This window comes from Ferruginibacter sp. (genome assembly GCF_028288465.1).
Classification (GTDB): Bacteria; Bacteroidota; Bacteroidia; order Chitinophagales; family Chitinophagaceae; genus Ferruginibacter.
The window spans coordinates 57,672-115,342 of the sequence record NZ_JAQBNR010000039.1 but is presented as its reverse complement, the minus strand read 5'-3'; the positions used below and the strand labels follow the sequence as shown (position 1 = coordinate 115,342).

The 57,671-nt window shown below is 40.3% G+C and carries 41 protein-coding genes and 1 pseudogene (2 of these 42 cut by a window edge); 24 read left to right on the top strand and 18 right to left on the bottom strand.

Features of this window, described 5'->3' with window-relative positions:
* Positions 1-585: the 5' portion of an NAD(P)/FAD-dependent oxidoreductase gene (locus JWR61_RS15980; RefSeq protein WP_301928749.1), read on the bottom strand. The gene continues 567 nt to the left of window position 1, outside the view; only the first 585 of its 1,152 coding nucleotides appear in the window; the start codon lies at positions 583-585; the stop codon falls past the left edge of the window.
* 244 nt (positions 586-829) lie between these two features.
* Here JWR61_RS15980 and ligD point away from each other — a divergent pair, with 244 nt between their 5' ends.
* Entirely contained in the window at positions 830-3,592 is a 2,763-nt protein-coding gene (ligD, locus tag JWR61_RS15975; protein ID WP_301928748.1) for a DNA ligase D, read from the top strand.
* A 178-nt stretch (positions 3,593-3,770) separates the two neighbouring features.
* Here the strand turns inward: ligD and JWR61_RS15970 are convergent, their stop codons facing one another.
* Entirely contained in the window at positions 3,771-5,309 is a 1,539-nt protein-coding gene (locus JWR61_RS15970) for a carboxylesterase/lipase family protein (protein ID WP_301928747.1), read from the bottom strand.
* A gap of 163 nt (positions 5,310-5,472) precedes the next feature.
* A complete protein-coding gene (locus JWR61_RS15965) occupies positions 5,473-7,554 on the bottom strand; it encodes a beta-galactosidase (protein ID WP_301928746.1) in 2,082 nt (693 codons plus the stop codon).
* Positions 7,555-7,602: 48 nt separating this feature from the next.
* Between JWR61_RS15965 and JWR61_RS15960 the strand changes: the two genes are divergently transcribed.
* The 14 genes and pseudogenes from JWR61_RS15960 to JWR61_RS15895 all read left to right on the top strand — a co-directional run bounded on the left by JWR61_RS15960 (position 7,603) and on the right by JWR61_RS15895 (position 33,218).
* Positions 7,603-7,737, top strand: a complete 135-nt coding sequence (locus tag JWR61_RS15960) for a hypothetical protein (RefSeq protein WP_301928745.1) — start codon at positions 7,603-7,605, stop codon at positions 7,735-7,737.
* A 169-nt stretch (positions 7,738-7,906) separates the two neighbouring features.
* On the top strand, positions 7,907-10,249 hold the full coding sequence (locus JWR61_RS15955; protein WP_301928744.1) for an ATP-binding protein: 2,343 nt from the start codon (positions 7,907-7,909) through the stop codon (positions 10,247-10,249).
* 216 nt (positions 10,250-10,465) lie between these two features.
* Positions 10,466-10,987: a nuclear transport factor 2 family protein gene (locus JWR61_RS15950; protein WP_301928743.1), complete on the top strand. Its 522-nt coding sequence runs from the start codon at positions 10,466-10,468 to the stop codon at positions 10,985-10,987.
* A 119-nt stretch (positions 10,988-11,106) separates the two neighbouring features.
* Positions 11,107-12,246, top strand: a complete 1,140-nt coding sequence (locus tag JWR61_RS15945) for an FIST signal transduction protein (protein WP_301928742.1) — start codon at positions 11,107-11,109, stop codon at positions 12,244-12,246.
* Positions 12,247-12,335: 89 nt separating this feature from the next.
* Complete coding sequence (locus JWR61_RS15940; RefSeq protein ID WP_301928741.1) at positions 12,336-17,891, top strand: sensor histidine kinase; 5,556 nt, start codon at positions 12,336-12,338, stop codon at positions 17,889-17,891.
* A gap of 4 nt (positions 17,892-17,895) precedes the next feature.
* Positions 17,896-19,890, top strand: a complete 1,995-nt coding sequence (locus JWR61_RS15935; protein ID WP_301928740.1) for an ATP-binding protein — start codon at positions 17,896-17,898, stop codon at positions 19,888-19,890.
* Positions 19,891-20,134: 244 nt separating this feature from the next.
* Positions 20,135-22,141 (top strand): ATP-binding protein, encoded by a 2,007-nt coding sequence (locus tag JWR61_RS15930; protein WP_301928739.1) that lies wholly within the window; start codon positions 20,135-20,137, stop codon positions 22,139-22,141.
* Between the two features lie 4 nt (positions 22,142-22,145).
* The gene (locus JWR61_RS15925) at positions 22,146-24,215 is read left to right on the top strand and encodes an ATP-binding protein (RefSeq protein ID WP_301928738.1); all 2,070 of its coding nucleotides are present in this window, start codon (positions 22,146-22,148) and stop codon (positions 24,213-24,215) included.
* 10 nt (positions 24,216-24,225) lie between these two features.
* The gene (locus JWR61_RS15920) at positions 24,226-26,121 is read left to right on the top strand and encodes a histidine kinase dimerization/phosphoacceptor domain -containing protein (protein ID WP_301928737.1); all 1,896 of its coding nucleotides are present in this window, start codon (positions 24,226-24,228) and stop codon (positions 26,119-26,121) included.
* Between the two features lie 127 nt (positions 26,122-26,248).
* Positions 26,249-26,628: pseudogene (locus JWR61_RS15915) on the top strand (GxxExxY protein).
* A gap of 111 nt (positions 26,629-26,739) precedes the next feature.
* Positions 26,740-28,815, top strand: a complete 2,076-nt coding sequence (locus JWR61_RS15910; RefSeq protein ID WP_301928736.1) for an ATP-binding protein — start codon at positions 26,740-26,742, stop codon at positions 28,813-28,815.
* A 227-nt stretch (positions 28,816-29,042) separates the two neighbouring features.
* A complete protein-coding gene (locus tag JWR61_RS15905) occupies positions 29,043-29,546 on the top strand; it encodes a hypothetical protein (RefSeq protein ID WP_301928735.1) in 504 nt (167 codons plus the stop codon).
* A gap of 19 nt (positions 29,547-29,565) precedes the next feature.
* Positions 29,566-31,635, top strand: a complete 2,070-nt coding sequence (locus JWR61_RS15900; protein WP_301928734.1) for a tetratricopeptide repeat protein — start codon at positions 29,566-29,568, stop codon at positions 31,633-31,635.
* 410 nt (positions 31,636-32,045) lie between these two features.
* The gene (locus JWR61_RS15895; RefSeq protein ID WP_301928732.1) at positions 32,046-33,218 is read left to right on the top strand and encodes a hypothetical protein; all 1,173 of its coding nucleotides are present in this window, start codon (positions 32,046-32,048) and stop codon (positions 33,216-33,218) included.
* Between the two features lie 4 nt (positions 33,219-33,222).
* Here JWR61_RS15895 and JWR61_RS15890 read toward each other — a convergent pair whose 3' ends face one another.
* Positions 33,223-34,098 carry an SdiA-regulated domain-containing protein gene (locus JWR61_RS15890; protein WP_301928731.1) on the bottom strand — a complete coding sequence of 292 codons (876 nt, stop codon included), beginning with the start codon at positions 34,096-34,098 and terminating at the stop codon, positions 33,223-33,225.
* Positions 34,099-34,119: 21 nt separating this feature from the next.
* A complete protein-coding gene (locus JWR61_RS15885) occupies positions 34,120-35,385 on the bottom strand; it encodes a Pycsar system effector family protein (protein WP_301928730.1) in 1,266 nt (421 codons plus the stop codon).
* Between the two features lie 298 nt (positions 35,386-35,683).
* Between JWR61_RS15885 and JWR61_RS15880 the strand changes: the two genes are divergently transcribed.
* The 3 genes from JWR61_RS15880 to JWR61_RS15870 are packed head-to-tail and all read left to right on the top strand — an operon-like array spanning position 35,684 to position 38,496.
* Positions 35,684-37,063 carry a sensor histidine kinase gene (locus JWR61_RS15880; protein ID WP_301928729.1) on the top strand — a complete coding sequence of 460 codons (1,380 nt, stop codon included), beginning with the start codon at positions 35,684-35,686 and terminating at the stop codon, positions 37,061-37,063.
* Positions 37,064-37,081: 18 nt separating this feature from the next.
* Positions 37,082-37,456 carry a response regulator gene (locus JWR61_RS15875; RefSeq protein ID WP_290338630.1) on the top strand — a complete coding sequence of 125 codons (375 nt, stop codon included), beginning with the start codon at positions 37,082-37,084 and terminating at the stop codon, positions 37,454-37,456.
* Positions 37,456-38,496 carry an adenylate/guanylate cyclase domain-containing protein gene (locus tag JWR61_RS15870; RefSeq protein WP_301928728.1) on the top strand — a complete coding sequence of 347 codons (1,041 nt, stop codon included), beginning with the start codon at positions 37,456-37,458 and terminating at the stop codon, positions 38,494-38,496. The genes JWR61_RS15875 and JWR61_RS15870 overlap by 1 nt, the downstream gene beginning before the upstream one ends.
* 142 nt (positions 38,497-38,638) lie before the next feature.
* Here JWR61_RS15870 and JWR61_RS15865 read toward each other — a convergent pair whose 3' ends face one another.
* Positions 38,639-39,463: a universal stress protein gene (locus JWR61_RS15865; RefSeq protein ID WP_301928727.1), complete on the bottom strand. Its 825-nt coding sequence runs from the start codon at positions 39,461-39,463 to the stop codon at positions 38,639-38,641.
* 223 nt (positions 39,464-39,686) lie between these two features.
* On the opposite strand from JWR61_RS15865, the gene JWR61_RS15860 reads away from it, so the two are divergent.
* Both JWR61_RS15860 and JWR61_RS15855 read left to right on the top strand, forming a co-directional pair.
* Positions 39,687-39,992 (top strand): DUF2752 domain-containing protein, encoded by a 306-nt coding sequence (locus tag JWR61_RS15860; RefSeq protein ID WP_301928726.1) that lies wholly within the window; start codon positions 39,687-39,689, stop codon positions 39,990-39,992.
* Positions 39,989-40,342, top strand: a complete 354-nt coding sequence (locus JWR61_RS15855) for an NINE protein (protein ID WP_290338635.1) — start codon at positions 39,989-39,991, stop codon at positions 40,340-40,342. The genes JWR61_RS15860 and JWR61_RS15855 overlap by 4 nt, the downstream gene beginning before the upstream one ends.
* Before the next feature lie 75 nt (positions 40,343-40,417).
* Here the strand turns inward: JWR61_RS15855 and JWR61_RS15850 are convergent, their stop codons facing one another.
* The 3 genes from JWR61_RS15850 to JWR61_RS15840 form a co-directional block, all read right to left on the bottom strand.
* Entirely contained in the window at positions 40,418-42,610 is a 2,193-nt protein-coding gene (locus JWR61_RS15850; RefSeq protein ID WP_301928725.1) for a radical SAM protein, read from the bottom strand.
* Between the two features lie 163 nt (positions 42,611-42,773).
* On the bottom strand, positions 42,774-43,181 hold the full coding sequence (locus JWR61_RS15845; RefSeq protein WP_301928724.1) for a hypothetical protein: 408 nt from the start codon (positions 43,179-43,181) through the stop codon (positions 42,774-42,776).
* A 96-nt stretch (positions 43,182-43,277) separates the two neighbouring features.
* The gene (locus JWR61_RS15840) at positions 43,278-44,054 is read right to left on the bottom strand and encodes a DUF4197 domain-containing protein (RefSeq protein ID WP_301928723.1); all 777 of its coding nucleotides are present in this window, start codon (positions 44,052-44,054) and stop codon (positions 43,278-43,280) included.
* A 93-nt stretch (positions 44,055-44,147) separates the two neighbouring features.
* On the opposite strand from JWR61_RS15840, the gene JWR61_RS15835 reads away from it, so the two are divergent.
* Positions 44,148-45,293: an FAD-binding oxidoreductase gene (locus JWR61_RS15835; protein WP_301928722.1), complete on the top strand. Its 1,146-nt coding sequence runs from the start codon at positions 44,148-44,150 to the stop codon at positions 45,291-45,293.
* Positions 45,294-45,297: 4 nt separating this feature from the next.
* Here JWR61_RS15835 and JWR61_RS15830 read toward each other — a convergent pair whose 3' ends face one another.
* Positions 45,298-46,575, bottom strand: coding sequence for a T9SS type A sorting domain-containing protein (locus tag JWR61_RS15830; protein WP_301928721.1), 1,278 nt, complete (start codon positions 46,573-46,575; stop codon positions 45,298-45,300).
* Positions 46,576-46,880: 305 nt separating this feature from the next.
* On the opposite strand from JWR61_RS15830, the gene JWR61_RS15825 reads away from it, so the two are divergent.
* Positions 46,881-47,705 carry a glutaminyl-peptide cyclotransferase gene (locus JWR61_RS15825; protein WP_301928720.1) on the top strand — a complete coding sequence of 275 codons (825 nt, stop codon included), beginning with the start codon at positions 46,881-46,883 and terminating at the stop codon, positions 47,703-47,705.
* A gap of 112 nt (positions 47,706-47,817) precedes the next feature.
* On the opposite strand, the gene JWR61_RS15820 is transcribed toward JWR61_RS15825, so the two are convergent.
* The 3 genes from JWR61_RS15820 to JWR61_RS15810 all read right to left on the bottom strand — a co-directional run bounded on the left by JWR61_RS15820 (position 47,818) and on the right by JWR61_RS15810 (position 53,224).
* Positions 47,818-48,378 carry a hypothetical protein gene (locus JWR61_RS15820; RefSeq protein WP_301928719.1) on the bottom strand — a complete coding sequence of 187 codons (561 nt, stop codon included), beginning with the start codon at positions 48,376-48,378 and terminating at the stop codon, positions 47,818-47,820.
* A gap of 104 nt (positions 48,379-48,482) precedes the next feature.
* Complete coding sequence (locus tag JWR61_RS15815) at positions 48,483-50,120, bottom strand: hypothetical protein (protein WP_301928718.1); 1,638 nt, start codon at positions 50,118-50,120, stop codon at positions 48,483-48,485.
* A 56-nt stretch (positions 50,121-50,176) separates the two neighbouring features.
* A complete protein-coding gene (locus JWR61_RS15810) occupies positions 50,177-53,224 on the bottom strand; it encodes a tetratricopeptide repeat protein (protein ID WP_301928717.1) in 3,048 nt (1,015 codons plus the stop codon).
* Between the two features lie 312 nt (positions 53,225-53,536).
* On the opposite strand from JWR61_RS15810, the gene JWR61_RS15805 reads away from it, so the two are divergent.
* Together JWR61_RS15805 and JWR61_RS15800 are read left to right on the top strand one after the other, a co-directional pair.
* Complete coding sequence (locus JWR61_RS15805; RefSeq protein WP_301928716.1) at positions 53,537-53,947, top strand: DoxX family protein; 411 nt, start codon at positions 53,537-53,539, stop codon at positions 53,945-53,947.
* 81 nt (positions 53,948-54,028) lie between these two features.
* Positions 54,029-54,451, top strand: a complete 423-nt coding sequence (locus tag JWR61_RS15800) for a thioesterase family protein (RefSeq protein ID WP_290338646.1) — start codon at positions 54,029-54,031, stop codon at positions 54,449-54,451.
* 90 nt (positions 54,452-54,541) lie between these two features.
* Here the strand turns inward: JWR61_RS15800 and JWR61_RS15795 are convergent, their stop codons facing one another.
* The 5 genes from JWR61_RS15795 to JWR61_RS15775 all read right to left on the bottom strand — a co-directional run.
* Entirely contained in the window at positions 54,542-54,850 is a 309-nt protein-coding gene (locus JWR61_RS15795; protein WP_301928715.1) for a rhodanese-like domain-containing protein, read from the bottom strand.
* A gap of 12 nt (positions 54,851-54,862) precedes the next feature.
* Positions 54,863-55,666 (bottom strand): PASTA domain-containing protein, encoded by an 804-nt coding sequence (locus JWR61_RS15790; protein WP_301928714.1) that lies wholly within the window; start codon positions 55,664-55,666, stop codon positions 54,863-54,865.
* Positions 55,667-55,723: 57 nt separating this feature from the next.
* Positions 55,724-56,707: a D-alanine--D-alanine ligase gene (locus tag JWR61_RS15785; protein WP_301928713.1), complete on the bottom strand. Its 984-nt coding sequence runs from the start codon at positions 56,705-56,707 to the stop codon at positions 55,724-55,726.
* A 156-nt stretch (positions 56,708-56,863) separates the two neighbouring features.
* Positions 56,864-57,334 (bottom strand): hypothetical protein, encoded by a 471-nt coding sequence (locus JWR61_RS15780; protein ID WP_290338651.1) that lies wholly within the window; start codon positions 57,332-57,334, stop codon positions 56,864-56,866.
* Positions 57,335-57,548: 214 nt separating this feature from the next.
* Positions 57,549-57,671 carry the 3' end of a 4Fe-4S dicluster domain-containing protein gene (locus tag JWR61_RS15775; RefSeq protein WP_290338652.1) on the bottom strand. 225 nt of this gene lie beyond the right edge of the window, so only the last 123 of its 348 coding nucleotides appear in the window; its start codon lies beyond the right edge, outside the window — the gene reads right to left on this strand; its stop codon occupies positions 57,549-57,551.

The window sequence follows — 57,671 nt, the reverse complement described above, 5'->3', positions numbered from 1 at the left end:
CGGCGAGCGAACAGCCAGGGATGGCATGGCACCCTGTTCATACAAATCAATGGCTATTTCGCAGGCTGAATTACCAAAGCCCACTACCAATACTTTTTTTCCTTTATAACCGCTTCCTGTTTTGTACGCATAACTATGCACAACTGTACCGGTAAAAGTTTCCATCCCTTTAAAATTTAAAGGCTTGGGATGGCCAAAGGCACCCGTCGCCATCACAAGGTATTTTGATTGAAAAATTTCAGTAGCTGTTTGCGTAACCCAGTTATCTCCCACCCTTTTAACCGATGTCGCTTCGGTATTAAAAATGGGTTCGATGTTAAACTCTTTTTGATAAGCGTCTGCATAATGGATTAACTCTGCACGGGATGGATAGCGGGGAATACCAGGGCCATATTTTTTAAAAGGCAATGCTGAAATTCTTTTATTGGTATGCAAATGCAAACGGTGATAATGGTTGCGCCAGGGAGCAACTGATTCCTTTTCTTTTTCAATAACAATATATTTTATACCCTGCTTTTGCAGGCAGGCTGCCGACGCAAGACCTGCCATACTTGCGCCTATAATCAATGTTTCAGTTTGTATCATACTCAGACAATGTAATGACAACCGTCATTACAAGTTAATTCATTTTTTCTTTTCTTTCCTGACGACGATGACTAATGTAGTAGAAGATTTGCCTCAATTATTGCGCTTCATCAGGCAAAAATTGCAGGCAGAAAGCATTCTAAAAATGGCGTAACAATTGTTGTATGCTTGAATACACAATAAAATAAAGGCAACAATTACCGTTGCATCAATTCATTTATTACCGGCAATAAAATCATTTACCATGAGTCTTACAAAATATGAAGCGAAGCGGGATTTTACAAAAACGAAAGAGCCCAAGGCAGGTAAAAGCAGGGATAAAAACAAGCTCGCATTTGTAATTCAAAAACATGACGCCACCCGCCTGCACTACGACTTTCGCCTGGAAATGGAAGGCGTGCTAAAAAGCTGGGCGGTGCCCAAAGGGCCATCTACTGACCCTAAGGAGAAACGGCTGGCGATGATGGTAGAAGATCATCCCTTTGATTATAAAAATTTTGAAGGCCTGATACCAAAAGGTGAGTACGGTGGTGGCACAGTGATTGTTTGGGATGAAGGAACTTACGAACCGCTTGAACCCATCACCGGAAAAAAAGCACAGGAAAAACATCTGCTGCAACAACTTAAAGCCGGATCGGTAAAAATAAAATTGCATGGGCAAAAGCTGCAGGGTGAATTTGCTTTGGTTAAAACGCATGGCATGGGCGAAAACGCCTGGCTGTTGATTAAACACAAAGATGATTTTGCATCCGCAAAAGACATTACAAAAATGGATAAATCTGTTGTGAGCGGCAAGACCATTGCCAATATGGAAAAGACAAGCGAAAAAATTTGGAAGGATGGCGGCGAGAAAACCATCGAAAAGCCGGCACCGGGAAGTAAAAAAAAAGCCCCCGCAAAACGGGCAAGTCTGAATAAACAGCAGGTTGAAAAGCCTGACGAAACAGACGTAGCTGCCATTTTAAAAAAATCACCCAAATCAGCCATGCCGGCGGGTATAACGCCCATGCTTGCTACATTGGTTGATGACCCGTTTGACGACCCCGACTGGTTGTTTGAAATTAAATGGGACGGATACCGGGCGCTCGCATTTGTAAACAAGGGCAAGGTAGAATTGCTTTCCCGCAACAATAAATCTTTTGATGAAAAATTTTATGCCATTCACCAGGCATTGCAAAAATGGAAAATCAATGCAGTAACAGATGGTGAAATACTGGTGCTGAATGACAAGGGTATTTCAAACTTCGGCGATCTGCAAAACTGGCGCAGTGAAGCAGATGGCCGGCTGGTATATTATATTTTCGATTTGCTTTGGTATGACGGGAAAAACCTGATGGATCTGCCGCTGGTGGAACGCCAGGCGGTGTTAAAAGAAATACTCCCTGAAGGCGATGACACCATACGGCGGAGTGAAGTATTTGATGCCGGTGGTATCGAATTTTTTAAAGCCGCAGAAAAAATGGGGCTGGAAGGTATCATTGCTAAAAAGGCTTCCAGTTCCTATTCGCCTGGCTTACGTTCAAAGGAATGGCTGAAAATAAAAACACACCAGCGACAGGAAGTAGTGATTGCCGGGTACACAAAAAACGAAGACACTGCCAAACAATTCAGCTCACTTTTATTGGGTGTATACGAAGGGGGCGAACTGCAGTACGTCGGTAAAGTGGGCACTGGTTTTTCCAATCAGTTGCAGAAAGAAATGATGGCAAAATTTAAACCGTTGATCACAACTAAAAGCCCTTTTAAAATGCAGCCGGATATCAACAAGCCATCCCGGTTCAGGCCCAATCCCCCAACTGCAAAAGCCACCTGGCTTAAACCGCAGCTGGTATGCGAAGTGGCTTTTTCAGAAGTTACTAGCGATGGTGTATTTCGTCATCCCTCCTTCCAGGGAATGCGGATAGATAAAAAAGCCAACGATGTAGTGAGAGAAAAAGCAGTACATGCAGAAGCTGTTGTAAATGACAAGTCTGCACCGGCAATAAAAAAGACGTCATCAAAAAAAACAGCAGCTGAAAAAACAGATGCAACAACCAACCTGATTAAGCCTCCTATACAAGGCGACCGTAAAACATTGCTGAATCCAACAGAAGAAACACAGGTACGTAAAGTTTGTGGACATGAGATTAAATTTACCAACCTCAGTAAAATTTATTGGCCGGATGAGAAGATCACCAAACGGGATATGCTGAATTATTACTACCAGGTTGCTGATTACATTTTGCCTTATCTCAAAGACAGGCCGATGTCGCTCAACCGCTTTCCCAATGGCATCAGCGGCCCAAGTTTTTACCAGAAAGATATTAAAGGCAAAGCACCGGACTGGATCACAAAAACTTTTCCTTATACCACCAGTGAAGGAGAAGACAAAGAATACCTCGTGGGTTCGGATGAAGCCGTATTGTTATGGATGGCATCGCTGGGATGTATTGAAATGAATCCCTGGTTCAGCCGCGTTCAGTCGCCGGATAACCCGGACTATTGCGTAATAGATCTTGACCCGGATAAAAATACTTTTGACCAGGTAATTGAAGTGGCGCTGGAAACGAAGAAAGTGCTGGATGCGATAGATGTTCCCTCCTACTGCAAAACATCCGGCTCTACAGGTATGCATATTTATATTCCGCTGGGTGCAAAATACAGTTATGATCAGTCGCAAATGTTTGCAAGAATTGTTGTTAATATCGTCCACAATATGCTGCCCAAATTTACCAGTGTAGAACGCATGATCGCCAAACGCAAAGGAAAAATGTACCTCGATTTTTTACAGAACCGCCCGGGAGCAACCATTGCCGGCCCCTACTCGCTAAGGCCAAAAAAGGGTGCAACTGTTTCCATGCCCTTGCATTGGGAAGAAGTTAAGAAAGGCCTAACCATGCAACACTTCACTATTTTTAATACAATAGACAGATTGAAAACAGAGGGCGATCCTTTTAAAGATGTATTGAAAAAAGGCATTGACCTGGAGAAGACAATTAAAAAAGCAGAAGCCATTTTTAATGATTAGGCAGTCAATGTCGTTTACTTAAGTAAATTTAGCCCTGGGGAAAAGGTGGCCGACCTTATTAAATAACCGATAACTATAAAAAGGTCGACCACCTTCATTCGCTAAGTAGACGACATTGATTAGGCAGTATACAAAATCTGCAGTTAAATTATTGAATTCTTTGCGTTTGGGCAATCGCCTATTTGCCGGCTTTTAGTTTATCCAATAGTTCAAATTCATTTTTATACAACCCAGGTTTAGCTGTTGCGGTGGTATTTATTTCGAGTATGGTGCCTTTTGCTTTATCATAAGCATTCCATTGCGGCAATCCGTTTCCGTTCGGGTTGCCGGTTTTAATAAACTGCAGCCAGTAAGTTGACATCAGTTCCTGCACATCAAAATCAGACTGCTTCCATGGCCGGTTCCATAAATGCAGTGTATGCAAAGCAAAAGGAACTTCGGATGTGTGAAAGGCTCCGTAATTGGGAAAACCCGGCTTGTCTGTTGGAACATAACCGCCTTCATAAATAAAGGTTGGCTTTTTATTATATGCTGCCATCAGGTAGGCTGGCAGCGATGCAAAATTCAATATAGCAAGTTTTGCCTGGCTCGCCTGTGCTTCACTATCACTGCCTGCAGGGAACACTTTTAAGTAGTCGGCGGCATTGGCCCCATAATTTTCTTTGGCCTGCTGAATAAATTTTTCAGCCGTAATATCCGGTTTGCCAAACAGGCCACCATCACCTGTCACCCACCCCATCATTACAGGAACATTATTATGTTTACCCTCTTTAAATGTCTGCATAAAATCAACCGGCAATGCGTATCCGTCCAGTGTTAGTCCCATACGCATGCCGCCTAAGTCCTGGGAGGCTTTCAGTATTTCTTCTGCGGATTTATTTCTAAATTCGCTAATAGTTAAAGCACCTGCTTTTTTCTGTAACTCCAGCCCAATTTTTTCTGCCGATTGCAGCGAAGCCGGTGCAAGACCTGCCAGCAGACCACCACTCTCCAATATAGCCCCCTGGAACAGACCCTTCGCCAATGGCGAAGCCAGCAAAGCATTTACACTCATCGAACCGGCTGACTGCCCGCCTAAAGTTACCTGGTTTGGATTACCACCAAAAGCAGCAATATTTTTTTTCACCCACTGCAAGGCGGCCACCTGGTCAAGCAAGCCATAATTACCGGATGCATTGTTTTCTTCTTTTGTTAATTCAGGATGCGCCATAAAACCGAATGGGCCTACACGGTAATTGATGCTTACAAAAACAATTCCTCTTTTCGCCATCTCTTCCCCGTCATAAATGGCGCAGGCCGCCGATCCTGAATTGAATCCTCCACCATATATCCATACAAATACAGGTCGTTTTTCACTGGCTGTTTTTGCACCCGACCATACATTCAGGTACAAACAATCTTCACTTAGTGGCGCCGGGGGTGCAATAAATTCTTCTGACCAGCACAAAAACGGTGCTGGTGTTGGTTGCATGGGGCTTGCTGAAAAAGCTGTGCATTGCTTCACTCCCTGCCAGTCTGCAGCGGGTTGCGGGGCTTTCCAACGCAAGGCTCCTGTTGGCGGAGCGGCAAAAGGAATGCCTTTGAAAATACTGATATCGTTGTGGGTATATCCCCCAACAATACCGTTGGCGGTTGAAACTGTTGTTAATTGTGCAGTTAAAACATAACCGGTTAACAAGAAAAGAATGGTAGTAAAGAAAGGTTTATTAAATCGCATGACGTATGGTATTGTATGATGAAAGAATTTGTACTATTCATAACAACGGGTTGACAAGTTTGCTTCGCCCTATTGGTGTTAAGGGATCTTTTATTGTTTTGATAATTTGGTTAAAGCGCTGTGCAAAAAGATCACCCCCGGTTTAAACCCATTATTTTTACACTTATTTCTCCTCAATAATCAATGCGCCCCAGGGTTCCAGTTGCTGCTGGCTGTCTTTTACTATTGCTTTATCACCAATCAATTCTTTACCATCCGGATAAGGATATTTAAGACTGATTGCAGTGGCGGAATAATTAAAGTAATAATGAATCAGTTTGCCCCTTTCATTCATCCCGGATTTTGTTATTACCGGAAAGGACAATTGCTGATCTGTTCCCCACAAGCCGGCTTTTTTTGCCGCATCTTCCATTATTTTATTGGTAACCGCTGTACTTGTCATGCAGCCTATGTAAGTGGCTAACCCTTTACCATAGCTATTTTCAGTAATGGCTGCATATTTGCCCCATACCGGGTGATCATAATAAGCCAGCACTTTTGCCGATGTGGGTGTAATCAATTCCATCCAGGTGCTTACTTTATTATTTTCTTTTCCAACATTAAACGGATCGCCTTTTAAACTAACATTTTGGGGGATGGTAAACTGGCTGTAACTGATACCACAAGCTTCATTGATAATACCTGGTTGAAGTGTTGTGCGCACCTTTACATTCTGATCGGAAAAGCCGCTTTTAAATGTATACACAATGTGACCACCGTTTTTCACAAAGCGGTTTAAATGCTGCAATAAACTATCGGGTGCCGCATACAATGCCGGTACAATAAGCAGTTTGTAATCGTCTATATTTTTGCTGGAAGGATCAACAAAATCCACCCCGATATTCATGCGGTACAACGCATCATATAATGGGCGCAGGATATCATTGTAACCTTCCCTTGATCCCCATCCAAAGCCAAACCACTTAAATGCGGTAAGGGCTTCATTGCTGAAGAGAATGGCGACCTTATTTGTCTTTTTCAGGTTTACCAGGTGCGGACTCAGTTTCTCAAAACTGTTGCCGATGGTTTTTGCTTCATCATAGGTTGGGTTGGGTTCAAAATCGTGACTTAACAATCCCTTCCAGTAAGTTTCGGCTGCATTGTGAATGGAATGCCAGTGCCAGTACTCTACCATGTTTGCGCCGGATGCCAGGTGGCTAAAAGCTTGCAATCTTAACTGACCTGGATAAGGTACCCATTGCGGAAAACCCTGCGCTTCTGTTTCAATTACAAAATAATTTTTCCCCGCCTTCATTGAACGGGCCATATCGCCGCCAAAAGATATTTCGGTTCCGGTAAGAGCATCCTGTGTTGGATGGTAGATATCTATGCCTGCAATATCCGTTGCTTTGGCTGCAGCAAAATGATCTACATCCGGCTGAACACCGTAAGAATAACCCCGCCATTCAAGATCGAAATTTTGTGTGATAAACTGGCCCGGATGTTTGTATTCCTTTACAATAGCTGCCTGCCAGCCAAGATAATCTGTTACCAACTTACGTTGAAACTTAGCGAATTCAGCACCCAGGCTTGCGTTGATGGTGCCGGTGGCAGATGGAAAATCATCCCAGTTATTGATCCGGTTGCTCCAGTAATCCAATCCAAAAGCTTTGTTTAAACTATCCAGTGATTTGTATTTTTCCTTCATGTATAAAACAAAAAGCTGCTGCACATTTGGCCCGGCTGTGTTATAAGCCTTGGTTTCATTGTCTATCTGGTAGCCAATGATAGCCGGATGATCTTTTACATGCTCCATAATTTTCCTGATGATGCGCTCTGCATAAAAACGAAAATTTGTATTGGTGATATCCATGTTTTGCCGGGCTCCGTATTGGTTTTGCCCCGATGGGGTTATTGCCAATACCGCAGGATATTTTTTTACCAGCCAGGTAGGAATGGCATAAGTGGGCGTACCAATAAATACACTGATACCCGCCTTGTACATGGCGTTCAGCACACGATCGATGTGGGAGAAATCGTACACACCATCCTGTGGCTCCACGGTGCTCCAGGTAGATTCTGCTATCCGCACAACATTTATTCCCGCCGCTTTCATCATCTGGATATCGTTGTCAAGCCTTTCGTACGGCATATATTCATCGTAATAAGCAACACCAAAAAGCAGCTTATTTGTTTTAATACTTTGTGCTGATAATAATGCTGTGGAGAAGAGTAATAGAAAAAAAGAAACTATTTTATTTTTCATTTTTCGTGCTGGATTTTAATAAGCTGATATTTGAAAATTTGATTGATTATGAAAATAACTGTTTTTGATTACTTGAAAAGCAATGGCATCAACGGTTATGATATCCGGTCGTATGGTAAATTATGTAAGGCAAGCAAGGCAACAGTTATTTTTACATTGAATGTAAAGATGACTAAAAATTGATTGGAAACAGCTTCACTGATTTATTATTTTACCAACTTCATTTAAAATTAATTACCATCTGCAGAGGCCTGCAATCCTGCATTTTTGGTTCCACCGTTTGTAGCTTGTTTGGGCATTTGTTTTCCTGCTTCAGTAATCTTTATTATCTTTTACCAGCAATTAACTGAATATGAAAAAAATACCCGGCTTGCTGCTGCTTATACTTTGTTCAATTTCAATACAGGCGCAATACCAGGTGCGTTTTATTTTAAAGGAAAAAACAGCCATTCATCACGACAGTATTTATATCACAGGTACTTTCAGCAACTGGGATTCAACTGACAATAAAGAATTCCTGTTATTGCCCCTGGCAGCCAGCGAAAAATCAATCACATTGAATTTAAAAGCTGGTATCATCAAATATAAATTTCACAGGGGCAGCTGGTTGACTGTAGAGAAACAAGATAATGGCGACGAGGTGCCGGATCGTACGGTCACTATTAATCAAAATACTAGGTTAACAGATAGCGTACTAAGATGGCGTGATCAGATGTTTGTTGATAAATGGTATGCACTTGCCAAAGAAAAGGAAGATACCGGCCGGATAAAAATATTAGCCTCGATTGCATACGCTTATGGATTTTATAACGAATATTTCAATGCTGATTCTGCCTTGATGTATGCCCAGGAAGCACTTCAGTTACAGCAAAAAGTAATGGCTTCTTCAAACAATAAGTTATCGTACCGTTCAGACTATACAATCCAGTTGATCACACTTCAGGAGGTAGTTGCTTCACTCATGCACTCTTTTGGAAATTATCCAAAAGCATTGGAGTTAAGACTGGAAAATTTAAAACTGGCAGAAAAGGAAACTGATAAATTTTTACTTGTAGGCACCACCCAGAGTATTACCAATGATTATCTTGCGATGAAAGATTATCAGCATGTATTGAGTTATGCTAAATCAGCAGATTCAATTCTAAGCAAATTAAACCCTGCTGACCCAAGGTTTCCATCCAGCAGATGGAATACAAATTTTAGCATTGTTACTGCCTTTTATAACCTGCAGCTACCGGATGCTGCTTTACCCTATGCAAATCAAATGAAAATGATAAAAGGGTTGGCTTTCCCAGAGGCATACCAGGCCTCAGCCAACAGGTTACTTGGAGATATTTATGCTGCAAAAGGAGAAGATAAAACAGCACTGGACTTTTACAGATCGGCTATTCCGTATAATGTTGATTATTGGGTAGCGCCCGCCAATGTAGGGATGGCAAAATTATTTCAAAAAGCAGGCCGCCTGGATTCGGCGTTGCTGTACGCCAGGAAAGCGTTGACGTTTTATCAAACGCAAAAAATAACTGTTCAGTCATGGGGTGAAAATTCTAATTATTTTATTGCAGAAATAAGCCCGCTCATTGCCGATCTATACAACGCAAACGGGCAGCTGGACAGTGCTTATAAATACCTCCATCTGTCTGTAATATTAAAAGACAGCCTGTACAATTCGGGGAAAGTAAGACAATTTCAAACCCTCTCTTTCAATGAATCGTCCCGCCGCCAGCAACTGGAACAGCAGCGTAAAGAAGCACAGGCGCAATACCAGACAAAAATAAAAATGTATGGGTTAATTACGGCAATGGCTGTATTTCTGCTCGTGGCCTTTGTTTTATTCAGAAATAACAAACAAAAACAAAAAGCCAATACCATCCTGCAATCGCAAAAGCAGGAAATAGAAACCACGCTCGGCGAATTAAGGAATACGCAAAAGCAGCTGATACAATCTGAAAAGATGGCTTCGCTTGGCGAACTCACCGCAGGCATTGCGCATGAAATTCAAAACCCGTTAAACTTTGTAAACAATTTTTCTGAAGTAAATAGGGAGCTGATCAGCGAAATGAAAGAAGCCATTAACCGTGGTAATTATGAAGAAGTAAAAAACATTGCCAATGACATTGAACAGAATGAAGAAAAAATAAATCATCATGGCAGGCGTGCGGATGGCATTGTGAAAGGTATGCTGCAACACAGCCGCACAAGCAACGCAATAAAAGAACCTACAGATATCAATAAGCTGGCGGATGAATACATGCGCCTCTCCTACCACGGCCTTCGTGCAAAAGACAAGTCTTTCAATGCAATATTGAAAACGGATTTTAATGATACAATCGGCAACATCAACATCATTCCGCAGGACATCGGCAGGGTAATCTTAAATTTAATCACCAATGCTTTTTACGCAGTAGATGAGAAAAAAAAATCAGGAATTGAAAACTATGAGCCGACTGTTTTGATAAGCACAAAAAAGAAAAATGATTATGTAGAGGTTGCTGTGAAAGACAACGGCAACGGTATCTCGCAAAAAATAGTAGACAAAATCTTTCAGCCATTTTTTACAACAAAACCCACCGGACAAGGTACAGGATTAGGGCTGAGTTTAAGTTATGACATAATAAAAGCGCATAGTGGTGAGATAAAAGTACAAACCAAAGAAAACGAAGGCACTGTATTCACGATTAAATTACCAGTTTAGCGCATGATGAAAAAACGCTTCTGTCGCAGTCTTTTTTTGCGTCAGTCAGTTTACAGAACAGTGTAAAGTTTGAACATTTGGGAGGCTGCAATACCACCCGGGCCAGAACAAGACGAGTCAGAACTCAAAAAATATAATTAACTTTCTCTACCCTTTATAAAGCCGGTGCAAAATACGCATCATCACTTCATTGTCATTTAATATAAAAACCAACACATGAAACCAGCTTTACGCAAGCCTGTAATTACCATTGCTTTTATTACTTTACTTTTTGCAGCCTGTAGTAACAATAAACCAAACACAGCAAGCGATGAAATGCAGGTTGCGGCTATGCTCGACTCGTTTAATGTTGCCGCAGCAAAAGCTGACTACAATAAATACTTTAATTACTATACCGGTGACGCCATATTTACCGGTACCGATGCTACAGAGCGCTGGGATAAAAAATCTTTTATGGCCTGGGCCAAACCTATTTTTGATAAAGGTCACGCCTGGAATTTTACTGCACTGGAGCGTCATATTTATTTTGATAAAACCGGCAGCCTTGCCTGGTTTGATGAATTGTTAAATACACAAATGAAAATCTGTCGTGGCTCCGGCGTGCTCATAAAACAGGGCAAAGATTGGAAAGTACAGCAGTACATTTTATCTACCACCATTCCCAATGAGCAGTTAGATAGCATAGTAAAAATCAAAACGCCACCGGAAGATGCAATCATTAAAAAGCTGTCAAAATAATATGGATGCTTGTTGTAATCGTTTAAAACTTAATCAAGGATAGCCGATAAGCATTCATTCCGCCACCTTTAGCCAGGTAGCATTAAAACAAAAATCACTCCTTCAAAATAAACATCCAGATGCAGGCAAAATCAATTAAAGGAAAATCACCAGGCGAAATTGAGGCTGCTTTAGAACAAAGCATGGCCGATGGTTTTAAACCAACGCTGGCCATTGTCTTTCTGTCGATCACCCAGGATAGAAAGGCCATCACCGGGGTATTGGATAACGTAGGACTGCAGGTTTTCGGCGTAACCAGCAACGGAGAATTTACTGATGAAACGCCTGAAAAGCAATCAACTGTTGTGCTGCTGATGGATATGAAGCGGTCAAATTTTCAGATACTGCATGCTGATTACAACACTACTAATTTCAGACAGGTGGCAGTTTCCCTCGCTTCGAAAACGCTGGAAAATATTTCCAACCCGGCTTTTTTAGTCGGGGGAAGTAATGCCAATACCGATGCAGAAGCTTTGCTAAAGGGCTTTGAAGAAGCCGTGGGGGCACATGTGGAGGTTTACGGCGGCATGGCCGGTGATGACATTACGTTTACAGAACAGTTTGTTTTCAGCAACGACTGGGAAAGCAATAAAGGGATGATTGTTCTGGCACTCGATGCTGATAATGTAACGATAAAAGGCAGGGCCACCTGTGGATGGAGGGCAGTCGGCACTTTAAAAACAGTCACAAAAAGTGAAGGCAATCATGTGTATACAGTGGATGATGTGCCGGTGCTTGACCTCACGGCAAGATATGGTGGCATAGAAAATGTTACGCCGGACAATCCGCAATTATTACTGGAGATAGCAGCCAATTTGCCCATGCAATTACAACGGGAAAACGGAGATCCCGTAATGCGGCCCGGCCTGGTGGTAGACTGGAATGACCATTCCTTCTATTGCAGCGGATCGGTACCGCAGGGATCAAAAGTGCGTTTTTCACTGCCGCCGGATTTTGATGTAATAGAAAAAGTAATTAGTGAAACAGCCAATATTAAAGCCACCGATATGCCGGAAGCGGATGCTGTAATTGTATTTAGTTGCGCAGGCCGCTTGCTGTCTTTCGGGCCACTCATTAATCAGGAGCTGGAAGGTATAAAAAATGTGTGGAATACGCCAATGGCCGGTATGTTCAGCAATGCAGAACTGGCAAGGGCAACAGGCGGTAAACTGGAAATGCACAATGCTACCACCTGTGTTGTCGCCCTAAAAGAGAAATAAAATTTTATGCACCCAACTGCAGTGTTGCTATTAAGCTTCGGTTGCGTCGCACACTTGTACTGAATAACATTGCTGAACAAAAACCTACAATGAACCAGCATCTTCAACACATACTACAATTTATTGAGCAGAACAATAACATGACTGCGGAGGAAAAAAATGCACTCCTGAAATCAATAAAAGATGCAGATAAGGAATTTGAAATAACTGCTTTTAAACTTGACCGAACGGAAAAAGTAAAAAAGACGACAGCCATTCTTTTGGAAGAAACAATTGAAGAACTGGAGCACAAGCAAAGGGCTGTGGAAGCACAAAACAGGGAATTGGAAATTGAAGCATCGCTGGAACGGGTGCGGACAATTGCAATGGGAATGAGCACACCCGAAGACTTGTTAAATATCAGCCAGGCGAATTATAAAGAACTAACTAAACTGGGTTTTTCTGAAATAAGAAACTCGCTGATTGGTATATTTCACGATGATAAAAATTATTTTACTGACTATGATTATTCTGATTTTTCGGGCGGCAGCATTACCAACATTCCATACAATAAAAATTCAATTATCGACAAGTCGGTACAACAAATGAAGAGTGCCACCGATGCATTCACGGAATTTATTGTAGAAGGAACAGAGCTGGAAGAGTGGAAAGCATTCAGAAAACAAAATGGTGAATATGAAGATACCAGGCTGAAAGATACCAGTGCACTATACTATTATTTTTATTCCATTGAACAGGGCAATGTGGGCATATCCACTTTTAAAAAAATCAGTGAAGAACAGCTCAATATCCTGAAACGTTTCCGCAATGTATTTGACCTGGCGTATAAAAGGTATACGGACATTACCACTGCAGCGGCACAGGCAAGAGAGGCAGAGATAGAGTTGGCACTCGAAAGAGTAAGGGCAAGAACAATGGCCATGCAGCACAGTGATGAACTGGCCGATGCGTCTCTGCTGTTGGACAGCCAGGTAAGGATGCTCGGTATTAAAACCAGGGGATGTGGGTTTAATATCTATGGTGATAAAGAATCGACTGAATGGTTCAGTTCCGAAATGGGTACCATGCCAACCTATAAAACACCCAGGGAAGGTGTCTTTCTTCGTTATTACAAAGAAGGGCAGACAGGAAAATCAATGTACATTGAAACATTCACCGGCGAAGCCTGCGCTGCTCATTACAAATACTTATGTACGCTGCCGGTTTTGGGTGATGGGCTGAGAAAGTTAACGGAAAGCGGCGGCTCTTTTCCTGTTCAACAAATAGATCATGTAACCTATTTTAAATATGGTTACCTGCTGTTTATTACTTTGGAGCCGGCACCTGATGCCCATGATATTTTTATTCGTTTTGCAAAAGTCTTCGAACAAACCTATACCCGTTTTCTTGATCTGCAAAAAGCAGAGGCTCAGGCAAAAGAAGCAATGATAGAAGCGGCGCTGGAAAGTGTGCGGTCTGCTTCGCTGGCCATGCATCAATCCAATCAGTTAAAAACGGTGGCCTCGGTTATGTTTAAAAAATGGACGGAACTAGGCCTTAATTTAAGCGGCGCATTCATTTTTCTTTTTGATAGAAAAACCCGGGATATACAATTATGGATTGCTACCACAACCTTGTCAGAACCCGGCGAAATAAATATCCCTTTCACACCCGCTATTAGCAAAAACGCAATATTTAATGATTTGCTGAAGGTGATGGAAAACGGCGAATTAATCTTTAACCGGGTATATGCCGGCAAAGACAAGAACGATTATTTTCGCTACGTAGCGGAACATAATACTTTTCCCCCGGAGCTAAAAGATTTTCATCATCAAGCCAAATCGTGGACAACTTCCCTGGCCGGTGAGAAGCATGCTGCCGTGGGTTTTGACAGCTGGGATGAGCAGCTTGCCACAGCAGAAGATTTCCAGGTTCTAAAAAGATTTTCAAAAGTATTTGAGCAGGCTTACGTTCGTTTTCTTGATCTGCAAAAAGCAGAGGAGCAGGCAAGGGAATCGCAGATTCAACTGGCCCTGGAAAGAGTGCGTGCAAGAACAATGGCCATGCAGCACAGCGATGAACTTACCGAAGCAGCTAATCTTTTATTCAGGCAGGTACAGACTTTGGGTATACCTGTTTGGAGTTGCGGCTTCAACATCTGGCAAAAAAATGAAAAGGTATGTATCGGCTGGATGAGTACCAAAGATGAGTTACAACCTCCGTTTACAATACCCCTTACAGAAAGCCCTACTTTCCAACGATTTTACCAATCAAAACAATTAAATGAAGAATTCTATACCGAAGAGGTTAAAGACGATGCGCTGGAAGCACACTATAGGTACATGAGAAGTCTTCCCGGTTTTGAAAGGATCATGCAGCAGCATATGGACGGCGGTTTTAAACTTCCCCAGTCACAGGTAAACAACGTCGCCAACTTTGCACAGGGGAATTTAATCTTTATCACCTGCGGGCAGGTGCCATGGGCCTGGGATATTTTTAAACGTTTTGCAGGTGTATTCGAACAAACCTATACCCGTTTTCTTGATCTGCAAAAAGCAGAAGCGCAGGCAAGGGAAGCTGAAATAGAATTGGCATTGGAAAGGGTGCGGGCAAGAACGATGGCGATGCAAAAAAGTGACGAGTTAGCACAAGTAGCATCGTTGCTTTTTGCCCAGGTAATAACGCTGGGTATTAATTGCTATAGTAGCGGGTTTACAGTTTGGGAAAACGAAAATACGGAATTGATATCGTGGATGTGCAATGCCGATGGCTCTGTTAACCCGCCTTTTAAAATGCCTGCGTTTGACATTGAGTGGCACAAACAGCAATTTCAATCCTGGAAAAATCAGGAAGAATATATCATTCATGATTTTACAGGCAACGAAATGCAGGAGTTTTACCGCTATCTAAGATCTTTTCCATTACTAGACGAAGCCTTCAAAAAATCTGAGGCGGCAGGGGTGCAAACGCCTGTACGGCAGGTGCACAATGCATTCAATTTTTCTCATGGTAATTTGCTTTTTATTACTTTGCAGCCATCTCCTGAATCTTATACTATTTTCAAACGGTTTGCAAAAGTGTTTGAACAAACTTACACCCGCTTTCTTGATCTTCAAAGAGCCGAGGCACAGGCAAGGGAAGCACAGATCGAAGCATCACTGGAAAGAGTAAGGTCAAGAAGCATGGCCATGCATCAAAGTGCTGAACTGACAGATGTAGCCAATGTCTTATTTCAGCAGCTAAGAAATTTGGGCGGCAATTTGTGGGGCTGCGGATTTGTATTATGCAAGCCGGCATCGGATGATGATGAAGTTTGGTTTGCCAATGAAAACGGTGTACTTCCGCCCATTGCTATTCCCCATACAAAGGATGCTACGCATAAAAAAATGTACGAAGGCTGGAAAAACAAAATGGATTTATGTAAAAACACCCTCGAAGGCAAGGCATTGAATGATCATTATGACTATATGCTTTCAGTTCCGTCAGTTAAGACGTTTTTTGAAAACATACTTGCTTCCGGTCTTTCATTTCCAACAAGGCAAACATGGCATGCCGCATATTTCAAATATGGATATGTGCTAACGATTACGTTGGAGGAATATCCTGATGAACAGGTTTTTATAAGATTTGCCAAAGTATTCGAGCAGGCTTACACACGCTTCCTCGACCTCCAAAAAGCAGAAGCACAAACCAGAGAAGCAGAAATAGAATTGGCATTGGAAAGAGTGCGGGCAAGAACAATGGCGATGCAACATAGCGATGAATTGCAGGCCGCTTCACTGCTGCTCTTCCGGCAAGTTGAGTCGTTGGGTTTACCCCCTCTTGCATGTGGTTTTAATATCTGGGACGATGACCGAAAAGCCGCAACCGCATGGATGGGGTCCATCAGTGGTCTTCTGCCACCCTTTAAAACCGACAGTTCAAAAGATGTGTACCAGAAGATTTATGAAGCTGCGCAAACCGGCAAGCCTTTGTTTGTGATAGAGCAAAGTGGAAAGGAACTGGAAGTCCATTACCAGTATCTGGCTACAATCCCAACCTTCAGGGAAGTAATCATGGAAAACTGGCGGCGGGATGGAGTTCCCATTCCAACTTTTCAGATCATTCATTGTGTTTATTTTACGCATGGATATCTCATGTTTATTTCATTTGAGCGGGTAGCTGCTTACTATGAAATTTTCAAGCGTTTTGCCAAAGTTTTTGAACAAACCTATACCCGTTTTCTTGATTTGCAGAAAGCAGAATCACAGGCAAGGGAAGCACAGATAGAAGGAGCTTTGGAAAAAGTAAGGAGCCGGACGCTGGCCATGCAAAAAAGTGATGAGCTGGCAGAAACCGCAGCCGTGTTATTTCAGCAACTGATTGCCCTCGGCATTGAACCAAATCGCTTATACATTTCCATTGTGAAGGATGAAAATGGGGCATCAGAATTTTGGATAACAGATGAAGACGGCACTAAAATAAGTACGGCCTTTAAAGCCAACCTGAATGATAATGTATCCTTTGCTAAAATGTTTGAAGGCTGGAAGCAGCAAAAAAAATCTTTGGTGATTAATATGCAGGGCGATGAATTGCAAAATTATTTCAGGCACCTGACCAGCCTGGGTGTACCATTTAAAAATGGGCTTTCTCAAAAAAGAAGAGTGCAGGATATTGCTTATTTCAGTAAAGGATTTATTGGTATAGCATCACCAGATGATCAGCCAAAGGAAACCCTGCAATTACTGGAACGTTTTGCAGCCGTGTTCAATCTAACTTTTACCCGTTTCAACGATTTACAAATTGCAGAAGCACATGCCCTGCAGGCTGAAGAAGACTTAATAGTGATTAAAGACGCGAGGCAAAAAGCAGAAGCAGCGTTAACTGAACTGCAGGCCACCCAAAAGCAATTGATCCAATCAGAAAAAATGGCTAGTCTCGGCGAACTCACCGCAGGCATAGCACATGAGATACAAAACCCGTTAAACTTCGTGAACAACTTTAGCGAAGTAAGTAAAGAGTTACTGGGGGAAATGAGAGAAGCCATGGACAAGGGGGATGCCGAAGAAGCAAAGGAAATCATGAATGATTTGATTCAGAATTTAGAAAAAATAAATCACCATGGCAAACGTGCTGATGGCATTGTAAAAGGAATGCTGCAACATAGCCGCAGCAGCAGCAGTCACAAAGAGCCCACCGACATCAATGCGTTGGCGGATGAATATTTACGGTTGGCGTACCATGGTTTGCGTGCAAAAGACAAATCATTTAACGCCACATTAAAAACGAATTATGATGATGCAATTGGTACCATTAATATCGTTCCTCAGGATATTGGAAGAGTGATATTAAATTTAATTTCCAACGCATTTTACGCAGTAAATGAAAAGAATCAGTCGCTTGTTGCAAACCCTGCAGCAGTTAAATATGAACCCACCGTTTCAGTCAGTACAAAAAAAATAAATGATCAAATTGAAATCAGCGTGGCCGATAATGGAAACGGAATTCCTTCGCCGGTAAAAGACAAAATATTTCAGCCATTCTTTACTACAAAACCCACCGGCCAGGGAACAGGTTTAGGTTTATCGTTGGTCTATGATATTGTAAAAGCACATGGTGGTGAACTAAGGGTAAAAACGAACGAAAATGAAGGGGCTGAATTCCTGGTTCAATTACCGGCAAACTAAAAACATGAAAAAAATTATTCTTTTTATTGTATTTATTTTCTTCCTGAATAGTTTCGGCTATGGCCAGAAGAATAATACCTCATCCTACCAAACCATTGACTTAAAACAGGAACTTGAAAAAGCCGGCACCGATACCAGCCGGGCACTTATCTGGGCCGGACTTAGTTACGAGTATGCCTATTCTGACTTTGATTCTTCTTTATTGTATGCAGAAAAAGCCTTAAAACTTTCTGAAAAAATTGACTTCGCCAGGGGAAAAGCAAATGCATTGATTGGATTTGGAAATCTTTACCTGCGGCAGGGTAATTATCCTGAAGCGCTGCAATACGCATTTAAGGCACTGGAACTAAGTGAAAAATTTCACTTCAAAAGAGAAAAGGCGATCAGCCTTTTGGAACTGGGCTATACCTACCAGGATTTATCAGACTATACCCTTTCCCTTGCCTTTTCACTAAAGGCAAGAGCATTATTCAAAGGAAATTCCTGGGGCGGCTACAATGTAGAAAATGAAATTGCCATCACCAATACCTATATGGCTACCAATAAAAAAGACAGCGCTTTGTTATGTATGCAAAACCTATATAATGACACCCAAAATAAAAAGACACTGGCGATCATACTGGAGGTATTGGGCAACATTCATACAAGTCTCGGCAACTATACTACTGCAAAAGAATACCTGCAGCGGGCCATTTCAATTGATACCAAAGACAATGATCTATATAGCCTTATCTGGGCCAATAACAGTACGGCAAAATTATATAAGGCACTCAATCAGCCTGACTCTACCATTTACTACGCAATAAAGGGACAAACCCTTGCTGAAAACATACAATTGAATGAAGGCATCCTAATCAACAGCCTCCTGCTTGCAACGGAATTTGAAACCAGAGATGTGGCGAAGGCGCTCTATTACCGAAAAATATATGAGGCGATGTACATTAAAATGTATGGGCAGGACAAGATAATAGCCCTGCAAAAAACACTAGCCGAACAACAGGAAAGAGAAAGACAGGCTACGGAAAACATAAAGGCTAACGAGATCAGGTTAAAACAATTTGGTTTTACAGGTGGCGTGGCCATTCTTCTTTTGGCGGCGTTATTATTATACAGAAACAACAGGCTAAAGCAAAAAGCCAACAAGGTATTAGAGAAAACCCTCCGTGACTTAAAAGATACACAATCGCAACTGATACAATCAGAGAAAATGGCAAGCCTGGGAGAACTTACCGCAGGCATTGCACACGAGATACAAAACCCGTTAAACTTTGTCAATAATTTTAGTGAAGTAAATACAGAATTAATTGAGGAATTGAAATGTGAAAAATTAAAAGTGAATAATGAAAGAGATGAGCAGTTAGAAAATGAATTATTAAATGATATTGCAGAAAATTCAAAAAAAATAAATCATCACGGTAAACGTGCCGAAGCTATTGTAAAAGGAATGCTCCAGCACAGTCGCACCAGCAGCAGGCAAAAAGAGCTTACCAGCATCAATGCTTTGGCTGATGAATACCTCCGCCTCTCCTATCACGGCCTTCGTGCAAAAGACAAATCGTTTAACGTGGTGTTACAAACGGATTTTGATGAAAGTATTGGTAACATCAATATCATTCCGCAAGATATAGGAAGAGTGTTATTGAATTTATATAACAATGCATTTTATGCCGTGAACGAAAAGCAAAAAGCGGAAAGCTTAAAGCCTAAAGCAGAAGGCAACACCTATGAACCTGTAGTAACTGTAACAACCCAAAGAACTGGCGCTCCTTTAGGTGATGGGGGTAAAGTTTTGATCTCTGTGAAAGACAATGGTAACGGCATCCCTCAAAAAATAGTCGATAAAATATTTCAGCCATTCTTCACTACAAAACCGACAGGGCAAGGAACAGGGCTGGGTCTAAGTTTGTGCTATGACATTATAAAAGCACATGGAGGAGAAATAAAAGTAGAAACAAAAGAAGGAGAACGAACGGTATTTATAATGCAATTGCCCATTTAGCTAAATACAAATTGGTGAGCTATGCTAAGCATATATATGGTACTTGCGTTGCTTCGCACTTTTGTATGCTTAGCTTAACAATGAACAGAAAGCACAAGCGGGTGACACAACAACAGATGATTAGGTAACTGATGCTGGTAACAAAATAAATTGGATTATGCTATTATGAAAGCAATGGTAGTTAGATAATATTGGGAACGAATAAAGGATTAGGGTATAATATTTACAAGTCAATTTTTAATTAATGCATAAAACGCTTAAGATAGTATCAGTAACAATTTTCTGGATCCTATTTATTTTTAATTGCCAGGCACAAAAACAAGGTCTTACCGGCGTTCAGCTAAAATTGTCTAGCCTTTCGGAACCGATGCAGCAATTCAACTTTATCAGGAACGAACTTGAACATTCCAACAACACTTCTAACGATGTTGATTCTTCATTGTGCATACAATTGCTCAGCATTGCGCAGCAATTAAAAAGCGATTCTTTGTTGGCCATTAGCTATAACTGGATCGGTGCTTACTTTGCTTTCAGTAAAGCCGATTATATTTCCGGACTTGAATACTTTTTCAAAGGCATTCCGCTGGCGGAAAAAGCAAAAGATAAGCGACGCCTTAGCTCTTTATATTTTGATATAAGCCTTGTGTACAGCGAATTTAAAAATTATCAGGCTGAGTATGACTACACGATCAAAGGTGGTGAGAACCTGCCCGATCAATCGTCGCCGCTGTATAATTTTATGTTGATACAATATCAGAATAACCTCTGTAGTTACTATCTTGATATTAACAAAGCCGACTCGGCTTTACATTACGCCAGGTTAAGTATTGAAACCTCAGGTAAACTTGGTATTGCCTTGTATGACATGGCCTCCATTTGTTTAACAGGAGCTGCTTATGCCCTGGCCAATGATACCGCTAATGCCGACAGTGCTTTTACAAAAGCACTAAGTATACTACCTAATATAAAACTAAGCTCTTTAAGGGCGCTTTTTTATGACACCTATATCAAGTATTTAATACAGGCTTCCCGGCTTAAGCAAGCTGCATCATTTTGCCGCCAGTTTATTAATCTGGGCAATACGGCTAACAGCAACGCTGTGCGGTTAAAGGCAGTTGTTTACCTGCAACAGATTTTTGATACACTGCATCAAACAGACAGTGCCTATTATTATTCCAGGCAGGAGTCGAAAATAAATGCAGCGATTTTTAGCGAGAGTAATATAAACAGGTTACAGGCATTGTCTTTCCATGAAAAGTTACGCAATATTGAAGCGATGGAACAGCAGACCGCTTATAACAACCGGATGAAGGAATACATCATGGGGGTTTGTTTATTTTTCTTTGTAGTGGTTGGGATATTTCTTTACCGGAACAACCGCCAAAAACATACTGCAAATATTGTGTTGCAGGAACAAAAGCAAAAAGTAGAAAACACATTAACTGAATTAAAATCTACCCAGGCACAGCTTATCCAATCAGAAAAAATGGCGAGCCTTGGCGAACTCACGGCCGGCATTGCACACGAAATACAAAACCCGTTAAACTTCGTCAACAACTTTAGTGAGATTAACACAGAGCTGCTGATGGAGTTGAAAGAAGAAGCAGATAAAGGAAACACCGAAGAAGTGAAAGCCATTGCAAATGATGTGATAGACAATTCAGAAAAAATCACCCATCACGGCAAGCGTGCAGATGCCATTGTAAAAGGTATGTTGCAACATTCCAGGCAAACCTCCGGTACAAAAGAGCCCACAGATATTAACGCCCTGGCAGATGAATACCTGCGGCTGAGTTATCATGGCCTAAGGGCTAAAGACAAATTATTTAACGCCATGCTCAATACTAGTTACGATCTAACCATCGGCAACATAAATATCATTCCGCAGGATGTTGGAAGAGTACTGCTGAACCTGTTTAACAATGCATTTTATGCCGTAGCTGAAAAGCAAAAGACTGCAAGCAGTGAGTACCAGCCAACAGTTTCCATCAGCACTAAAAAGAATGGTAGCACAATTGAACTAACGGTTTGCGACAATGGCAATGGGATACCTGCAGGCATTAAAGAAAAGATCTTTCAGCCATTCTTTACTACCAAGCCGACAGGGCAAGGCACCGGGTTAGGGTTGAGTTTAAGTTATGATATTGTGAAAGCGCATGGAGGAGAAATAAAAGTCGGCACAAAATCCGCCAGGCCCGGTACGGACGAGGAAGGAGAAGGAACAGTGTTTATTATTCAGTTACCAATTTAATTTTATGAAGATAGTTAGAGGCATGATAGTTTTTCTATTGCTCCCATTTATTTCGCCAGCGCAAAATTCTCGATTTTTTGATAGTTTACATTATGCGTTGCTAAATACTACCAATGATACCGTGAAAATGGATATCTATAGACAAATGGGGTTTTATCAGCAAGAAGGTAAAGTAGATAGTGCCTTGTTTTATCATGAAAAGCAATTGTCATTCGCAAAGAAGCTAAACTTACAATTATACGAAGCAGATGCTTATGAACAAATTGCGTATGTAAAATCGTGGCAGGGTGATGTATCCTCTGCTTTGAAATTTTACTATAAGGCTGTGAAGCTGGCAGATAATCCAACATCTTCGGAAAACGGTTGGGGATATTCCAAATTTTCTTACTCAAACAATCCCGACGATGCCAGGCTTTCTATCCTTGGGATGATTCATTTTGAGCTTTCAAGATTATATACTTCATTAAAGCTATACAAAACTGCACGATCCCAGCTGAACGAAGCATTTGACATTGGTAAAAAATTACAGAATAAAAAAATATTATCGCTCACTACAAGAAATATCGGGGCGTTATTTTTTAAAAACAATCAGTCGGATTCCGCCTTTAAATATTATCAACTGGCATTATTATATAGTCAAAATTCACCTTATGCAAGAGGGCTGGTTGATATCTATAAATTTATTGGCCTCTATTACGAAAACCAGCATCAATATGATTCAACCAAGGAATACTTTACAAAATCAGCTAACGCCGGTATTGTTAGCAATCAGCTCATAGGGCTAAGTGGTGTTTATCTGGAGTACGGGAAATTATATTTGAAAAATAATCAGCCAGATTCAGCTTTATATTACACGCTAAAATGTGTGGCTTTAGCACAGTCTATTCCAAATGAGTCTCTTGTCGCAAAGGGATATACCCAACTTTCACTAATTTATGAATTACAAAAGAATACTTTAGCCGCATTGGATTATCTAAAAAAGGGGAAGTTCTTAAGTGATAGTATTAACGATGCCTCCGTTAGTAAAATCACCCAATTTCAGAATGTTGATTTTGAAGAACAAACAAGGCTAAATAAAATCGTGGAAGAACAAGCGGGTTTTCAAAACAAATTAATACTGATTGGCTTATTTGGATCGCTGGTTATTTTTATTCTGCTTGCTATATTTCAAAACAGAAATAGTCGTCAAAGACAAAAAGCTAATGCTATTTTAGAAAAAACCTTACGTGATTTAAGATCCACGCAATCCCAACTTATTCAGTCCGAAAAGATGGCATCCCTTGGCGAACTCACCGCTGGCATTGCACATGAAATTCAAAACCCGTTAAACTTCGTTAATAATTTTAGTGAAGTTAATAAAGAACTGCTGGAAGAGCTGAAAGCCGAACGCTTAAAACCTAAAGCAGATGGTGATTTGCAAAATGAGTTAATCAATGATATCATATCAAATGAAGAAAAAATAAACCACCATGGCAAAAGAGCCGATGCTATTGTAAAAGGAATGCTGCAACACTCAGGAAGCAGCAGTGGTATAAAAGATCCCACAGATATTAATGCTTTGTGTGATGAATATCTACGCCTCTCCTATCATGGGCTTCGTGCAAAAGACAAATCCTTCAATGCTACATTAAAAACTGATTTTGATGAAACGATTGATAACATCAACATCATTCCGCAGGATATTGGAAGAGTGTTGTTAAACTTAATCAACAATGCTTTTTATGCTGTGAACGAAAAGCAAAAAGCGGAAAGCTTAAAGCAGAAAGCAGAAAGCAAAGTCTACGAACCTGTAGTCACCTTAACAACCCGAAGACTCGGCGCCCCTTCAGGGTCCGCCCGTACAGGGTCGGATGGGAATAAGAGCAAAGTTTTGATAACCATAAAAGACAATGGTATCGGCATCCCTCAAAAAATAGTAGATAAAATTTTTCAACCGTTCTTTACAACAAAACCAACGGGCCAGGGAACGGGTTTGGGTTTATCATTGGCGTATGATATTGTGAAGGCCCATGGCGGAGAGTTAAAGGTAAAGACAAGAGAGGGAGAAGAAACAACATTTATCATAACACTCTAAAGTCAGTATAATGAAACGGATTAAAAGTTATTTACTCATCCTGTTTATCCTGTTTAGTTATCCCGTTGATTTATTAGGACAAAATGATACCATTCGTTTAAATAATTTTTGCGAGTTGGCCTTAAAATATGCTGAAGTTAACAGGGACAGCTCAATTTACTATGCAGATATTGCTTTTTCAACTGCAGAAAAACTGAATCAAAAATTTTACCAGGCAAGTATCCTGAGTGACCTCGGCTTTACATTGCTGAGTAACGGAGACTATGGAACCGCATTGACTAAATTGCTTGTTGCCAATAAATTAATTGAAGATAAAAATATTGCCAAGGACGTTATCATCACGCCCTTTTTCAGTAAGTATTTTACCAGCAGTGATCCAACAATAAACAGGATAATATTATTAGGCTATATAAAAAACAGCCTGGCTATGTTGTATGGCCGCACGGAAAATTTTGATAAACAGCTATCAGAACTAAAAGAAGCAAAGACAATAATCGAAACGGAAACGAATGATTTGAATTTAAGATGGACCATCAATAATAATATTGCCAACGCCTATTTAAATATGGGCAAATTGGATTCTGCTCTCTACTTTCAGCAAATTGTTTTGCCCGTTGAAAAACAAATGGAGAATAAAAACTATGGCGGCGCATCCAATAAAGCTATTGGCGATATACTTTTTAGAAAAGGAAATTTTGAAGATGCAAAAATCAATTACCTGTTAGCATTAGAGGTACTCAGGAAAAATCAAAATACATTTTATATAGCGCTGACCCAATTTGCATTGGCTGACACTTATCGAAAATTGGGCAGGGTTGATTCTGCTTTGTATTATGCTAAAGCAGGTGTTGCCAACTACAGATTGTTGGGTAGTAATGTTCCTGAAATGGAAAACGCATATACAGCCCTTGCTTTAAGTTTTAAAGATGAAAACAAGTATGACAGCGCCTTTTATTATTTGCAACTATCTAAAAAATTGAGTGATTCTCTCAATGGCAAAGAGATAAAAACATTGACTAATTTTCAAAATATTGGTTTCAAAGAGCAGCTGAGATTGAAGGAAGCGGAAGCTAAAAGAATTAGAATAAAAAGCAGGGCTCAACTACTGCTTTCATTATCTGCGTTACTGCTTTTTTCCATCATTGCCTTTGTATTATACAAAAGCAATAAAATAAAAGTGAAAGCTAACCTGGCTTTAAAAGATAAAAATGAGGAGATAGAAAAAACTGTAACAGAACTCAAAACTACCCAGGTATCGCTCGCTGCAAGAAATGCAGAAAATGAATTGTTATTAAAAGAGATCCATCACCGCGTTAAAAATAATCTCGAAGTAGTATCCAGTCTTTTGGCCTTACAATCCGCTCAAATTGACGACCCCTCTGTACAATCGGCTATGCTGGCAAGCCAAAACCGGGTACATTCAATGGGTATTATTCATCAAAAACTGTATCAGGGCGAAAATTTAGCAGCCATTGAAATGCGGGATTATTTTATCCATCTCAGTGAGAATATTCTCGATTCTTTCAACGCAGAAGGCCATATCAAAGTGGAATGTGATATGCCTAAATTGGTGTTAGATGTGGACACTGCTATTTCAGTTGGCCTTATCACCAACGAGCTATTGACCAATTCATTGAAATACGCTTTTAATGAAAAAGAAAACGGGGCAATCAAAATCAGTTTAACCGAAGAAGACAAAGCAGTGAATGCTGAAGGACTGCTTTTATTGAAAATTTCAGACAATGGTATCGGCAAATCAATCAATGAAAAAGCAACAGGCACAGGTTTCGGGACGCAATTAGTGAACCTTTTGACAAAACAACTGGATGGTAAATTAACCTATGAAATCAATAACGGAACGATTGTGACTTTGCTATTTAAGAAGCCTGCATCAGTAAGGGCATAGCGTTCAAAGCATATGGATCACTTCGGAAGTGGAAAGTGCTGAGGGGTTCGGCCGGAGTTTATAATTCAATTACCAAATATCTGAATCACGGATTTAAATTGATTAACTGATTGCACAGATTTATAGTATGACAGCAGAATTAAAATATAAAGAAATAACAGAAAAAATCATAGGCGCTTCCTTTGAGGTCCATAAGTTTTTAGGGAATGGGTTTCAGGAAGTAATTTATCAAAGAGCCCTGGCCTGGGATTTACTCAAGCCCGACTATCCTATGCAAGGGAGATTGAGCAGGAAATTTTTTATAAAGAATTGCAGGAACCGATTGGAACAAGAAGGGCGGACTTTGTTGTAGAAGGGAAAGTATTAGTGGAGTTGAAAGCGATCATACAATTTGAAGATGTGCATCTTGCCCAGATATTAAATTACCTGAAAGCCTACAAACTCGAAGTTGGGTTGCTAATAAATTTTGGAAGTAAAAGCTTAACCATTAAAAGAGTTGTACGCTAACATGAGATCAGTGAAATCCAAAAATCCATTTAAATCCGTGATTCAGATAAGTTATGATATTATAAAAACACATAGTAGTAAGTTGAAGATGGAAACAAAAGAAAACGAAGTATGTACATTCAAAATTCAATTGCCGATAGGATAAAAATGAAAATTCACCATAAATATTTAATGATCGCTTGCTTCTTATTGTTGCCGTTTTACAATAATGCACAAAACAATCCTTATTGGCAGGAACCTTCCCGTGAGCAGGTGGATAGCTTAAAAAAGATGTTAACTGTTTCTACAAATGACACGCTGAAAATGTATGTGGACAGGGAGATTGCATTGTATTACCAGGAAAGTAACCGGCCGGCAGCTTTACAATATTATGAGGAAATGCTGACACTGGCCCGCAAAACAAAACAACCTGTTTGGGAGGCCGAGGCATTGAGCAGGAACGGATACGTATCCTGTTCGATCCAGAACTATTCGGGTGGATTGAAATTTTTGCTCGTGGCCAGGTCATTGGCATCGCAGGACGGAATCGAAAAAGGTATGTGGCGCCCCGCCTTGTTGTCTTTTAAAAACGATGCATACCATGCCCGCATTACGGTGCTTGCCGGCATATACCAGCACCTGGCAATCGTTAACTATTTCACCGGCGAATATGCAAAATCCCTGCAGCTCCATCAAATTGTACATCAGTTAAACAACCAGCTTCAGGATGACGCTATGATGTCGTTATCATGGATGAATAGCGGGGAAGCTTATCGTGGACAGGGAAACCTCGATTCAGCGGAGTCTGCATTTAATAGATCTATCATTTATAGTGACAGATCAGGTCATAAAAAATACAAAGGCCTTACTTATTGGAATCTGGGTAAAGTATATGAACAACGGAATAAGCCCAAAGAAGCCAAAGAATTTTACAGGCGCAGCATAAAGAGCAATATTGAATCGGAAAGCCCGGATTTTGAAGGCATGGCCTACCAGTCACTGGCAGATATTTCACAAAGCGATGGGAATGCAGATTCTCTCTTTTATTTTTCCCGAAAGGCCTTAAACATCTATCACCACATTAACGACACCCTGGGTTTAATAGCAGCCAACTCATCGCTTTCCTCCGCTTTTGACAGGGTGCATCAAATGGACAGTGCATATCAATACCTTAAAAAGGCAATTGCCTTAAAGAATGGATTAAATAAAGAGGAAAGAATAAAGAGCTTCCAGGTAGCCGGGGTTAGTGAACAGCTAAAATTAGAAGAGCAAAAGGCAGAACAGTTGAGAACCATCTCAAGGATAAGAACCTATTCCTTTATTGCCGGAATTATCTTATTGATATTTATAGCCGCAATGTTGTATAGAAATTCACGACGCCAGCGAAGAGATAAAATTAAAATTGAGCAAGCCTATGCTGAATTGAAATCTACTCAGCAACAACTCATTCAATCAGAAAAAATGGCCAGCCTTGGCGAACTCACCGCAGGCATTGCACATGAAATTCAAAACCCGTTAAACTTCGTTAATAATTTTAGTGAGGTAAGCAATGAGCTGATTGATGAAATGAATGAAGAATTAAACAAAGGAGATATTGAAGAAGCAAAAATTATTTCGTCAGACATCAAACAAAATCTGGAAAAAATAAATCACCACGGTAAGCGGGCCGATGCCATCGTAAAAGGGATGCTGCAGCACAGCCAGAGCAGCAGCGGGAAAAAAGAATCCACCAATATTAATAAACTGGCTGATGAATATTTAAGATTGGCTTATCATGGTATAAGAGCAAAAGACAATTCCTTCAATGCCACTTTAAAAACAGATTTTGATGAAACCATTGGTCACATCAATATGATACCGCAGGATATTGGAAGGGTGCTATTGAATTTGCTCAACAATGCTTTTTATGCTGTCGATCAGAAAAAGAAATCAGGAATTGAGGGCTATGAACCAACTGTTTCAATAAGTACAAAAAAGTTAGCTGATAAAGTTGAAATAAAAGTAACAGACAATGGTAATGGCATCCCTCAAAAAATAGTAGACAAAATATTTCAACCCTTCTTTACCACCAAACCAACCGGACAGGGAACGGGCCTGGGCTTGAGTTTAAGCTATGATATCATTAAGGCGCACCGGGGTGAAATAAAAATGAATAATAAAGAAAATGATGGTACAATATTTACTATTCTTTTACCTGCTTTGCCTTAAATCCCCGGTATATTAAAAAAATTACAATAAAATGTAGTATGTTTATTGCACCTTTTAGCATCTCCACTATCTATATTTAAAACGCTTCTTTTCCGGCAAGATTAATCGTTACAACGGTTGTCCAAAAATACTGATGGCAAAATATTGGCCAGGAATACGGCAGCAAAAGCCAGTCGCCCGTATTGTTTTTACTTATTTTTCATAAGCAATCAATAAAACCATTCATCATGTATAAACAACACCTGCTAAACGCCATCGTGAAAGAAATGAAAATATGCAAAAGGCTTTATACAAAAATTCCGCACGATAAAATGGATTTTAAAACAAAGGAAGAACTGAGGAGTATACACGAGTTGCTGCAATATTTATGCATCATCGGAACAGCGCCGTTAGACTATTGGATGAATAAAAGTGATCTGCCCTTTAATACTTTTTTTGGCGAAGTAACTGCGGCTTCCAAAAAGCTGCCACACGAACAATTTCTTGCATTGATGGATGAACAGATTGACATCATCAATAAATTATTTACCCAGTTTACGGAAGATGATTTGTTTCATAAAGAAATTGTGTACCCCTGGGGCGAAAAGGGGCCGTTGGGAGAAGGCATTATTTCCACCTGCATTAAATTTATGGCAGCCTACAAGCTGCAGTTATTTTTACACATAAAATTGTGCAGTGATCAAAAATTGGGAACAGCTGATGCCTGGCTGTTAACTGATTTATCTTCCTAACACTGAACTGTCTACCGATATGGAAAATAAAGAAGGCTACGTTTCAGCATCAGAAAAAATAGACCAGCTAAATAAACTTGCGTGGGAAATACGTGTAGCAGACTCCACCAGGGCCCATGAACTTAGCAGGGAAGCCTTCCAGCTTGCTGAAGAAATAAATTATGTAAAAGGGAAGGCAGAAGGATACCGCACTTTTGCTTTCACGCTGATTCGCCTTTCAAAGCACCAGGAGGCGCTTGCGTATTGTGATAAAGCATTGCCTTTATTTGAATCACTGGATGATTTGAATGGTCAGACCTCAGTTTATGAATACAACGGTATTATACAACGTAGCTACGGAAATTATGCCGCTTCATTGGATTATCTTTTTAAAGCGTTAGCAATAAGACAGCAAACTGGTAATAAAGAGGGAGAGTCGCTTACTAGTTATCACCTGGGAGCAACCTATAAGTATTTGGGCGACTTTGAAACTGCACTCACTTATCTTCTGCAAGGCTTGTCCGTAGCCCGTGAGCATGACCTGCTTATGCCAAAATCATATTGTCTAAATCTAATCGGGCTCATTTATTTTGAAATGCGCGATTTTACCAACGCAATTGAATATTATCATGAGAGCCTGGACTCTCGTCAGATATTAGGCGACCAATGGGGACAAGCTGGATGCCTGGATAATATAGGCATCATACACTATAAATTAAAGGAGTATGATAAAGCACTTGAGTTTTGTTCAAGGGCATTGTCTATTTCTCATACCATAGGCGATAAAAAAGGCGAGGGAAATGCGCTCGTTAACCTGGGAAATATTTGTAAGGAGTTAGCAGATTACCAAAAAGCAAATACCTACTATAATGAAAGTTTAGCCATCCGGAAGGTTATTCAGGATAAAAGAGGACAGGCTGAAGTAATGTTGTTTTTGGCAGAACTTCAATTAACAGAAAGTATTACTGAGCAACTTTGCAACAAGGTAGTTGCGTTACTGAATCATGCGTTGCAGTTGGGGGAAGAAATCAAAGCCCTTGATTTGCTTGCTAAAATTCATTTAGGATTCTATGAAGCCTGTAAACAATTTAATCTTCACCAGGAAGCGCTTGCACACATTGAAATCTATATTAGTCTTTATAAACAGATTCATACAGATAGTCTGAATCAAAAAATTCAACACCTTGAGATTTCTCATAAAGTAGAAAACGCAAAAAATGAGGCGGAAATATATCGGTTGCGCAATGTAGAGCTGGCTGGTTTATACGAAGAAACCAACCGGCAAAAAGAAGAAATACAAACAACCCTTACGGAACTGAAAGAAACCCAATCACAATTAATTCAGCGTGAAAAAATGGCAAGCCTTGGAGAGCTTACTGCTGGCATAGCACATGAAATCCAAAACCCGTTGAACTTTGTCAACAACTTTTCAGAAGTTAATAAAGAAATTCTGGCTGAAATGAAAGATGAACTGGAGAAAGGAAATATTGATGAAGCTAAAACACTGGCAGATGATGTAATAGCTAATGAAGAAAAAATAAATCATCATGGCAAACGTGCTGATGCGATTGTAAAAGGAATGTTGCAGCATTCCAGAAGCAGTAATGGGGCAAAAGAGCCCATTGATATCAATAGGTTAGCTGATGAATATTTGAGACTGGCCTACCACGGTATGCGGGCAAAAGACAAATCTTTCAATGCTACTGTAAAAACACATTTTGATGAAAGTATTGGCAACATCAATATCATTCCGCAGGATATTGGAAGAGTGATATTGAATTTACTTACCAATGCATTTTATGCAACGAACGAAAAAGCCCTGTCGGCGGTTGCAACCCCGGCAGCGGCTAAATATGAACCAACTGTTTCAGTAAGTACAAAAAAATCAGGTGATAAAGCTTTAATCAGCGTAAACGACAATGGCAACGGCATTCCGGAATCAATAAAAGATAAAATCTTCCAACCATTCTTTACTACCAAACCCACCGGACAGGGAACGGGTTTAGGCTTATCATTGGCCTACGATATTGTAAAGGCACACGGCGGAGAATTGAAGGTGGAGACGACGGAAGGTAACGGAAGTAAGTTTATCATTCAATTGCCAAATTAAAAGGCAGAAATTAAAAACGTGTTCCATCACAATTCTGCCCTTGTTGTTGGGGGAACGATTTTTTAAACAGGCAGGCGGGACAAACCTAATACGGGATAACATTCAACATAAAATGGCAATTGCAAAAGATGATAAAAGCCGTTAGCTCATTGTGACAGCATTAGCGAAGCGTTGTAAAGGTTTCAATTTTAGCTCCACTAAGCTTTATAGAGGCAAAGCGCTGAAATTAACCACTGCTACCCCACCGGCAAGGCTGAAGGAAGAAGCCTGGTGAAAGAAAAGGACTGACAAATATAGACGGATACCAGCCGTGATAGCCGGTAGGTAAACGTATCCTGTTTAAAGATGGCTATTTCTTTTATGCAATAAATACGGTAACTTTAGAAGAGTTGTTTCCTTAAAAATTGCGTATGAAAGACGACCCCTCCAAAAACAACTTATCCATTAGCAAGCACAACGATTCATTTTCAATTATCAAATACATACAAATGAAAATATTTCTGCGGTCCATGACTGCTGCCGGTTTGCTTTTTATTGCTATTTGCACCCGGTGCCAACCGCCTTCGTCTGTGACAGCATCGCTAAAAAAAGTTTCCCCCGGCTTGTTTGACAGCGACCAGGTACTGGAAATTACCCTCTCCGGCAACCTTCGTGACTTGCTAAATGACAGAACAGAAAACCCCCGGTTATATCCAATTAACATTGCCTGCCGGCAGGATGACAGCTCAGAAGTAACGCTTAATGCCCAGGGAAAAACCCGCGGACATTTTCGTAAGCTGAAAGAGAATTGTTTGTATCCGCCTTTGTCAATACATTTTACACAAAACGATCTTTTTAAATTATCTGTGTTTAAAGACCAGGATAAAATAAAACTGGTAATGCCCTGCCAGGGCGACGAATATGTGATAAGGGAATGGCTGGCGTACAAACTATATAACCTGGTTACGCCTAAAAGTTTTAGGGCGAGGTTGGTAAAAATAAATATGCTGGATAATAACGGCAAAAAAATGGCAGCGTCATTTTTTGCCGTTTTCCTGGAAGAAGAAAAGCAAATGGCTAAAAGAAATAACAGCATTCCGCTATCAAAAAAATTACAACCAGAAGATACCGAGACCGATTCGTTTTTAATGATGTCAGTTTTTGAATACCTCATTGGTAATACAGATTGGTCGGTTCAATACCTGCAGAATATTAAACTGATAGCCGCCGACTCCAATGCAATACCAGTAGCCGTTCCATACGATTTTGATCATGCCGGAATCGTGAACACGCCCTATGCAAAACCGGCAGAAGAACTACTGATGAATAGTGTAAGGGAGCGGCGGTACAGAGGCTATTGCATAAACAATTTTTCAAAATTCGACAGTGCTGTTGCTGTATACAACCGTATTAAAAACGACATCTATTCAATTTATACAAACTGTACTTTGCTGGATGAAAAATATAAAAAAACTACCCTTAAATACCTGGATGAATTTTATGCCGTAATAAACAACGCAGCCAAAATGAAAAAAGAATTCGGTTATCCCTGTGATAAAAACGGTACCGGTAATGTAGTGATAAAAGGGCTGAAAGAAGATTGAATGGTTATTTTACAATACCGCCGGGCAAGTACTTAAAAAACAATACAGTCGCTGCTCCTTCGCCGCCTTCGTTGCTGATATACAAATCGCCCCTGCTGTTAAAACTGATTCCTTCCGGTTGATTAAACAGCGCCGGGTTGAGTTTAAAATAGGTTTTAACTTTCCAATCTCTGTCTAACAACAGCAACAGTTTATTTACTGATGAGATGATAAACCATTCCTTTGTTACAGGATGCTTTGCAATTCCGGATGGATGAAATTTAATTTTTCCATCCTCACCCTTTGCCTGTATAGCCGATATATCTATCTTAAAAGAACTTAGCAGACGCAATGAATCCGATGCTGCCAACTGCAATTTGTAAACAGAAACTTCCTTTTTCTGCTTATCCTCCGGGCAGTTTTTACATAACGTGATAAGTGTACTATCATCGGCAAACAAACCTTCATATTCGCCTTCCGGCAAAATATGGTCGTAAACCTTTACACTGTCAATCTTTTCATTTTGCAAAGCCGCTTCACGAAAAAGAAAAACTGAACCATCGCTTTTTAGTACAGCAACCTGGTTGTTTTTTAAAATGGTCACATCTTCATAATCTCCCTTCTTTGCAAATTTCAAATACCGGAGCGCTTTGTCGTTCATTGAAAAAGAAAACAGTTTTCCATCTTCATCCTCAATAGCCAATAATGAACTGTCGTTTTTTTTATCAACTGCAATCCCTGAAATTTCATGTAAAACTGCTGGCAATGTTTTTTTTGAAGGGCGGGTAAAGTCGTACCCCGCCGGGCTCCCAAATTGTGCGGAGCTGTTACAATTGGCACATACCAATACTACCATTAAACAAAAAAAACTGTTTGCTGATAGTAAGATAGGTTTAAGCATACGTGCATGTTAATAGTACTGTTACCTGTAAACAATAGCAGAGATGGCATACGCAACCACAGCTGCAATAAGGCCGTACATAAAAATGGTGTACGAAATCCGCAATAAGCGATATTTGCGGCCCAGCACTTTTCCCTGCCAGAAAATGTCCTTTGTAAGACTGCCGTATAAAAATTCGCTGTCACCCATCATCGCCTTGATACCTTCGTTGTACTCCCTGAAATTCATCTTGTAAAAGCTGCCGAAATACAACAGGTTGACCGATTTCTTTTCTACCTGCTCTTTGGTAAATTCGCCATCTCCAATATGTGGGCGGGTGGCCAGTACAGAATAAATAATAGTAGTTACACTCACCGCCAGCAAAATAAACGAGGGTATCAGCACATGCGGATTTTCATCCGGATTTTTTAAAACCAATCCCAGTAAAACAGAAAGAATAATAGAGTTTACCGTAATCATTATATGGGCCTTATTATCCGCCATTACACTTATCCGCACATTATTGGCCGATGATATCCTGAACATGGTTTCAATCCCTTTTACAGGCTTGTCTTTTTCTTTTATTTTATTTTTCTTTCCTGGGATGCCGCTATCTGAGGCACTACCAGCCCCGCTCAATGGTTCTGCAGCCGCCAGTTGCAGTTCCAGCAATTTTTCCTGTTGTTTACTTTTTAACCAGGCGAGGTTTTGCGCCTTGGTTTCATTGAGTAACTCCTGGCAATAAGTTGTATGGTACCGGTGATTTTCAAGCAGGCTGACGGACGAGGCCCGCCAGGCAATCCCGTCTATTTTTGTGTTGGTTCTTGCTTCTGTTTCCTTTTTCAGTTGTTTGTTTTTTTCTTTAAACTCAGCAGTGCCAAGGTTAAACAAATCGGCATCGCAAACAATCTGTTCTTCCAGTGTCTGTGGCTGCTGCGGCATTTTTGTCGACAATATGCATCGTTTAATGGTGGCGATATCATCCTCTGCTGCACCGGCCTGGTGAAAAAATTCATCCGCCAGCGCCGCACTTTTATCTTCGTGCAATAAGTCACCGGGCACCAGTATACCGGAATCATGAAAACAAGCCGCTGCGCAAACAACGAAGAATAACTGATCATTCAGCTGATAATGTGCCCCAATTTTTTTCGCATTGGACAGCACCTCCATGGCATGCTGATAGTTATGATAGTACAAGTTTTTTGCAGCATTGAGCCTGTACAATTCACTGATATAATTTTCCGCCTTATTTAAAATTTCACCGTACTGCATGTTGTGTATAATATCAGGGATGGTTGATTGCCGCATTTCAAATCTTCATATTCCGGTATAAATATATTAATATCGTGTGATTAAAATCAATTAAAAAACCAAAGAGCCTGTTTACTTTAACGAGTTTGTATAACGAGGTAAACAAAATGACAGGACTGATAGAATCCAGGCAGAGACGCTTAATATATAAACAAAGCCTTTACGTTCTAGTTGTTTGGCTGATAAGCTTTTTGCATAAGCAAAAGGTGCTTTATTTTCTTTAATTTAGTTGCACAAATGGCAGTTACGGTTATCACCTTTTTTTCCGTGAAGCAGTTAACACAATAAGACACCAATGGATTTACAGATTTTTATTGCATTTTTTATCATCCTGCGGCTGCGCAAAAAATTTAAGACAAAAACAGCGTTCCCCCAATGGGAAAAAATACTGCTTGGGCTTATGTTTGTGTGCATTGCGCTATTTACGGTGCAGGCTTCATTTAATTTTTTAAAGCCGCTTTCCGGCTGGATTGCAAATGGCGTAGTGGCCGTTGTTTTGGGGATCATTTATTTAAATGATGAATTTAGTTCCGAGCGGCCTACGATGTTTGCAGTACTGCCGTTGATTTTAGTAAGTTTTGTAGAAGACGTTTTTAAATTGATCAGCATTTCATTTTACAATAAGATTCATTACTTTTTTGAAGCCGCCAGTTTTTTTGCTTTTATCTGGATGATAGCCTTGCTAATCATCAATAACAAACAACGAAAGGCACTTATAAAAGAGCAATCAAAAACGCACGAAGAAGAGCAGAAGAATAAATTCATGGCTTCCATGAAAGCCCAACTGGAAATACAAGTGGCAGAACGCACAGCAGAGCTGACCAGTCAAAAAGAAACGCTGGAAGAGGCATTGACTGAATTAAAGACCACCCAGGCGCAGCTGATTCAATCAGAAAAATTGGCATCGCTGGGCGAACTAACAGCCGGCATAGCTCACGAAATTCAAAACCCGTTAAACTTCATTAATAATTTTTCGGAAGTAAACACTGAACTCATTGAAGAGATGAAGGAGGCGATCGCCAAAGGAGATTCGGAAGAAGTACTTGCCATTGCTGCAGACATTGCGGCAAATGAGCAAAAAATAAATCATCATGGTAAAAGGGCGGATTCAATTGTGAAAGGCATGCTGCAGCACAGCCGCAACAGCAATGGTATTAAAGAACCAACCGATATCAACAAACTGGCAGATGAATATTTAAGACTGGCCTATCATGGTTTGCGGGCAAAAGACAAATCGTTCAACGCCGCAATGAAAACAGATTTTGACCGCTACATCCCTCCCATCAACGTAATTCCTCAGGATATTGGCCGCGTAATTTTAAACTTAATTACCAATGCGTTTTACGCGGCCTCACAACCTTCTGCATTACCGGACAATACAGTTGCAGCAAATCATAAAACGCCGACAGTTTGGGTTACTACGGCGCTGATACCGCCAACAGAAGACGAAGGAACCCTTGTTTCCCTTACGGTGAGAGATAACGGGCCCGGCATTCCGGCAAATATTATGGATAAGATATTTCAACCGTTTTTTACCACCAAACCCACGGGCCAGGGCACCGGGCTTGGCTTAAGTATGAGTTATGACATCATTACCAAGGGGCATGGCGGCCAATTGACCGTTCATACATCAGAAGGAACAGGAACAGAATTCACTATATTATTACCAGCATAAATTCTATATATTTAACCAATGAAAATATTAGTAGTAGATGACGAACGGGATATTCAAACCCTGTTTGAGCAACGGTTCAGAAAAGAGATAAAAGACAAATCGCTTGAATTTGTTTTCGCATTTTCAGGTGAAGACGCTTTGATATATTTAAATCAACACGAGCATGAAGCCGTATTAATTTTAAGCGATATCAATATGCCTGGCATGAGTGGGCTGGAATTACTGGGACACATCAAACAAAAATACCACAAACCACCTCCAATGGTGATGATGATTACTGCTTACGGTGACGCAGAAAATTTTAATATGGCCAAACAACTGGGTGCCGACGATTTTTTAACCAAGCCGGTTGACTTTACTTTATTAAAAGAAAAATTTAAATTGATTTACTGATGGCAAAAATATTGGTAGCAGATGACGAGGCCGATTTGGAAATGCTCATCAAACAAAAATTCAGGCAGAAGATAAGGGAACAGCAATACGAATTTATTTTTGCTGCCAATGGCAATGATGCCCTGGATAAAATACAGCAGCACCCGGATGTTGACATTGTATTGAGCGACATTAATATGCCGGAAATGGATGGCCTGACATTACTCAGCAGGCTCAACGAATCAAGCCCGCTTATAAAATCGGTCATTGTTTCGGCATATGGCGATATGGAAAATATTCGCACGGCAATGAACCGCGGCGCTTTCGATTTTATAACCAAACCAATTAACTTTGAAGACCTCTCGCTCACGATTATAAAAACAATTAAACATGTTACCCAGTTAAGGGAAACGCTGAAAGCCATCAAAGAAAATAACATCCTTAAAATGTATGTGGACGAAACCGTGCTGAATTTTATGGGAAGTCATGAATTTGAATCATCACTTACTGCCAATGAAACGATTGACGCCACTGTTGTTTTTATGGATATCTGCAGCTTTACTTCCATCAGCGAAACCGAATCGCCCGATACCGTTGTTAAATTATTGAATAAATATTTCGACGTGATGGTTAAAGAAGTAATCGCAAATGAGGGCTACATCGATAAATTTATTGGAGATGCTATAATGGCTGTGTTCAGGGGCAAGTACCATTTAGACCGGGCGATTGATGCCTGCCTGGCCGCAAAAGCACAGGTAGAAAAGTTGCCGTCACTTAACGATAAAGTTACATTTACGCCGAAGGTTTCCATCGGTATCAACAGCGGTGAGATGATTTCCGGCAACATCGGTGCAGCCAGTCTGCGCAGGCTGGATTATACGGTTATTGGTGATACTGTTAATACAGCACAGCGACTGCAGGCCGCTGCCACTCCAGGCCAGATATTAATCAGCGAACAGACCTATGAAAAAATAAAGGAGTCTTTTAACTGCCGTAAAGTAGGAGAAATTTCGCTTAAAAATAAAGCACATCCGATGAATGTGTATGAGGTACTGGATTGATTTGTTTATCTCGGCCTGTAAATGAATTCTACCATTTTTCACAAAATTAATTGAAGCTGATGTAGGGAAAAGAGTCAGTTATATGGCTGCTCATTGCTGCACCATCATGACTCTATTGTCATCCACAAATTGGTATTGTTCTTTACTCATGTATACACAGTATTGGTATGGTGGTATGATATAACAATTGTTGCGTTTGGCTGCGGGTGAATATTTTTTGTACCACAGAGTGTTTTTTGGGTATCACTACAATCCAGTCTAATTTAGAATGAATTGCAAAATTGTTTAGTCCGTTGATAACATCGGCAGACTCTATGCTGTGATATTCTGGTTTAAGTTCCTTCAGCATTTCAGATAACACAAAACTTTCTTTTAGCATCCCTGGTTGAAAATGCATGTTCTCAAAATCTACATTTAATACATGCAGCTCTGCCCTGAAATCTGTTACGATTTTTTTGAGCAGTGCTAATGGCGTAGACTCTACGACTTTTTTATAATCACAGGCCAGTCCTATTTTCCGGATGGGAATAAACTCAGCTTTGGGCGGCACTACCAGTATCGGGTATTTTAAATAGTGAATTGCCTTGATGGTGTTACTGCCTACAATCAAACGGGTAAGTGCGTTCTTGCCTGAGAGGCCCATCACAACAAGACTGGGGTTGATTTCAGCACACAAGGTCTGCAGGCCAGTTTCGAGTGTGATCATTTCTGCTTTTATATTAATGTTGATGCTGCCACGCACCTTTGCCTTTGTGTTTTCTTTAAGAATTTCCAGCTCATGAATGGCTGCTTTTTGCATTTCGCCCACATCAAATACCGGGTAGGCATATTCACTTAATGCAACCGGAATTTCGTACGCATTGTACAGCAATAGATCGGCACCATAAAACGCGGCCAGGTTGCCGGCAAACTCAGCTGCGTTGGCAGCTGTTGTTGAAAAATCTACAGGAACTATAATCGCTTTCATGATAAACTTTTTAGGATTTAAAAGTACCATTATATACAGCCTGATCCCAATGATATCAATCACCGCACAATATGATTTTTATTAAAAGCATATGTATGATGCTGGTACCGTTCGTAAAATAAAATCAGGGTTGCATACATATAAAAGGTATTTTTATTAAACATTGCTAATCCTTTTATTTGCCTTACACTTTGTAATCAAAATGCAATAACAAGATTTTAAAATGGATACATTAATAAAACGGGCAAAACATTTTTTAAGTAAAAATTTTGAACGATTGTTCTGGTGCCTGTCGCTGTTACTGATGTTTTGTATGCGCCCGGAGCGCAGTGCTCCCACGCTCTGTATTTTCAGCAGGCTCAATATACACGCATGCCCCGGATGCGGAATAGGCCATGCTATACATGACGCCCTCCACCTGCAATTGGTTTCATCTTTTCACCATCACCCGCTTGGGATACTGGCCGTGATTATTATTTGTCATCGTATAGTACAACTTTCATTAAAACCAAAATTGATATTGACATGAGCACCAATTTAATTACACTGATACCTACCATTGAACCTGATGAACTTGCCTTTTTAAAGGCTTTTACAAAAGATCTTCCGGAAGATAAACTGCATCTTTTTATTTCGCTGTACAATGCAAAACGCAAACGATCAGAAACCATCTTAATTTGTTGCGTACTTGGTTTTGTAGGTTTTGCCGGCATTCAGCGGTTTGTTGCCGGACAAATTGGAATGGGCATCCTTTATTTTTTTACCGCGGGTCTTTGTTTTATTGGTACCATTGTAGATACCATCAACCACAAAGAACTAACATTTGAACTGAATCAAAAAATGGCTATAGAGGCAATGGGAATGGTAAGGGGTTTTTAAGAAAAGCAGGAGCTTTTTTCCCTGGTATTGTCTGAGCTGCTGCTTTATTTCGAAGACCATTTGAACGGCCACTCTTTAAAGCTGCAGCAAGCCAAAACGATACAAACTATTCACGGGTTTGTTGTCCCAAAAAAGTTCAAAGTCTTCCAGGTTGTTTACTTCATAGTTTTCCTTTACCTGCTGCAGCGTATACACGTCATTGTTATGTACTGACAGTTTTTCCAGCATGGCTGCGAGCCAATCGCCTTGTAGTTCATTTACTTTAATGCTAACTGTTTCTTTTTTATTCTGAAAAATCAATTCGGTCATCGGCCAATGATTTCCTTTTTTTGATTTGGTAAAATGCACTACCCGAGGCCTTGTGCCCAGCCAGGTAATTTTTGCGCCGGGCTTTGCTGTAGTGGGTTCCTGTTGTTCCAGTGCCTGTACAATATAATCAGGTGGTACGCTTGTCCTGGGCACTTTAAACTCAAACCATTTTTGCAGCGGATAGTCAAAACAGGCGCCATGCATATAATTTAGCAACGATTTTTTTAACCCAAAACTAAACGCAGGATGATCAGCACCTGTTGGATCGGTGTGTTCAATATCATTATTGGCGAAACTGCCTGTCACCTCGCTCATTTTTTTCACTTTATATTTTTCAGGCTCCAACCCTACCGGGCTGTGTGCCGTCATGGTAAACTGGTGCCAGAAGGCAGATTGCAAAATCCCTGCTTCAAAAAGCTGCCTTACCATTTCCAATGAATCAATCGTCTCCTGTGCCGTTTGCGTTGGAAATCCATACATCAGGTAGGCATGTACCATAATACCGGCTTCCGAAAAATGCTTATTTACTTTTGCCACCTGTGCCACGGTTATGCCTTTTTGTATCAGTGCAAGCAGGCGGTCAGAAGCCACTTCCAGTCCGCCCGAAACTGCAATGCAACCTGAAGCCTTCAATAACAGGCATAAATCCCTGGTGAAACTTTTTTCAAAACGAATATTCGTCCACCAGCTGACAGTTAGTTTTCTTTTGATGATTTCAATAGCCAGCGCACGCATCAGGGCAGGCGGCGCAGCTTCATCCACAAAATGAAAACCGTTCTGACCGGTTTGCGCAATGATTGTTTCCATACGGTCGCAAAGCAATTGCGCCGCGATAGGTTCATATAGTTTTATATAGTCGAGTGAAATATCACAAAAAGTACATTTGCCCCAATAGCAGCCGTGCGCCATGGTGAGCTTATTCCAGCGTCCATCGCTCCATAAACTATGCATGGGATTGATGACTTCAATGGCGGAAATATATTTATCAAGCAACAGATCGCTATAGTCCGGTGTACCAACCTGTCCTTGTTTATAATCGCTGCAGGCTGCATTATTGATATAAGTTACCTGGCCGTTCACCAAGGTAAAAGTCCGCTTCAGCTTGTCAATGGCTATTTTACCATCCAGGTAGAGCAACAGGTTTTCTACCGGCGCTTCACCATCATCGAGTGTAATAAAATCATACATTTCAAACACCCTTGCATCGCTCAGAGAGCGGAGTTCTGTATTGGCAAAACCTCCTCCCATAGCCACTTTCACGCCGGGATATTGTTTTTTTATAAACTGCCCGCAGCGAAGCGAAGTATACAGGTTACCCGGAAACGGGACTGAAATAGCAACCAATGATGGGTTGATTGCATCCATCTTATTTCGCAGAATTTCAATCAGCAATTCATCAATATAGGTATAGTCTTTTTGCAGTTCGGCATATAGTTCATCAAAACTGTTGGCGCTTCTTCCTAACTTTTCAGCATACCTGCTAAAACCAAAATGCACATCCACGCACTCTGTTATTAAATCAGATAAATCTTCCAGATACATGGTTGCCAGGTGCTTTGCTTTATCCTGGATGCCCATACTGCCAAAAGCCCATTTCAAATCATCCAGTTGTGCAAAACGACTGGCCTCAGGCAAAAAATTTCTGTTGCCGATAAGATGTGACAGCGTTGAATTTTTTCCCTGCAAAAACAAAATAACCGCATCAATGGTATTAATATACTCCTGCTGCAACGCAATTATCCTGCAGCCATTCTCCGACCATTCTTTGTCGGGAATGACGCTGAATAAATGTGTCAATCCTTCTTTACAAAAAATAGCCAATGTTACTTCAATACCCAAATCGGCCTGGAAGGAAGGAATATTTTTTGTATTTAAAAAACCCTTGAGGTAAGCCGTAGCAGGATAAGGCGTATTTAATTGCGTAAACGGTGGTGTTATAAAAAAAACGGGAGCGCTCAATGATGTGTATTTGTGTGCAAAATTATCGGTTAAAAATTAAATGCCGGTTGATTGCATTTGCATATTCCATTATTCAGTTTTTGGTGACGAAAGCTTAAATAAGATTACCGGAATTGATTAAAGTTGTTTTTTAATGAAAATAGGAACATCAAAAAATAAGTATTCAGCTGGTTTTAATCATGGTATAAGTAAACCTTGCATGTTTTTTCCAACTTCCTTTTTTGGTTTTTTTACCCTTCCATTTTGATTGTGCTTCAAGGGTATTTTTATCTATCATTCTTAGAAAACAATACATCTCCTGCCAGTTTTTCTGATTACCTGTACCAACATTTGTAAATGTTCCCCAACACCAAAGTGTGGGTGAATAAGATGTATCAAGGGAATAATACATTAAGTTTCCGTTGTAATAGTTTTTCCCGTTTTTCCAATAATATAATTTATAGTGAGCACTATCTGTAAATACAAAGCTGATGCTATCTGAAAATGTCTGCTTATTGTATGTCCAGGATATCCCAATAAGATCATTATAGTTGACTTGTTGACCGAAAATTTTATTGAGATTGTTAAACATATAAACAGAAGGCCAACTTTCATATTGGCTAAGGTAATAAAAAAGGCTGCTAACTGCAGCCCTTTTAAAATGATTCAGATTAGATTAAAAAGTTAGTTACTTACTGCCCCCAAACACCGACTTCAAAATACCTGTAACCTGCGCTGCAGGGTCTTTCCGTATCTTTTGTTCCTGCAGACTGATGTTTAAAAATAAACCGCTCAACGCTTTTTCGGTAACATATGCAGTAAGATCAGGATTTACCTTGCTGGCAGAAAATTTATTGTAATTGCTGAATACATCTTTCCAATATTTGGTTGCATCTACCTTTACAAGGCTGGCTTCAATTACTGGTCTGAATTTTTCAGTCAGCTCCATGGTAGTTGTTTTCCTCAGATAATCCGTGGCAGCAAAGTCACCACCCTTCAAAATTCCCAAACCGTCACTAACACTCATTTGTTTTATGGAGTTCCAGAAAATATTTCCAACACCACTTGCTGCATCTTCCGCTGCCCGGTTCATTGAAAGAATGGCTTTATCTACTAAACTTCCCATCCCCAAATTACGTAAGTTTTTTTCTACCTTCTGGGCTTCTGCCGGCATTAAAATTTTTATAGCGGCATCGCCAAAAAACCCATTCACAGCACTTAGTTTTTTACTACTGCTGTCGGTACCAACCCGCAAGGCTTCTTTTAAACCGGCAATAATATCGTCATTACTCAGCCCCTTTCCCAAACCTGACGAGCCCGAACCTGGTGTCACCTTATCCAGCAAACTTTTTCCGGAGGTACTATCTTTTTTGGTAACCTTGTTCATGAGGCCTTTAAGCCCCTGCGCATGAGCTGCCGTAACGAGCCATGTAATTGCAATAAAAATGGTAGTGATTTTTTTCATATAATATTTTGATTAGTAGGACAAATTTAGTGGTGTAACGTTTAATGTACTTATTTAGTTTCTACCTTTATCTTTTTTAACAATTCTTACTACATGCCGCAGTTATCTTTTTGGGAGAAGGAAAGTTTTTTTGCACCACAGGATGTTATCATCGTTGGCAGTGGATTTGCCGGGTTATGGAGTGCGCTGAAACTAAAAGAAAAAAATCCCGGTTATAAGATAACGATCCTTGAAAGAGGCGTAATACCAACAGGGGCAAGCACCCGCAACGCCGGCTTCAGCTGCTTTGGAAGCCCGGGAGAATTGATAGCAGATGCGATAACCATGGGAGAAGAAAACATGTGGCAACTCGTTGAAATGCGCTATAAGGGACTGCAGCAAATAAGACAATATTTTGATGATGCTGCTATTGATTATGATCCGTGCGGCGGCTATGAATGCTTTTCGGAACACTCAGCAGACTGGCATGAATGTGCCAACAAACTTGACTGGCTTAACAGCGGACTGCATACAATTACCAGCCACGAAAATTTATTTAAAATTGCTGATGAAAAAATAACTGAATTTGGGTTTAAAGATTTCACTCACTTAATAGAAAATGAGCTGGAAGCGGGAATTCATTCGGGGAAACTGGTGCAGGCTTTACTGCAAAAAGTACAGGGAATGGGAATACAGGTTTTAACTAACATTGAAGTAAAGCATTTTGACAAACATTCCAGAGGAATACAATTACATGCCATTGCAGGCAACGAAAAAATAGAGCTTTCTTTTTATACAAATCAACTTCTGCTTTGTACCAACGCCTTTACAAAACAGCTGTTACCGCAGATAGATATCGTGCCAAACCGCGGCCAGGTGCTTATTACAGCACCTATCGCCAATCTTAAATTTAAAGGTACGTTCCATTTTGACCAGGGCTATTATTACTTCAGAAACGTAGGCAACCGGTTGTTGTTAGGCGGCGCCAGAAATAAAGATTTTGATAATGAGAATACCCTGGAGATGGAGACTACCTCTTTAATACAAACCGCCTTGCAGGATTTTATTGCACAACACTTACTTCCGGAAACCAATTATACTGTTACTGATAACTGGAGCGGTATTATGGCAATGGGCAGTGAGAAAAAACCGCTGATTCAGCAAATAGAAAGTGACGTTTTTTGCTGTATACGTATGAGCGGAATGGGTGTTGCCCTTGCACCCGAAGCCGCCCGGAAAATCGCCTGCATGATGAATTAAATATTTATTGCTTAATGAGTTTCTTTGTAAACCTGTTTGCTCCTTCTTCAACACTAAAGATGTAAATCCCCTTAGCTAAAGTAGCAACGCTGATTGTTGTTTTAGCCGAATTAAAAGTGGCTGTGTATACTTTACTACCGGATACATTGTAGATATTGATTGTTTTCAGCGTTACCGATTTTAATGTTGACGCATATTCAATTGTAACATTTGATTGCATCGGGTTGGGATAGATATTTACCCCAACAACCGGTTTTGCGGCCGCTACCGTATCCACGGAAATTACGGGGCTGGCTTGTACCAATGTGCTATCGCATGCAAACGATGTTAAGAATGAATTGCGGATGTTATCCTTTTCAAACAAGGCACGCATTCTCGCTTTCTGGCCGTTTGTAAAAAGGCTCATACAGGCATCATTTGCAAAATCCATAAAGTTCATGAACATGTCCCCATTACCATCAGGCGAGCAATTGGATACATGTGGAAATGATGGGCAGCCATAATTATAATACTGTTGAGTCGGTGTATCATCCACTTCATCCGAACCGCAGACTGCATCGCCCCATACATGCTTTAATCCAAGCCAGTGACCGGTTTCATGAGTAGCTGTTCTCCCTTTATCATAGGGCGAACGGACATTGCCGGTACTCCCAAAAACGTCATACGCAACCACCACTCCATCTGTAGCTGCGGGGCCACCGGGTACACTGGAATAGCCAAGTGTTCTTCCTCCCATATCGCAAACCCAAATATTCAGGTAGCGCTTACAGTCCCAGGCATCATCACCGCCCTGCGCCGTATATTTCATCGCATCCTCCGGGGAAAAAACCTGCGTACCGGTATATTTTCTTACTATTCCTGAAGTTCTTTTTCCCTGGGGATCCACCTGTGCAAGACAAAACCTGATTTTAGTATCGGCTGCAAAGGCGCTAAAAACTGCGGGCGTATTAACCTTGTCAGCGTTTAAATTACTGTAATCATCGTTTAAGACGGTAAGTTGTGATTGAATTTGCGCAAGGCTTATATTTTGAACCCCTGTATTGTACAGTACATGTATGACTACAGGCACGTAAATAATTTCGTCTGCTACTATATCCCTTTCACCAGGGGCCTTGCTTGTAACTGCCTTTATCTGTGCTTCCGCCTTGTTGATGGAATTACCTAAGCCAGCGTCTGCTTTAATGAGTTGCTGAATGTAGTTTGCCGTACCACACCTGCGTTGCGCATTTGCAACAATTGTCGGTAATAATAAAAGCAATACAAGGCCCGGGATAAATTTCATAAACCAAAAATTTGAATAGCAAAAAAATAATTTGGCTCATGGGGATACACAAAACACTTGTCAGAGGTATTGGAGAAAAGGCCTGGAGGCCAACAATAAAAGAAATGGGATTTTTTTTATCTCAGAATAAAAAGCGGGCTACGGTATTGTTAAAATAGAAGTGGTTTCAAATATCCGTTTCAGAGATAGCATAAAAATAGGGAGAATAACGTTACCGGCAAAAAATATTTGCATTCTTTTATTGAAGTGATTGCTTTAAAGCTGCGGGGCTTTAGTACTTTTGCCCACAAACGAATTAAATTTTAATGACAAAATATTTACTATCAGCTGGTCTTTTGCTATTAGCAGCCTGCAGCAATAACAACGACAATACCGAACCCTCTACGCCTGCAGAATCACCTTCTACCGGAATTGCAGCTCCTCAAAACATTACTTTAAATATTATCGGCATTTATCCGCATGATACAAGTGCCTATACACAGGGACTGGAAATACACAATGGAAAATTATATGAAGGAACAGGTGATTATGAAACATCCTCTTTACGGGTAACCGATATAAAAACAGGCAAGGTGGAACATAAACATGTAATGGGTACAGGTAAAATTTTTGGAGAAGGCATCACCATTTTTAATAATAAAATTTACCAGTTAACCTGGCAAAGCCACGTGGTAAATGTATACGACTTGAACAATATAGATAAACCAATCCAGACTTTTAATTGGCCATATGAGGGATGGGGCATTACACACACTGACAAAGAACTCATAATAAGTGATGGGTCTGCCAATTTATATTTTGTAAATCCGGCAGATTTCAGGGTAAGAACTACCATACAGGTTACTGATAATACAGGGCCGGTAACTAATTTGAATGAACTCGAAATGATCAACGGTTTTGTTTTCGCCAATGTATATACAATGGATTTCATCGTAAAGGTTGATCCCGCCAGCGGCCATGTGGTGGGCAGGATTGATTTACCTGGCCTGAAAGATCAGTATTTTAAAAACCAGGTTGTTGCAGACAGAACAGATGTACTGAATGGCATTGCTTATGACAGCACCAGTAAAAAGCTGTACATCACGGGGAAACGCTGGCCTAAAATGTTTGAAGCTTATATTAATCAGTAAGTGACAGAGCCGCTGTATGAAAATAGTAATTGATATAGACTTGTGAAGGAGGAGACATTTTTTTGTCTGTAACCCGGTAATCTTTTCCGTTGGAAAAATTTAGTCAGCCAGATCAGGGGTTAACTACATTGCCAAACAGGTTAAAACCATTTTGCAGAAGGTACAAACCAATTATTGCCAAACCGGCTGCTACCAATACAATCGCCCAAATCCACCAACGGTCTTTCGCCGGAGTTATTTCTTCTGCTTCCACGAAATAGCCGCTCATTTGTGTGTTGGTAGTTTCCTTATCTCCTACCAGGATGGTGTGCTCTGCGTTCTGCCTGATTACCCTTGTTGCAGTAACATCCGGCATAAACAACGGATGAATGTGGGATGGTATAAAGTCAATGGCACCGTTTTCCTTTTTAATAAAGTCACCAACCCCTTTTAAAGTAACCGTTCCATTTTCTTCAATGTCTTTCCTGATTATTTCACTAAGTGCTGAAAACTCATTGAAGCTACTTTCTTCATTTTCATTTGCGGGAGAAAAACTGATAAACGGTGCAGGTGCTTTGATTACTGCTGCGGCAACATTACTTACTGCCGGATGATTTTTTAAAGACAGGATGCCGATACCGGGCAACCGGCATATTTTTTTTTGAAAAAGTGTTGGGGCTATTAAATATTCCATGATAGATTGTATGGATCAAAGATAGCAGGATATTATATCAAAAACGGTTTCATTCAATGACTCAGCAATAATTTTTTAAGGTGGCGGCAAGAGACGGGACGCTGTTAAAACTTCAACAGCACACCAGCCAAAATATTTGTTCCGTATACCTGGTATCCATACCAGCGCTGGTATTTATTATTCAGGATATTATTGATGTCAAGCCAGGCGCTTATTTTTTTGTTGATCGAAACTTCAACACCTGCACTCAGGTCAGCAGCACCGCTCAACGCATTGTTGATGTTGCCAGGCAAGAGGTAAGATGAACCGGTGTAAGCAGTAAAATCGCTCTTAATCATAACCTGTTTAAATGCCCACCAGCGAAGCGATGCGTCAATTTGCAGCGGTATTGTTCCCCAGGCTTTGTTATTATCGTGCATACCAGTATAGCCGTTAAAAGTGAGCCCACCTGTAATAGTAAATTTATCCTGGCTTATATAACTTAAGTCGCCGTGTAAGCGCAGGTCAGTCAGTTTACTTTCGTTACTTATTTTAAAATACCTCATGTCAGATGCAGTATCGTTTATAAAAAAAGGCAAGTTTTTGTAGCTAAGCAACCCCGCTTTTGCACTGAAATTGAAATGCTTTCCAACGGATGCTTTTACCCCGCCATACAATTCAGTTTCTTTTGTATTTAGTTGTGCAGAAGTAATCGGGGCCAGGTAAGGATTTAACGCCGTTAAATTCTGATAGTTGTTTTTAATAAAACGGCCGATTAAACCAGCCTGTACCAAAAAAGGTTTATCAGGTATTTGAGCTTCTCCATAAAAATTAGGTAATACACTTAACTGCCCATTATCCCATGCAGGCGTTACACCACCATGCAGTGAAAGTGAAGGCGTAGCGTACACCAGTTCCGGCGCTATTGAAAAAATATAGTTGTTGAATTTAAAATTATTGGGGATATAGTTTTGTGTGGTATAAGTCGTGATATCAGCCTTGGCAGCCACTTTTACAGAGAATACGTCGCCCAGTGTTTTATCAACAGGAGCGTCTATCAGCAAAGAACTTTCCGTGAGGTGTTTACGATTACTGAATATGTTAATCTCCACATTTGGATTATAATTTATACCCGACTCATTGGCATCTTTATTACGAAAACCAGCCTTCAATTTAATATCTGTTAAACGTTGTAATACATCATTTCTGTTGTAGGTATGCAACGCATGGTCGTACCCGTATAAATAGTAATCATACTGGCTAACGCCTGCGCTGCCATATACTTCATTTCTTGCTGTAAAATAACTACCGGCAGCTTTTATATTCATCTTACTATAATCCTGGTTGGCAATTTTTCCTTTGGATGAAATATAATCCGCATACACATTTACCAGGCTTGTTTTTCCATCTCCAAAACTAAAACCCGCATTGATATATGGTGTTGAATAATTTCCGAACCCTGCTTTCAAAAAATTTCTTGATCCCATATCCAGGCTGGTGTCCTGAGCAAGTGCCAGTGGCTTTAACGCCATCGGTTGGTAGGTATAAAATAAATTTTGCGAAGGAATAGAATAGGGTGCAACCTGTTTGGCCGTATCAGCGGTCAGATTGCTCGCCGAAAAATTAATTTTAACTGCATTGCGCAAGACCGGTTTATAGCTGGAAGTAATATCAATGCTCTGCTTTTTTGCTGTGTCTTTCTGTGCCAAACATGCCAGTGCCGGTAAACAAAATAAACCTGTAATGATACTTTTTATGCGCATGGTTATAATGATTGTAATATGCTTTTTGAAATTTTTACTGATGGTTTAAACAGGTACTAATTTACTTTCGACAATTCTTTTTCTGCCGCTGTTGCCTTATCCAGCTTTTGCTGGGCAGATGTTTTCAATTCCGGTATAGTTGAATTTTGCGCCACACTCTGGTAAGTAGCTTTTGCGTTGAAAAAATCTTTCTGCTGCATAAAAATATCGCCCAATAAAATATAGCTGCTGGTAAGCCAGTAATCGTAACTGCTGGTTTCTTTTATAACCACCTGTGCCGCTTTTTCGGCTGCAGTATAATTACCGAGGCTGAACAAACAATTGGCAATTTCATAACGGGCCTCAGCTCCCCAGGCTGATTTATTGATTGCTGCACATGATTTAAAGGAAGCAATAGCACCGTTGCAATCATTACTTTTTTGCTGTGATTTACCCAACACTAAAAAAGCTACTGATCTATCGTCAGTACTGATTCCCTTTCCCTTTAATAAATCCTTGGCAACTTCGTTTGCCTGGTCGTATTCTTTTAGTTGGTAATCGCACCGCACCAATCCCCTTGCGGCTTCCAGTTGGTTATCCTGGTTAACAGCACCAGCCCGCAATATTTCGAACGTCTTCTTTGCATTGACATAATCTTTCAATTCAAAATAGTAAATGCGGCTGGCGGCCAGTGCAGCTCTTTCAAAATATTTGTTGATGCCTTTGCCGCTTACATAGTTGTACCCAATCAATGCATTGTTCCAGTCCTTATTTTTTAAGTAGCATTCGCTGCGGAAAAAATTAGCCTCCAATACAGAAGCACCGGCAGGAAACTGTGATAAATAATTCGTGAAACCTGCGATGGCTCCGGCGCAATCGTTGTTGTTATACTTTAGTTCTGCTGCACTGTATGTTATACCATCCGCTTCGGTTGCAGAAATATTTTTGCCGTTTTTACGCATGAGTTCGACATATTCATTCGGCTTTCCGGCTTCTACATAAATATTCTTGATATTATCCAGCGCTTCGTCCGCTTCTGCAGACTGCGGATATTGCTGTATCAGTTGCTGGTAATTTGTTAAAGCCTGATCGTTGTTGTCAAGGTTATAATAACTTAATCCAAGTTTAAGGTAAGCTTTTGGTTTTAACCCTCCGGCATTGGTATTTGACAGTATTTTTGTTAGATAAGGAATCGCTTCCCTGAATTTTTCATCAGCCATATATGTATTGGCAATTTCCATTGTAGCATCGGGTACAAGACTGCTTTGGGGGTACAAACGCGTTAAGCTGTTAAGTCCTGCAATTTTTCCGGTGGCACTTTTTATGCCTGCTATCATTGCTTTCTGAAACATAGCATAATCGCTTTGAGGCAGCGCATTGCTGATTACTACGTCATACATAGTATTTGCTTTAGCAAAATCCTTCAGCATAAAATAATCATCTGCACTTCTTACATAAGCGTCCTGTTCTACAGGAGTGGCTGTGGTAGCTGATTTTGCGATAGGTTCAAAATTGGTAAGAGATTGCTTGTAACTTTCTTTTTTCATCCAGCAGTATCCCAGGTCGTATTTAGCAGTTGCAGGTGTTGCCTCTCCCTGTGCAGGCGCACCGCTCTGCAAATAGAAAGTCAGGTATCGTATGGCCGCGTCATAATCAGGTATACGATAGGCTATTTCCCCTTTCCAAAAATTGGCGTAAGGTGTAACAGATGATGCCGGCAATTTCAGAATTTTTGTAAAGAGATCATCTGCCTGTGTTATCTGCTGATCATTCAAATATTCAACGGCACGGCCATATAAAATCCGCGGATACACATTTTGCATTGATGCCGTGGGCTTGCCGAAAGATTCATACAAGGCGAGCGCATCATTAAAATTATTTGTATTGGCCAGCAAGCCTACCAAAATTTCTTTTGCTTCATTGGTATAAGTTGAATTTGGATAGTTGTTTAAAAATTTTCTCATTTCATTCAATGCCACGTCCTGGTAACCCAAGTCGTAAGATAACTTGGCATAATTAAAAAGAGAAATTTCCTGCTGCTGTTTATTGCTGCTGTTATTGGCGCAATATTGAAAAGCAGTTCTTGCATTGGCTTTTTGATTGGTTCTCAAATAACAATCGCCGAGCAGGTACATGGAATTTTGTCCCAATGAATCCTGTTCATTGCTTAACTGTTTAAACCCTGCAATTGCTTTAGTTAGCTGCTTTGCTTCATAGTAACAGTAACTCACTTCATACAAATCTTCCTTGCTTACTTTTTTTGTATTGTTTACGTAATATTCAAGTAGTGGCAAAGCTTTGGCGTAATTCTTTCTTTCAAAATACATCTGGCCCAGCAGCTGTTTCATCTCCTTGTCATAGTACAGCCCTCCCCTGCTTAAAACACTTTCTCCGTATCTTAAAGATTCATCTTTTTTATTTTGAAAATAGTAGATTTCGGCAATGTAATACGGTACTACACTTTTGTATTCGTCCTTCATCTCTACCAGCTTAAAAGATTTTAAAGCTTCTGCATAGTTGCGGTCGTAGTAGCTTAAAAATCCATAATAGTAATTGGCCGGAATATAATATTTATTATCCGGCAACTGGTGAATTTCATTGAACAACGGCTTTGCATCCTTAAACCGTTTAAGATTAAAATAGCAATAGCCCATTTCAAATTTAGCATCCGCAATCTCTTCATTACTCAGGTTATCCAGCGATGCCTTTTCATAATATTTTATTGCATTGGCAAAATCATTTTTTACAAAATAGAATTTGCCCAGCTGGTAACTCATCAGTTCCTGCCTTGGTTCATTATTTATCCAATCTAGGTAATACTTTGCCTCTTCTTCCGCAACAGGCAACTGCAATTTTAAACGGCACACGATGTAGTAATAATTTACATCATCATGCAGATAAACATTGTTGCTTTTTTGTTCATCAGGATATTCCTTCTTTACAGCTTCCAGTAAGGGATAAGCAAGTGCGTATTGCTGCTTAATAAATAGTTCCTTCGCATCTTTAAATTTCTTTTCCGCATCGGTAAAAACATGTGTGGGCTGTGCAATCAGCGTTAATGAAAACAGCACTGCAGTAAGCAGTAAAAAGTAAGTAGGTTTTATCATGTTGATTGTTTCTTTCATTATTGCCAGCTGTAAAATTAACTATATTGCCAGTTAAGCAAACACCATTCCAAAGCCTTTGTTAATAAGTGGATAACTGTTGGATTGAGAACGAAATGTACAGTCGAATGCCTGTTAAAAAAAAGATAAAGAAAAAATTTTCACATAGCTTTTTATTCACTTGATGAATTGCAGGAGACAAATAGTTACTTAAATAACCAGATGTATTTTATTGAAAGGTGGATTTAAAATTTCTGTTGTGCCATAATTTTTACTGCATGAATAATGATAAAGATTAAATTGCCGGAAATTTAGAACGCTTAAAAAATTACGATGAAAAAATTGTTCTCATCAAAGTACAGTGCCAACGCTGTTAATGCAGGGATGCTGGTGTTAAGGCTGGGGCTTGGTATTTTAATGCTGGTGAATTATGGCTACCATAAAATAACTCATTTTAGTGAAACAGCCCGGCACATGCCAAACTTGCTTGGCATGGGTACAACAGTCAACACGGCATTAATAATTTTTGCAGAATTTTTCTGCAGTTTGTTTATTATTCTTGGTTTGTTTACAAGATTTGCATGCATTCCTCTGATCATCGCTATGAGTGTTGTTTTATATAAAGTAACTCACCTTGATTTTTTTGGACAAGGAGAAAAGGCTGCACTCTTTCTTACGGGTTATCTTGCTATATTATTAATCGGCCCGGGCAAGGTCAGCGTGGATGGGATGATAGGAAAATAAATCCTGTCTTACGTCTCATTGCAGCCATTTTGATTATCAATTATCCGAGTTGGTCAATTGCCAAAGAACGAAATTTACAACATGTATACAACATCAACCCAGATAAGAATTCATTATGCTTTAACCGACCAGATGGGTGTTGTATATCATGGTCACTATGCCCAGTTTTACGAAATTGGAAGAGCTGAAGCTATCCGCGAACTGGGATATAGTTACAAGGATATTGAAGCAATGGGGATTATAATGCCCGTGGTTGATATTCACAGCCGGTTTTTAAGACCTGCAAAATATGATGACCTGATAACGGTTAAAACAACACTGAGAGAACTGCCGGTACACCACAAGATTGTTTTTCACTCAGAAATATATAGTGAAGATGGGGCGTTGTTAAACACAGGTGATGTAACGCTTTACTTTATGGAAGCCAAACATATGAAACGCTGCGAAATGCCCGCAGCGTTAAAGGATAAATTAGTGGCGTATTTTAAAGAAACAGAAGAATAAAAAATATCCAAGCCCCAACCGCTTGGTGTCAAACCATAGTCACCAATCTGAAAGAGATGAGACATCAAAAATCAGCCATCAGACATCGAATTATACCTTAAATGTCTCTCTCCAGTTCAGCATGCCACCGGTTAAATTTCTTACATTGGTAAATCCGGCCGCTTCCAAAATCAGGCAGGCCTGTCCGCTGCGGTTTCCGCTTCTGCAATACACAATCAGCTCGTCATTTTTATAAGGTTCCAAATCGTCAATCTGCATAGACTGTATATGTCCCAATGGCAGCAAAGTGCCACCAATATTGAATTCTGCATTTTCATTTGGTTCCCTAACGTCTATAATATTCAGTTTTTCCCCGGCTTGCTGCCTGGCCTTTACTTCTTCAGCTGTAATTGTTGTCATTGTTTGGTTGTATTAATTTTTATTGGCAGAAACAGAATCCGGTAATACCATTTCCTTAGAAATATAAATATCCATCAACTGCCCGGGATGTATGTACACGGGCTTTTTTTCATCATTGTATCTATCAGGATTTTGCCGGTATATAAAGGAGTTGGCGGTATCTTTAATTGCATCTTTTGCAATCACTGCTCCTATGTTAACACCAAGCGCTTCCAGCGTTATTTTACCTTCCGCAAATGTTTTGCCTACCAGTTCCGGCACCATGATCTGCTCATCCTGTAAACCTCCGGCAATCACAAGTGATATTTTACTTCCCCAGATTACTTTTTCACCAGCTTCTATTTTTTTACCATTGTACTGTTGCTCCAGGATGGACCCTTTCATAAAATCAGGTTTGAAAGTCGTATCGCCTAACTGCAAATGACTTCTCTGCAACAGATCCAGCGCAAAGCCGAGGCTTTTGCCTTCCAGTTCAGGCATTACTACCATCGGCGGCATGTACCGGTTAACGGTTAAAAAAACGGTGCGGTTAACTTTCACCGTTGCATCGGCATCCGGCAATTGTTTTATTACAATACCCCGTTGCAAGCTATCAGTAAAAACAGAGTCCTGAATGGTTACATCAAAACCTTTGCTTTCCAATAATTTAATCGCCTCTTCCGTGCGCTTACCTTTTACAGAAGGCACGGTTAAATATTCGCCATGTTTGGTAACCCAGCCCAGCATTTCCAGCGTTAAAAATATCAGCAAAAATGCCAGTATAGCTGCTACCAGCAGGTTAACCCAAAAAGGACGGTCGGTGATAAATTTAAACATAGTTTTTAGTTCAGTATGCTTTTTTGCAGCGCTGCAAAGAAAGCATTCAGTAATGCATTATTGATTCAAACACTCTTCTATTAAAGTGGTGTAAAACTGCTTTAAAGTCCAGCCCATGGCGGCTACCTGTTGCGGTACAAGACTGGCTTCGGTTTGCCCGGGCACGGTATTAATTTCAAGTAAAAAAGGTCTGTCACTTACTTCGTCATAAATAAAATCAATCCGCACAATTCCTTTGCAATTGAAAATCGCATACGCCATCCTGGCCGCATTGCGTACTTTTTCAGCGATAACTTCCGCTACCTTAGCAGGTGTAATTTCTTCGCTTGCGCCATGGTATTTTGCTTCGTAATCAAAAAAAACATTTTTGGTAATAATCTCTGTAATAGGCAATGCAATGATTTCACCTTTTGATTTAAAAACACCAATGGTAAATTCTCTGCCCTTTATAAATTCTTCTACCAACACCTGGTCATCTTCTTTAAATGCCTTGTCTAACGCATTCTGCAATTCAGCAGCTTCACTCACCTTGCTCATTCCAATACTGCTGCCACCATTGTTTGGCTTAACGAATACAGGCAGTTTTAATGTGTTTAATATTTCAACGGCGTCAATAGTTCCTGCTTTAAAAAGATGCAGTGATTTTGCTACGGCCATGCCTGCAAAAGCTGCCACTGCAACCGTGTAACGCTTATTAAAGGTTAAGGCAGATGTTGCTGCATCGCATGACGTGTAAGGAATATTAAGGCAATCAAAATATCCCTGTAATTTGCCATCTTCACCAGGCGTTCCATGCAGGCCGACCAGCACCGCATCAAACGTTATTTTTTTACCGTCTATAGTTAATGAAAAATCATTTTTATCAATATTGATTTTTTCTCCTGCAGTAGTGACATAAAACCATCCGGCTGGTGTAATATCAATCGTATAACAATCCCATTTCTCCCTGTCAACATGTTGTTCGATGGTGGCAGCGGATTTATAAGATATTACAGCTTCGCCCGAATAACCACCTGTAATTAATGCGATTGTTTTCTTCATAAATAAAAAGAGAAGGGTTGTTTAAGCAAAGAAACGAAAATTGTTTATAGTTTCAAGCTGGCAAAAAATAGTTTAAATATACTTTGTGAGCCAAAGGCAGGCCGTATTTTGTGTAAAGCTGTCAATCAATCAGGGAATAGTTATACCTCCCAATCTTTATTTCTCATCTTCTATGCCTTCATTACCAGAATCAAGCATTAATTTCCAGCTGCCATCAGCCAGCTTCTTCCACACGTTTACGTAAGTGCCATGCATGGCGGAATCACCGTTTTTTGGAAGTACTGAATATACGCCAAAGGTATAGCCCAGGTCGCCGGAAGCAGCTATATTGCCTCCTTTCGGTTGCCAGATCATTGTGTAAGCACTGTCGTTTGACTGGCTTATAAAGTTGATAGCATCTCCGCCAATCAAAGGAAAACTGTTGGGGCGCAGCAGTACGCCATTGCTGTCAATAAACTGCATCATTGCGGCCCTGGTGCCTTTTACTTTACTCATTTCAGAAAATGAAATTTCCGCTGCAATCATTTCAGCACGTTGCTCAGTGGTATCTTTTATTTCTTTTTTTCTGCTGCAAGCCATTAATAAAAAAAGAGGCATCAATAAAAAGTACAATCGCTTTTTTAGCATAATTCAATTAAAAGATGAAAAAGAAGTTTTGAAGGCTGGCATTTGTAAATTAAGCAAAAAAATAACAGCTGATTTGCGTGAGTGTTGCAATTATACAATCAATTAACAAATAAAAAAAAGCGAAAGTATTTTGCAATACCCTCGCCATGATGCAGGAAATATCACCTGCCTAAGTAAGCCCGAAGGCTATATTGATATTTTTTAAACTGCAAAATTAAACGTGCAGCCTGTCTTTTTTAGCCAGTAAAGCGTCAACGGTTTCTTCGTACATTTCATCCGGCACACAACAATCAACCGGGCAAACAGCAGCGCACTGCGGCTCTTCGTGGAAGCCCTG

Excerpts from the sequence above, each read along its gene's own strand:
- ligD (WP_301928748.1), top strand. The coding sequence starts at position 830 with ATGAGTCTTACAAAATATGAAGCGAAGCGGGATTTTACAAAAACGAAA.
- JWR61_RS15970 (WP_301928747.1), bottom strand. The coding sequence starts at position 5,309 with ATGCGATTTAATAAACCTTTCTTTACTACCATTCTTTTCTTGTTAACC.
- JWR61_RS15965 (WP_301928746.1), bottom strand. The coding sequence starts at position 7,554 with ATGAAAAATAAAATAGTTTCTTTTTTTCTATTACTCTTCTCCACAGCA.
- JWR61_RS15960 (WP_301928745.1), top strand. The coding sequence starts at position 7,603 with ATGAAAATAACTGTTTTTGATTACTTGAAAAGCAATGGCATCAACGGT.
- JWR61_RS15955 (WP_301928744.1), top strand. The coding sequence starts at position 7,907 with ATGAAAAAAATACCCGGCTTGCTGCTGCTTATACTTTGTTCAATTTCA.
- JWR61_RS15950 (WP_301928743.1), top strand. The coding sequence starts at position 10,466 with ATGAAACCAGCTTTACGCAAGCCTGTAATTACCATTGCTTTTATTACT.
- JWR61_RS15945 (WP_301928742.1), top strand. The coding sequence starts at position 11,107 with ATGCAGGCAAAATCAATTAAAGGAAAATCACCAGGCGAAATTGAGGCT.
- JWR61_RS15940 (WP_301928741.1), top strand. The coding sequence starts at position 12,336 with ATGAACCAGCATCTTCAACACATACTACAATTTATTGAGCAGAACAAT.
- JWR61_RS15935 (WP_301928740.1), top strand. The coding sequence starts at position 17,896 with ATGAAAAAAATTATTCTTTTTATTGTATTTATTTTCTTCCTGAATAGT.
- JWR61_RS15930 (WP_301928739.1), top strand. The coding sequence starts at position 20,135 with ATGCATAAAACGCTTAAGATAGTATCAGTAACAATTTTCTGGATCCTA.
- JWR61_RS15925 (WP_301928738.1), top strand. The coding sequence starts at position 22,146 with ATGAAGATAGTTAGAGGCATGATAGTTTTTCTATTGCTCCCATTTATT.
- JWR61_RS15920 (WP_301928737.1), top strand. The coding sequence starts at position 24,226 with ATGAAACGGATTAAAAGTTATTTACTCATCCTGTTTATCCTGTTTAGT.
- JWR61_RS15910 (WP_301928736.1), top strand. The coding sequence starts at position 26,740 with ATGTACATTCAAAATTCAATTGCCGATAGGATAAAAATGAAAATTCAC.
- JWR61_RS15905 (WP_301928735.1), top strand. The coding sequence starts at position 29,043 with ATGTATAAACAACACCTGCTAAACGCCATCGTGAAAGAAATGAAAATA.
- JWR61_RS15900 (WP_301928734.1), top strand. The coding sequence starts at position 29,566 with ATGGAAAATAAAGAAGGCTACGTTTCAGCATCAGAAAAAATAGACCAG.
- JWR61_RS15895 (WP_301928732.1), top strand. The coding sequence starts at position 32,046 with ATGAAAGACGACCCCTCCAAAAACAACTTATCCATTAGCAAGCACAAC.
- JWR61_RS15890 (WP_301928731.1), bottom strand. The coding sequence starts at position 34,098 with ATGCTTAAACCTATCTTACTATCAGCAAACAGTTTTTTTTGTTTAATG.
- JWR61_RS15885 (WP_301928730.1), bottom strand. The coding sequence starts at position 35,385 with ATGCGGCAATCAACCATCCCTGATATTATACACAACATGCAGTACGGT.
- JWR61_RS15880 (WP_301928729.1), top strand. The coding sequence starts at position 35,684 with ATGGATTTACAGATTTTTATTGCATTTTTTATCATCCTGCGGCTGCGC.
- JWR61_RS15875 (WP_290338630.1), top strand. The coding sequence starts at position 37,082 with ATGAAAATATTAGTAGTAGATGACGAACGGGATATTCAAACCCTGTTT.
- JWR61_RS15870 (WP_301928728.1), top strand. The coding sequence starts at position 37,456 with ATGGCAAAAATATTGGTAGCAGATGACGAGGCCGATTTGGAAATGCTC.
- JWR61_RS15865 (WP_301928727.1), bottom strand. The coding sequence starts at position 39,463 with ATGAAAGCGATTATAGTTCCTGTAGATTTTTCAACAACAGCTGCCAAC.
- JWR61_RS15860 (WP_301928726.1), top strand. The coding sequence starts at position 39,687 with ATGGATACATTAATAAAACGGGCAAAACATTTTTTAAGTAAAAATTTT.
- JWR61_RS15855 (WP_290338635.1), top strand. The coding sequence starts at position 39,989 with ATGAGCACCAATTTAATTACACTGATACCTACCATTGAACCTGATGAA.
- JWR61_RS15845 (WP_301928724.1), bottom strand. The coding sequence starts at position 43,181 with ATGTTTAACAATCTCAATAAAATTTTCGGTCAACAAGTCAACTATAAT.
- JWR61_RS15840 (WP_301928723.1), bottom strand. The coding sequence starts at position 44,054 with ATGAAAAAAATCACTACCATTTTTATTGCAATTACATGGCTCGTTACG.
- JWR61_RS15835 (WP_301928722.1), top strand. The coding sequence starts at position 44,148 with ATGCCGCAGTTATCTTTTTGGGAGAAGGAAAGTTTTTTTGCACCACAG.
- JWR61_RS15830 (WP_301928721.1), bottom strand. The coding sequence starts at position 46,575 with ATGAAATTTATCCCGGGCCTTGTATTGCTTTTATTATTACCGACAATT.
- JWR61_RS15825 (WP_301928720.1), top strand. The coding sequence starts at position 46,881 with ATGACAAAATATTTACTATCAGCTGGTCTTTTGCTATTAGCAGCCTGC.
- JWR61_RS15820 (WP_301928719.1), bottom strand. The coding sequence starts at position 48,378 with ATGGAATATTTAATAGCCCCAACACTTTTTCAAAAAAAAATATGCCGG.
- JWR61_RS15815 (WP_301928718.1), bottom strand. The coding sequence starts at position 50,120 with ATGCGCATAAAAAGTATCATTACAGGTTTATTTTGTTTACCGGCACTG.
- JWR61_RS15810 (WP_301928717.1), bottom strand. The coding sequence starts at position 53,224 with ATGAAAGAAACAATCAACATGATAAAACCTACTTACTTTTTACTGCTT.
- JWR61_RS15805 (WP_301928716.1), top strand. The coding sequence starts at position 53,537 with ATGAAAAAATTGTTCTCATCAAAGTACAGTGCCAACGCTGTTAATGCA.
- JWR61_RS15800 (WP_290338646.1), top strand. The coding sequence starts at position 54,029 with ATGTATACAACATCAACCCAGATAAGAATTCATTATGCTTTAACCGAC.
- JWR61_RS15795 (WP_301928715.1), bottom strand. The coding sequence starts at position 54,850 with ATGACAACAATTACAGCTGAAGAAGTAAAGGCCAGGCAGCAAGCCGGG.
- JWR61_RS15790 (WP_301928714.1), bottom strand. The coding sequence starts at position 55,666 with ATGTTTAAATTTATCACCGACCGTCCTTTTTGGGTTAACCTGCTGGTA.
- JWR61_RS15785 (WP_301928713.1), bottom strand. The coding sequence starts at position 56,707 with ATGAAGAAAACAATCGCATTAATTACAGGTGGTTATTCGGGCGAAGCT.
- JWR61_RS15780 (WP_290338651.1), bottom strand. The coding sequence starts at position 57,334 with ATGCTAAAAAAGCGATTGTACTTTTTATTGATGCCTCTTTTTTTATTA.